Source organism: Streptomyces sp. ISL-10 (assembly GCF_018614575.1).
Taxonomy (GTDB): Bacteria; Actinomycetota; Actinomycetes; order Streptomycetales; family Streptomycetaceae; genus Streptomyces.
Window position 1 is genome coordinate 56,031 of the sequence record NZ_JAGGOJ010000015.1, and the last position, 57,671, is coordinate 113,701.

Below are 57,671 nucleotides of genomic sequence, written 5' to 3' on the forward strand. Positions count from 1 at the left end.
GGATCTCGTAGCCGCCGTCGAGGGCGGCGGTGCCGCCGGCGGCCAGGTCCACCCGCCAGACGCGGGTGCCCGGGGCATGCTGCTCGGGCTCCGCGCCGTCCTCGGGCGCCGTCCAGTCGGCCCGTTCCTCGATCCGGACGTCCGGTTCGGAGGTGACCGGCACCCGCTCGCGGACCTCGACGGTGACGGGTCTCGCGAGCCGGTTGGCCAGCTCCACGTGGACGCGGTGGTCGAGCACAGTGGTGTTGTTGCGCAGGCCCGAGGTCGACTCGTGCAGTTTCGTACGGCGGGTGACCCGGATGCCCTCGGCCGGCCCGAGCCCCACCCGGCGGACACCGCCCGGGGCGAGCGTGGGCAGTGCGGCGGTCAGCAGGAAGTCGTCGTCGACGGTGACCTCCACCGGGCCGGCCGGCAGAGCCTGGTCGGTGGCGTTGGAGAGCACCAACGTCGCGTACACGGTCTGCTCCACGGACGGTACGCAGAGGTACTCGGTGCGTAGAACCACCGGGATCTCGTCGACTGTGACGGTGTGCCAGTTGCCGTCCGACGGAATGTCGGCGCGCGCGGTGGCATCGAAGCGGTGGTCGAAGGAACCCGCCGACTCGCGGGGCCGCACGGCGTGCCCGGGCAACGGAAGCGCGGCCACTGCTTCGGCGCGGCGGCGGTACTCGGCCGCCACCGCGTCGAAGGGAGAGTCGGGAAACAGCCGGCCTCTGTGACCGTCCTGCTCGTCGGGGCCGCACAGGACGAGGGCGGCGTAGTCGAGCTCGGCGCCGCTGGGCTGCGGCGGACCGGCCGCCGGTGCCGGAGGCGGTGGCGGCGCGGCCCGGCCCGGAGCCGCAGGTGCCATGGCGGCGGGAGCGGCGAAGGACCTGCCGCCGGTACGCGGCATGCCGCCGGGCCGCGACCGTACCGGCCGCGTCAGGTCGGGAGTCCCGCTGCGGAAGACCTCCGGGGAGGCGCCGTCTGCGCCGCCGGGCATCGGGAGCGCAGCGGGCGGCGGGCCGTAGGCCTGCGGTGGCGGCGGTGGCGGCGGTGTCGGCGGTGGCGGAATGGGGCCGGGCGTGGAGCCGTCCGCGACGGCCACGGAGTGTGTCCCGGCAGCCGCGGGTGCGGCGGACGAGGCAGGGCGAGGGGCTGCCGCGTCGTACCCGGCGAACAGGTCGGCGAGACCCGCCGGGGGCTCGCGCCAGCCAGAAGGCGCGGGGGCGGGCTGACGGCGTCCGATCCGGATCGAGCGGAGCCTCGGCAGGTTGGTGCGGCGGCGCAAGTCGGCGGTGGCCAGGGCGATGCTCACGCCGGTCCAGTCCTCACCGGTGCGCTGGGCGACCGAGGCGCGCAGCATCAGACGGCCGGTGCCGTCGCCCTGACGGTGGGTGAGACGGTAGGTCGGCACCCAGACGGCGCCCGGCACCCCGTACTGCAGCTCCACCTCCGCGTCACCGGCGCCGTCGAGGGTCAGGACCGCGGACACCGTGGACTCCACGTGCGCTGACGGTGCGTCGGTGGAGGCACGGGCGACCCTGTCCGCGGCGACGGTGAGCTCGTGTTCCACGCGGCGCAGCGCCTCCTCCAGCTCGACGAGGCCGGTGTGCAGTCCCGTCAGCCGCTCGTCGACGAAGTCGGCGAGCGCCAGCCACGCGTCGACCGGGGTGCGGCGGTGCGGGTCCTCACGCCTGCGGGCCGGCGGGACCGGGTGCAGAGCCCTGACCTCCTCGATCAGGCCCAGCTGCCGGTCCCGGCGACCCTGCGCTGCCGCGTACTCGTCGCGCAGCCGCTCGACCTCGCGCTGCAACTCGTCGGGCGTGCCGGTGCCGAGCGGCTCGGCCTCGACCTCCACCCGGGCTTCGGTGACGCGCACCCTGGGGGCGCCCAGGACACTGGCCCGCAGTGAGCCCGGGTCCAGCGAGCGGGGCAGTCCCGCCACCCGCACCCGGCCGTCCGGAGGCACGCTGCCCCGGGCCAGGCGGCGGCAGACCGCGCCCTGTGCGTACACCACGACCGAATCGAGGATCGACCCCCACCTTTGTGCTGTCCCAGCCGTCATGTGCTCCGCCCCCGCCGCGTCCGTGCTGAGCGAAGCCTACGCCCGGGCGGTCCGCGCATCCGCGGAAGTCCCGATGTCCGTGGCCTGTCGTACGGTCGGGCCATGTGCACGTCCGACGAAGTCCGTGAACTCGCCCTCGCCCTGCCGGAGACGACCGAGAAGGAGGCCTGGTCCATGCCCACCTTCCGGGTCGCCGGGAAGATGTTCCTCACCCTGCCCGACGACGAGACGTCGATGGCCGTCCGCTGCCCGAAGGAGGAGCGCGGCGAGCTGGTCCTCGCCGAGCCCGAGAAGTTCTGGGTCGCGGACCACGAGGCGTCCTTCGCCTGGGTGCGGGTGCGTCTGGCGGCCCTGGACGACGCGGATGAGCTCCGTGCGATCGTCGTCGACTCGTGGAGCCAGGCGGCTCCGCCCAGGCTGCTCCAGGCCCACCCCGACCTCGCGTCCCCGGCATAGAGGGGCCTCTGCGTTCCGACTCATGCCTAGGAGTCGGGCGCGCCCCGTCCCGACCGTATGCCGGGGAGCGGCGTCGAGGTCCGCCTGGTCACGCGGTGGTGGCCGCTGGTCCGGCAAACGGCATCACCGCCCCCGAGCCGCCGCGCGGGATTGGGCCGACGCACTCCTCCCTCTCTTGATGACTGCCGGTAAGTGATCAGGCTCACTCCGCAATGTCTCCGCCTCGCGTTTTGTCCCCGCTTCCTCCCGCCATGATCCCCATTGGTGCGGCGTTCCGCTGACTGCGCAGCAACTCAGTTCACAGGAGAAACAGGGGCATTGGCGTGAACAGCAGGTGGTCTCGGCGGGTGGCACGACGGTGTAGGGGCAACGGCAGGGGTCCCGCTCTGCACAGAGGGAAGTTGTCCCACCTCATACACGCGGCCAGGCTCGTCCTTCCGGCGGCGGCCGCGGCTCTCCTGGGCCAGTTGCTCACCGGAGTCCCCGCCGCAGCCGGGACGGACGCCTCTGCCGCATCCGCGTACCCGATCATCCTCGATGTGGACCTCACCCCCAATCCGGTCTGCAGCGGACCGGTGCAAGGTCGTGTGCAGCTGTACGACCCTGCCGCGGCGAGGGCCCGGGCCACGGTCGAATGGCGGGTGCGCGCCGGCGGGGAGCAGCTGGGCGGCGGGCAGATCGTCATGGGTGCGGCACTGTCCGGAGCCGGGTTCAGTATTCCGTTCGATCGCGTGCCGCCGGCGGAGACGGGCTTGCGGTTCGACGCCCGCGTGCTCCCCTCGTCCGCCGGCGAGGAGCCCGGTCCGTACGGCAAGGTCTGGCGGGACACCATCAGGCGGGGCTGCGATCCGGTGCGCGTGGCTTCCGTCGGGGACTCGGTCGTCTGGGGGCAGGGCCTGGAGCATGACCAGAAGTTTCCCTACCTGACGGGCCAGCTGCTCGGGCGCGCGACAGGGCGGGGCCATCAGCACATGGACTACGCGATCTCCGGCGCGGTGCTCGACGCACCCGAGCTTCCCGCGGGCAACGACGACTCAGCATGCCTCCAGAAGCAGGAGAAGCAGGACCCCGACGGCGACGGTGAAATGGAGTTCGGCGAGGTCACGCAGCAAGTTCCGGATGTCTTCTGCCAGTTGGAGAAGGCTGGCGCGCAGGCGAGGGCGGGCGGATACGGTCTCGACCTGGTCGTGATCAATGGATGCATCAACGACCTCGACCCGTTCTTCGGTATCGCCGTGGGCATCACCCCCGGCTCGAAGAACCTGCCGGAGGCGGTCCGGCGCGAGTGCTCCGGCATAGGCGCGGCACCGGAGAACCCGGCGAAGGACGTGCCCTACTTCAGCGGTGCCAAGGTCGGATACGGCGGCCGCGGCATGCGGGCAGCGATCGAGAAGGCACATTCCCTGCCCGGTCGGCCGAAGGTCATCGTGGCGGACTTCTACTACGCCCTCAGCCGTGCCAGCTCCCCCATACCGGTAAAGCACTGCACCGCACCTGGACTTGAGGGAGCTCGGTTCATCGCCTGCAAGGGCGCGCTCGGTGAGGCGACCACGCGCTACGAGCAGTACACCCAACTGGCCAACGACGCCTACCGCAAGGCGGCCGATGCGGCGAACAATGCCTCACCGGACGGCCCGTACGCGGTAGCGGCCGACGGGCTGTTCACGCTGGACAGTGCCGTCTTCGCCCCGCACTCCACGGTCTGGGGCACTCCGTTCGCCGACCCGATGTACCCGCTGCGCAAGAAGGCCTGCCCGGAGCTCAGCTCCACCCCCGTCCAGTGTCTCTCCGCGGCCGTCGGCCATCCCGACATCGCCGGAGCCCGGCGGTATGCCGACGCCTTTCTCCTCAACCCGCGCCTGCGCCAGTGGTTCCACCTCGCACCCGGCGGGCCGCGGTTGGTGCTGGCCGCCCCCAAGGACGCGCATGTCGGCAGCGAGGTGCGCCTGACAGCGACGGTGGGCGGCGCATGGCCCCCCGCCGGATACCGCTACCACTGGTACTTCGGCGACGGCACACGGCAGGAGACCGGTGAAGCGACCACCACGCATGCCTATGACCGAGAAGGGCCCTACCTGCCCCGGCTGGTCTTGACCAGCGTGGACGGCCGACAGGTACTGACCGAGGCCACGGAGACCATAACCGTGAACTGATGGCTCAATGGTGGCCTTCGGCCGCCGGCTCGACCCACTGGCTTTCCGCACCGCCTTGTCGACGTTCTCGTCGCTCAGCTGGGCGGGGTTGAAGGAGCCGCCGCAGGTGAAGTCGGCCCCATGTAAGCGGCCGGGTCACCGGCGTCCAGGACGGCCGCCGGGACGGGATGAACCCGGTGCGGCAGCCGAGGGAAGGTCAGAAGGTGCGGGCTCTGCCGCGTACGCGCAGGCCGACCTCGTCACCGAGAGCGTAAGGGACCGCGGTCGGGTCGAAGATCCGGGCGGTCACCGACGTCCCGTCGACCAGACGCAGTGCCAAGAGGGCGTCGTGGCCCTGGAAGTCACGGCGTACGACGGCGGCCGCGACCGTGCTCGACGTCCCGGGTGGGGCGACTTCGATCTGCTCGGGCCGCAGGAGTACATGCGTGCTCCTGGTCGGGATCTCGCCGGCCGGAACGACAGGAATCATGCCGAGCGGGGTCCGGGCCAGGGCGCCGTCCATCACAGCGGGAAGCCAGACCGCCTCGCCGACGAATCCCGCCACCCACGGGTCGGCCGGTGAGCCGTAGACAAGGTCCGGTGGCCCGCTCTGGACGATCCGGCCGTCCCGCATGACGGCGACCTCGTCCGCGATCGACAGGGCCTCGGCCTGGTCATGCGTCACGAGGACGGCAGTGGCGCCGTCCGCGCGAAGGGCCTGGCGCACGTCGTGTCGTACTTCGGCACGCAGTGCGGCGTCGAGCGCGCTGAACGGCTCGTCGAGCAGGACGACCGGCGGGCGCGGCGCCAACGCCCGGGCGACGGCGACACGTTGCTGCTGGCCGCCGGAGAGGTGGTACGGCATCCGGTCCTCGAAGCCCGAAAGGCCCACCAGCTCCAGCACGGCGGCGACGCGACCGGCCCGCCGGGCCGCCCTGTCGAGCCCGTAGGCCACGTTTCCCCGGACCGGAAGGTGCGGGAAGAGCGCACCTTCCTGCGGAACGACCGCGATCCGCCGCCGATCGGGCGGTACCTCTGCGCCGGGTGCGGCGACCCGGCGGTCGTCGACCCGGATCTCCCCGGCCCCCACACGCTCGAATCCGGCGATGCAGCGCAGCAGCGTGGTCTTGCCGCAGCCGGAAGGACCGAGTACCGCCATCAGCGAACCCGAGCGGACGACGAGGTCCACCCCATTGAGGGCGCGCACATGTCCGTACGACTTGTGCAGTCCGGTGATGCGCAGCTCCGCCATGTCAGCCGCCTCCCCGGGCGAGGACGCCGGTGCGCGCCGAGAGCCACCACGTCGGCACGGCGGCCAGGAGCACCAGCAGCGCCGCGTAGGGCGCGGCGGCCGCGTACGCGGAGACGGATGTCTGCGTCCACAGCTCGGTGGCGAGCGTGTCCATCCCGGTCGGGCGCAGCAGCAGCGTGGCGGGCAGCTCCTTCATGCAGGTGAGGAAGACGAGCGCGGCCCCGGCGCCGACCCCGGGTGCGGCCAGCGGCAGGGTCACCGTGCGCAGTACGTATGTACGCCGGCGCCCGAGCGAGCGGGCCACTTCCTCCAGTTCCGGCGGGGCCTGGACCGCGGCGGAGCTGACGGCGGCGACCGCGAGGGGCAGGAAGAGCGCGGCGTACGCCAGGGCGAGGAGCCAGACGGTCTGATAGAGCGGGTATGCCACGTTGATCCCGAAGAAGACCAGCGACAGCCCGATGACCAGGCCCGGCAGCGCGTGGGACACATAGGCCAGGCGGTCGAGGGCGACGGCGACCGGGCCGGGCACCCGGGCCGCAAGCAGCCCGAGCGGCAACGCGAGGAGCATGGTGAGGGTCGCGCCGGTCAGGGACACCCACAGTGAGTTGCCCGCCGCAGCGGCGATCTGGGCCACCGACCCGGGCCGGGAGACGCCCTCGCCGAACCACCGCACCAGGCTTGCCGCCGGAACCCCGAGGGCCGGCGCCGCCACGCCGGTGAGCACGAGCGCGGCCGGCCACCGCGCGCCCCCGAGGCGCAGTTGAACCGGTGGTCGGCCCGCTCCGCCGCCGAGCCGGGCGTAGCGGGCCCCGCGGCGTCGGGTCAGCTGCTCGGCCAGGAGGATGAGCGCGGTGAGCGCCACGAGTACGGTCGCGAGCACCAGCGCGCCGGTCCGGTCGAAGCCGAGGTTGATCGAGGTGAAGACGGCCCGGGTGAAGACGTCCACGCGCAAGATGGAGACGGCTCCGAAGTCGGAGAGCACATAGAGCGCGACAAGCAGCGCGCCAGCCGCCACCGCCGGCCTGACCTGCCGCAGCGTGACACCGAGGAACGTGCGCCAAGGGCCGCGCCCGAGCGACCGTGCCACCTCTTCCTGCGCGGGGTCGACACCGCGCAGCGCGGCCGCGACCGGGAGGTAGACGTACGGATACGACACGAGCGTGAGCACCAGTGCGGCCGCCCAGAAGCCCTCGAAGCTCGCGACACCGGTGAAGGTGGAGACCCAGGCGAACCCGGCGACATAACTGGGCACGGCGAGCGGCAGCGCGGCCAGCACGCCGAACAGCCGCCGTGCAGGCAGGTCGGTGCGCGTCACGAGCAGCGCCGACCCCACGCCGAGTACCGTGCATGCCCCGGTGACCAGCACCGCGAGCGCCACGCTCCGGGAGGCGAGCGCCCTGGTTCGCGCCGTGAACAGCTCCTCCGCGATCCGGGCCCAGCCCGCGTCGGTGACCCGTACGCCCAGGTAGGCCAGCGGGATCAGGGAGACGCCGACCCCCAGCGTCGCGGCAACCGCCAGCGCCGGGCGCGGCACGAGGTGCCGGACCCGGCGGAGCGTGAGAGCGGGCGTTGTACTCAGGCCAGCCCCGAACTCTTGATCATTTCGACCGTGGTCTTCAGATCGTCCAGATCGTTGAGGTCGATGTCAGGTGCGTTCAGGGAAGACAGCTTGGGCAGGCCGGGCGCGCTGTCGACACCGGCCACCAGCGGATACTCGTACGTCTCCGCCGCGAAATAGGTCTGCGCCTCGGTGCCCAGCAGATAGTCGACGAACGCGCGTGCGTCCGGGTCGTCGCCGGCCTTCTTCACCACGCCGACTCCGGAGACATTGACCAGAGAGCCGATGTTCCCGCCCGGGAAGAAGTGGTTCTTCGCCTTGAGGGCGTCGACGGTGGTGCCTTCCTCCTTGGCCAGTTCGTACACGTAGTAGTGGTTGACCAACCCCGCGGCGATCCTGCCCGCGTTGACATCGGCGACGATGGGCGCGTTTCCCTCTCGGATCTGCGCGTCATTCGCCTTCAGCCCCGCGAGGAAGTCCTTGGTCTTCTGATCGCCCTGCTGCACCCGCATGGCGGTGATGAATGCCTGGAACGAGCCGTTGGTCGGTGCGATGCCGATCTTGCCCTTCCACTGGGGGTCGGTCACCTCGAACACCGAGTTCGGGAGATCGGCCGCGGGGACTTGATCCGTGTTGTAGACCATCGTGCGCACACGGCCGGTCACCCCGACCCACTCACCGTCCTTCGCGCGATAGGTGTCCGGCACCTTGTCCAGCACCTCGTCGGGCAGCGCGGTGAACAGATCCCGCTTGGCCACGGCCCCCAGAGCTCCGGCATCCTGGGCGAGGAAGACGTCGGCCGGGCTGCGGTCGCCCTCCTCCTGCAGTTGGGCAGCCATCGCGGCGGTGTCGCCGTAGCGCACCTCGACGGTGATGCCGCTCGCCTTGCGGAAGCTGTCCAGTACGGGTTTGACGAGGGACTCGCTCCGACCGCTGTACACGGTGATCTTCCTGTCGGAGGTCTGCTGACCGATGCCTGCCGCCGGCTGCCCTTCCGTACTCTCACCACCACCGCAGGCCGCGAGACTCAGCGCCAGGAGGCCGCTGGCGACCGTGGCCTTCGAGCGTCTCGCGACGCCCTTCCTGCGGCCTCTGCTCTGAGCTGTGTTCACGCTCTCACTTCCTGTTCACAGGCCCGGTCCGTTAGGTCAGCCTAACCTCAGTTAAGTCAGCCTAATTCGGGCATGTCCCCATGGCACCGCGACACGGCGGGAGTGAGGCGGAAGTCAGCTTTCCGGCTGCTCGATCAGCTGGGCGATGTACAGCGCCTCGCCGAGCTTGTCGAGCAGTGCCAGCTGTGTGTCGAGATAGTCGATGTGACTCTCCTCGTCCTTGAGGATCGACTCGAAGATATTGGCGGACGTGATGTCGCCCTTGGCCCGCATGACCTCGATGCCGCGCTTGAGGCGATCGATGGCCTCGACTTCGACCTCCCGGTCCGCCTCCAGCATCTCCTTGACCGCCTGCCCGATGCGGACATGGAAAAGGCGCTGGTAATTCGGCAGGCCGTCCAGGACCAGGATTCGGTCGGTCAGTACCTCGGCGTGGTTCATCTCGTCGAACGACTCGTGCCGTGTGTGGGCGGCGAGCTTCGTCCAGCCGAAGTTCTCCTGCATCTTCGCGTGCAGGAAGTACTGGTTGATCGCGGTCAATTCGGCGGTCAGCTGCTCGTTGAGAAACTCGAGAACCTCGGTGTCGCCTTTCATGGGGCGGCTCCTTCCCCGCGTGTACCAGCGGCGGATATATCCATCCTCGCTCCGCAGGCTTGATCGCATCCAGTAAGCCCGCCCTTACCGGAGGCTGGAATATTCCGGCACATGAATGGATATCCGGCGGCCTGGTGGGGAGCGCGGCGGCCCGGTCTGGCACGTGGCATGCGAGGTGACGTGGACGAGCGACCGCTCTATCGAGGCTCCCCTTTGCGCTCGTCTGCGTGAAGTCTGCCGGCGGGGTGTCATGTAACCCTGGCGAAGAGGAGGTCGTCGATGGGCGGGCCAGGCGGGTGGCTCACGGATTCTGTTCGGTCGGCCGGTCCGCGTAGTCCTCGACCAGGTCGGCGATGAGGGCGAGCAGGGCGTCGGCTCGGTGGCGGTCCTCGCGCTGGTTCCGCAGTTTGTGGTCGAGCGCCCGGAGATGGCCAGGGCGGCCGGGTCCCGGTCTCTCACCTCGTCGAGCAGCGGCGTGGTGACCAGGTCCAGGCATTTCGTGAGTAGGTGGCGGGTGGCCGGGGCGGGGGGAGCCGGGGCGGGGGCGGCGAAGCCGGTGGTCAGGTAGCGGGCGGGGTCGGTGAGACTCCAACCGACGACGGTGCCGTGCTGGACGAGGAGTGCCACGTCGGGGGCGATGCCGATGCGGGCGTCCAGTGGCTCGTCGAGGACGTCGAGGTCGCGTAGACAGGTCAGCACGGTGTCCCCGGCAGCGCGGCAGAGCTCCGTGGTCACCTCCAGGCGGAAGTCCCGGACCTCGTCCGCACGCAGACCGCCCGGGTGGACGAGGGGTGCAGCGGGAACGCGGGCAGAGTCCTCGGCATCGGCAACCGAGGAGGGCAACTGGAACTCGGCGCCGACCAGTTCAAGACTCCGCTTGTCGAACCGGAGCTCGTCAGGGGCGTCCCATAGCCACGGCTCACTGCCGAAGGTGTCCAGCAGGAACCGCCCGCGTTCCTCCACGTTCGCGTACTCCGCGATGCGAACATGGAAGTCCCGAAAATCGAAGCTCGGGAGGAGGCTCAGTGGATCGCCCGTCACCGTCGCGTTCCAGTCGCCGTCGATGGTGAGTCTCATGGTGAATGCCGCCTCATGGCCGTCCCAGGTCACCAGTTCCCGTAGTCCTCCACGTAGGTGGCGATCAGCTGAAGCAAGGCGTCGGCTCGGTGCCGGTCTTCACGCTGATCGCGCAGGGCCTCGTCGGCGGCCCGGAGGCGGGCCAGGGCGGCCGGTTCACCGTCGACCAGGTCGTCGACCACCGGTGTGGTGACCAGGTCCAGGCATTCGGTGAGCAGGCGGCGGGTTGCGGGGCAGGGCGGGGCGGGCTCGGGGTCGGTGTACGGGGTGGTCAGGTACTGCGCGGGATCCGTGAGGCTCCAGCCGACGACGGTGCCGTGCTGGACGAGGAGCGCCATGTCGGGGGCGATGCCGATGCGGGCGTCCAGTGGCTCGTCGAGGACGTCGAGGTCGCGCAGGCAGGTCAGCACGGCGTCCCCGGGGGCGCGGCACAGCACCGTGCACCTCTCATGCCGGAAGTCCCGGGCCTCATCGGCACGGAGCCCGCCCGGGCGTACCGGGGGCGTGAGGGGAACGCGGGCGACTTCCTTGGCGGAGGCGGACTCTTCCGGCCAGTGGAATTCTGCCCCGACCAGCTCTCGGCCGGCCCTGTCGAACCGGAGGATGTCAGGCGCGTCCCACAGCCACTCCTGGCTGCCGAAGGTGTCCACGAGCCACCGTTCACGCTCCATCACGTCCGCGTAGGGCACGACGTCCACAGAGGTGCCGAAGCGGGGGGTGATGTGCAGCGGATCGTCCGTCACCGTCGCGCGCCAGTCGCCATCTAGCGTCAGCTTCATGGTCATTCTTGCCTCATCTGATCTGCGTTGCTGGAGCCATGTATCCGTCCTTGGTAGGAATCCTGCCCTGCACAATGTCTTCGTGGGTGATAGGCGGGTGGGGGTCCGTGGGTTTCCCGCCGAGCGCTGTCGCCCCGGAGTCGCCCTTGATCCCCGACGGGCCGTAGGCCGTGAGGGCTTGGCCTTGGGTGTTGCCAAGCCCATCGACCACGACGATGTCCTCGCCTTGCCGGAACATGAGCCTTTTGCCCGTGCCCGTCGATTGGTAGACGGCATCCGGATTCTTCAGGATTTCCGTGACCCGTTCGTCGCTGAACCCGTGCCTCGTGTCCCCGTGATACTTGTCGTGCTTCTTGAACCCGCCATTCTGTGCCTTCTCGATGACGCCGTCCACGACCTTGTTGAGTCGCTTCTGGGCCTTCTCCTCCTTTGGGCACTTGGGCATGAGGCCCAGCGGGTCGCACCCGCTGTACGGGTTGTCCACGTACGCGACGGGGTTCGGGGCGGGAGCGAGGCCGAGAGGGTCCGGGGAGGTGTAACGGCCGGTCTCCGGGTCGTAGTGGCGGAAGCAGTTGTAGTGGAGGCCGGTCTCGGGGTCGTAGTACTGGCCGGGGAAACGGAGAGGGGTGTACGTGCTGCTGTCGCGGGCCCAGGCGGTGGTGCCCCACAGGGTGGACCGGGAGTGCCACGCGATGTCACCGGCCTCGTCGATCAGTTCGGTGGGAGTGCCGATGAGGTCCGTGGCGATGGCGAAGAACCGGCGGTCGATCTCCTTCTGGCGGTCGTCGGCCGTGAGGATGCGCTCGGTCTGGGCCAGGGGAACGTCGCCGCGGTGGTCCCAGGTGAGGGTGACCGTGTTCGGCTGGTCCGGCTGGTGGCTGGTCTGTTCGCACAGGGTCAGGCCGTCCCAGGTGAACCGGACCTCCTCGACCACGCGCTCGCCGTCCGGTGCCAGGCGCTGCTTCGCGACGCGGCGGCCGAGCGGGTCGTAGCGGTACCGCCAGCGGGTCCCGTCGGGGGTGGTCACGGAGGTGAGGCGGTTCTCCGTGTCCCACGCGTAGCGCCAGGTGTCCGGCTTGCGGGAGAGCCGGGTCTTCTGTCGCAGGGTGACCCGGCCGAGGGCGTCGTACTCGAAACGGACGCCTCCGGCGCGGGTGACGGTGGTGCCGGTGTAGGTGCGCGGTCCGGTGGCCTCGCCGCCGGGATGGCCGGAGGGCCAGGACGCCGAGGTCTGGTTGCCCGCGGCGTCGTAGGCGTACCGCTCCGTCCAGCTCTTGGCGTGGACGGCGGTGACCCGGCCCGCCCGGTCGAGGTCGAAGGTGCGGGTGCCCGACAGCCGGTCCGCGACGGATATGAGGTGGCCGTCGGCACGGTAGGCGTAGGCACGGCTGTTGACGGCGCGCCCTGCGGCGGTGATGTGCTGCTCGGAGAGCCGTCCGGCCTCGTCCCAGGCGGAGGTCAGCGTGATCGCGTCGCCGAAGACGCGGGCCAGCTCGCGTCCGGCGGCGTCGTGGGTGAACTCGACGCGGTGGCCGCCGGTGGTGAGGCGCTGGGCCTGCCCGTCGGCGCCGTAGGCGTAGGAGGTGACATGGCCGGTGGGTGTGGTGCGGCGCGTGCGGCGGCCCAGGACGTCGTACGCGTACACGATGGGGCGGCCGTCGACCAGTTCGGTCTTGGTGAGTCCGCGACGGTCGTACTGGTAGCGCAGGTCCCCGTCCGGTCCGGCCGCCTCCAGCAGGCGTCCGGCCCTGTCGTAGGCGTAGGTCGTCGCCCGGCCGTCGACCTCCTTGCGGACCGCCTGGCCGAGCCGGTCGCGCTCGAACGAGATGGTCCCGCCGAGCGCGTCGACGCGGGCGGCCAGCCGGCCCGCGGCGTCCAGACGGTAGGTGAGGGTGCGGCCGTCGAAGTCGGACTCGGAGACGATGTTGTCGGCGGCGTCGTACGTGTACGTCCAGGTCAGCCCGTGCGGATTGGTGACGCGGGTGAGGCGCAGCGCGGCGTCGTGCTCGAACTCGTAGCGTGCGCCGTCGGGTCCGGTGCGGGCGACCGGCAGGTCGAAGTGCGTGTACTCGAAGCGGGTGACCCCACCGGACGCGTCGGTGCGGGAGAGCAGGTTGCCCTCGCCGTCGTACGTCCACGACTCCGTGGCGCCGTCGGGGCCGGTGCGGCGGGCGAGCTGCCCGTCGGCGTGCCACTCCAGGCGGGTGACACCGCCCACCGGATCGGTGATGCGGACCGGCCTGCCGAGGGGGTCCCGCTCCGTGCGGGTCACGGCGCCGCCCGGGTCGGTCACCTCCACGGGCAGGCCCGCCGCGTCGCACACCACGCGGGTCGTGGCCCCGAGGGCGTCGGTGAGCGAGGTGAGCCGGCCGGCGTGGTCGTAGGTGTAGCGCGTGGTGGTGCCGGCCTGGTCGGTGACCGCCGTGCGGTTGCCGAGTTCGTCGTACTCGTGGAGCATGCGGGCGCCGTCCGGCCCGACGACCTCCACCGGCAGGCCGAACGGTCCGCGCACGGTGCGCAGTTCGCTGCCGTCGGGGCGGATGGCGGATGTCAGCCGGCCATCCTCGTCGTAGGAGAAGGCGGTGGTGAGGCCCAGCGGGTCGGTACGGGTCAGCAGCTTGCCGCTGGGGTCGTAGGTGAAGCGGGTGGTGTGGCCGAGCGGGTCGGTGACGGCCAGGGGACGGCAGCCGGGGCCGAACAGGTGGCGGGTCGTGTGCCCGTCGGCGGTGGTGAGCGTGGTGGTGCGATGGCCTGTCTCGGGGTCGGGTTCGGTGTAGCTCAGGGTGATCTGGATGTGTCCGGCCTCGCCGCCCTCCGCCACGACGCGGTCGCGGTCGTCGTAGACGTAGTCGTAGCGGCTTGCGTTGGAGTCGATCCAGGCGATGACGCGGCGGCGGTCGTCGTAGACGAAGGTGGTGGTCGCGCCGGAAGGCTTGGTGACGGCGGTGAGGTTGCCGTCCTCGTAGCCGTAGTTCATCAGGGGCAGGTCCGCGCCGTCCTCGCCCGCGCCGGCCAAGGACAAGGCGGTGACCAGGCCGTCGGCGACGGACAGCTTCACCTGGTGGCCCGCCGAGTGGACCAGCGCCAGCGGCAGGCCGTCCTCGGCGCGGTCGACGGCGATGGTGTGGCCGTTGCGTTCGGTGATGCGGGTCAGCCAGGCGTCGCCGTCGCCCCCCGGTTCGCTGCCGGACGGGGCGGTGAAGTGGAAGGTCAGGCCACTGTCGGGGTCGGTGACCGTGTAGTCGCCGTCACCGTCGCGAGCCAGCAGGGTGCGGGCCCTGCCCGACTCCGGCAGGGTGGGCGCGCCGGCGACCGGGTGCGGGTACGGGACGAGTAGCCCTTCGGCGGTGACGTGGACGACGCCGACGGCGTCGATCTCCAGACGCTCGTCGACGGTGGAGGTCCAGGCGGCACCCAGGAAGCGGCCGACCGCGCAGCCGGACTCGGTGCGGCGGGTGAAGACGAGCGGCAGGATGCCGGGCAGTTCGACGTCGGTCTGGGGCAGGAACATCCGGCCCGACGCGAGGTCCACGGGGTCGGTACCGTCTGTGCTGCGGTCGCCGTCCGGGGTGTTGTGGGTGCCGTCCGGGGCGTTGTCCATCAGCTTGCGCAATCGCGCGGCCTTCGCGGCGTCGGCGACGATGCGGACACCCTTCACCGCCGCGCCGCCTCCGCCCGTGGCCGCGGCCAGCGCGGCGTCGGGCAGCAGACGGCCGAAGCCCTCGTACGGATCCTTCATGAAGTCGTTGATCATCTGCTTGCCGGTGCCGACCGGGTCGTTGGCGGCGAGGACCAGCCCGGCGGCCAGGTTGTTGAGGGACGTGGCGTACTCAGCCGGGTGCGTGATGTTGTACGCGTCGAGGGGGTTGATGCCGCGGACGAAGTTCACCAGCCCCGCGGTGCCCTTGATGATGCCGCCGCCGACGTGGTCCCCCATGATCTGCATTTCCTGGAGCCCGTCGCGCAACTGCTCGGCGTAAGACGGCTTCTCCGGGGCCTTGTCGCGGGCGGCGCGCACCGCGGTGCGCGCGGTTTCCGCGGCCGTGTTCCGCTGCTCGCGGGCATGGGCGAGGATGTCCTGCGCCTCCTGCATCAGCTTCTTGCCGGGGTCGGCGAACGTCGGCGCGGGGCAGGGCGGGAGCGTGGACGGGTTGCGCTGGTCGGCGGGTTGGGCGTTGTAACGTTCGACCGCGCTGTTGTAGTCGTCGATCTTCTTGCGGTGGGCGTCGGCGGCGTCCGCGGAGGCTTTGGTGCCTTCCTTCCACTTGTCGATCGCCGCCTGTGCCCGTCCCTGTGCCCAGGTGACCGTGCCGGCGAACGCCTCAAGCGCGGCGGCCGCATTCTCACAGGCGTCGGCACCGGTGAACCACTTGGGCGGCTGGGTGCGCACCGCTGTCCGCAGCGCCTCGGCCGCCTCGCCCTTGAGCCGGGAGGAGTCGAGGCCCTTGAGGCCTTCGCCGGCGTTGTCGAAGGCAGTCTGGAAGCCGCGGAGTTGCTTTGCGGTGGAGCGGATCTTGTCCGGGCTGCCGTAGATCAGCTTGGTCTTGTCCTCGGTCTGCCCGAGGTCCATCTCGTCGACCTCGGCGCCCATCCGGTTGGCTACCGAACGGGACTGCTCGCGCACCCAGTCCGCGCCGGACTCCCAGCCGACGTCGTCCAGCCGGTCGGCGGTCCAGTTCCCGGCGTCCTCGACCCGGTTGCCGGCCCACTCGACGCCGTCCTCGACCACGTTCTCGACCGAGTCGGGCGTGATGTCACTGATGAAGTCGCCGATACCCATGGTCAGTTCCCCCCGGACTCACCCTGCTGCTGCGCCTGCTGGGCGCGTTCCTCCGGCGACGGGCCGAAGGTCTCGTCCAGCGCCTGGTTCCACTGGTCGTCGGATATGCCGAGCGCGTCGTTGAGCATCTCCGACTGCCGGCCGCCCCGGCCTTCGGTGAGGACGGTGCGGCCGGTGTCCTTCCACGTCTGTTCCATCTCCTGACCGGCCCGGTCCCACGACTCGTCGCTCCAGTCCGGGTTCAGGTAGTCAGGCGTGAACACGTCGCCCCAGTCCTGCTGGGTGATCTCCTCCTCGGTGGCGTGCGGGTTGCCGCCCATCACGGAGTTGACGCCCACCTTCAGCGCACCCTCGACGTACTGGTCGTGCTCCCACTGGGTGCCCGCCGCCAGGCCGAGGCGGTTCGCGATCGCGCTGGCGTCGCTCACCAGGGCGCGCACACCCCACTCCCAGCGCTCGCAGAAGTCCTCGAAGTCGACCGAGAGGCCGTGGTGCCCGGCTTCCATCCCGGTCATCGACAGCTCCGAGAAGCCCTTGCCCATCACCGAACCGGTGGCGCCGCCGAGATCACCGAGCTGGTCGATGGTCGCGCCCACGCCCTTGGTGAACTTCGCGACAGACGCCTTGTCGAATTGCAGGTCGCCCCCGTCACCGCCCATGGCCGCGCCCCTCCTCCGCCTCACCGGAGTCGACGGCGACGCCGTCCGGAACGATGCCGACGACCGGCGGGAAGAACATCGACCCGTCCTCCGCGGCGATGTCGACGGCGAGGCCGGCGGGCTCGCCCATCGACGGCACGACCTCGTCGACGATGCGCGCGCCCAGCAGCGCCGCGTACTCCATGGGCTGATCACCGGATGCGTGCAGCAGGGCGAATTGGGCCAGGGCGGCCTCGTCGGTGAACCCACAGATCCACCGAACCCCGCCCGACCGCGCCGACCAGAGACCTCCGCCGGTCATCGGCACAAGTAGGACCGAGCGCCGCATCTCACCGACCAGAGCGCGAGGGTCACCGATTCCCCTTCTCCGCTCGGCGATTCGCCCGGCGAGCGCTGTCCTTGCCTGCTCCACGGCCGCTCCCTCCTCGTAGGGTAGGTGACTGACGGCTCCGTAGATCACGACGCACGCCATCGGGGGTTCGGTTCTCGTGAAGGTCACGCCGAGGACCAGCGGGCTCACCGCCCGCGGGTGGCGGTTCGTGCGGTGGGTCAACCGGTTTTCACGACGAGGTACACACCGTGCCACGCATCACGCGCCGTGCGCTTCTCCAGGGCCAGGACGAGTCCGTCGTCGTAGTGGCCGAAGGCGGTGGTGCGCTGCAGCACCTCGCCGCGGAGCGGCGCGGCCCAGCGGCCGGTGACGGGACGTCGTCCCCCGAGCGCGCCGCGCATACGGCGTAGCCGCGGAGCCGGCTCGGTACGGCAGGAGCTGTCGCGCTGCCAGTGGCTCGGTACGACGGGCGGGTACGCGGTTGCGTGATTTCGTACGCCGAGGACGACTACCGCACGTTCTGCTTCTCGCGGTCGGCCCGGACCATCAAGCCCTCGGACTCGGCTCGGCCCTCGTCGACGAGGTGATCGAGCGGGCCAGGGTGGCCGGCGCCAGAAAAGTCCAGATCGCACTGCGCCGCAGCTCCGCCGAGAACATCGCAAGACTGCGTACAGGCCGACGCACAGGCTGATTGCGACGAGGTTGTCCCCGCCGCCAGGAAGACGCGCATCAGCGCGTAGCGACCACCTGGAGTTCGGTGACCAGCTGCGGCGTGAGCAGGCCGCCCACGCGGTCGGACAGCGCCCCCATCTCGTAGCCGATCATGCCGACGTCGCTGCCTTCCGCCGCGACCACGCCCAGACAGCTGCCGTCCCGGACCGTGGTGACCAGCAGGAAGCCGCCGTACATCTCGATCATCACCAGCCTCACACCCCCGCCGCCGTGCCGGCCGTTGGCCCGGGCCGCGCCGAGGGCGAGGCTCGTGATGCCGGAGACGACGGCGGCCAGGTGGTCGGCGCGGTCGCGGCCCAGGGAATCGGAGGCAGCCAGGAGCAGCCCGTCGGACGAGACGGCGACCGCGTCGGCTACACCGTGGACGGTCCGTACGAATTCGGCGATGAGCCAATTGAAGTTCTGTGCCTCGCCGGTGAGCGGGGTGCCGGTCGTCAGGGTCATGCGCTGTCCTTTCCGGCTGCCGCGCCGCGGGCGACGCCCTCGCGGAAGCCGCTGAGCATGGACCTGATCTGGTCCTTGCCCGGTGGTTGGTCGTTGGGGGCGGGGGCGGCGAGCAGCGCGGGCGGCAGGGCCACGTATGCGGTGATGCCGGAGCCGTCGGTCTCGCGGAGCTCGACCTGCGCGCCGAGGCGGGCGGAGAGCCGCCCGACGACGTAGTGGCCGAGGAAGCGGGTGGGTGCGACGAGAAAGCTCTGCTTGCCGGAGAGACGGGCGTTGGAGCGGGCCAGCGCCTCGGCGGTCATGCCGACGCCGCGGTCCACGACGGCGAGGCAGTACTCGGCTCCGTCGCGCCAGCCGTACACCTCGACGGGGATGTGCGGCGGTGAGAAGACGAGGGCGTTTTCGATCAACTCGGCGAGGAGGTGGGACAGTTCGGCGACCGCGTGGCCGCGGATCCGGCACGGCTCGACGTCCACGGCCGCCACCCGCTGGTACTGCTCGACCTCCGACACCGCTGACTGCACGACCTCCAGCGCACCGACCGTGCCCGTCCACGTACGCGGCGGCGCGTGCTCGCCGACGAGCACGAGCAGCGATTCGGCGTTGCGGCGCATCCGGGTGGCGAGGTGGTCGAGCTCGAAGAGCTCGGCGAGCGCGTCCGGGTCGACCTCCTGACTCTCCAGCGTGGTGATGAGGCCGAGCTGGCGGCGGAGCAGACTCTGGTTGCGGCGCCCGAGGTTGGCGAGCGACTCGGAGGTGTTGCGTCGGAGGACCGCCTGCTCGGCGGCGAGGCCGACAGCCGTCCGCTCGACATTGTGAAGGGCCGCGGCGAGCAGGGCGATCTCCTGCGCGCCGTCGTGGAATTCGGGCTCCGGCCGTGGTTCGGGCGGCTCGAGTGTGAGGCGGGCGGCGGTGTCGTGCGGGTCGGCCCGCTGAATGCGCAGGACCGCCTCGGACAGGCGGGCGCCTGCCACCTCGTCCGCCTCCTGGGCGAGTGCGCCGAGCGGGCGTGTGATGGAGCGGGCCGAGAGTACGGCGAGGGCGGTGGCTAGCGCGACGATCAGCACTCCGAGGCCGAGGAAGCCCCCGAGCTGGCCGGTCGCGTCATCGCTGAGCTGCCCTGCCCTGTCCCGCACGTCCGTGCCGACGCTCCGCTGGACGGCGTGCAGGTCGTCGACGAGCACGGTCATCGACCGCCACCACACATCCGGGTCGACGTTCAGCCGGGACCCGTCCCCGCCGGCCGCCGCGCGTTTCTCCAGGCCGGTGGCCCGCTTGGCGTCGCGGGTCGCGAACGCACGGTCGAGCGCCCCCCGCTGGGCCTCGGTGGCCGACTGCGCGTACTGCCCGAGGGCGGCGACCCGGGCGGCCCGTACCTCGGTGAACGCCAGATACTCACCGCCTCTGAAGCGCCCCGCCGCGAACACCCCGTTGAGCGAGCCGCGCTCCAGCGCCACGGATTCCTCGATGTCGGCGAGCGCCTGGAGCGCGTCCATCCCGTCCGCCAGCGCCCTGTCGCCGCGCGCCGCGTCGTCTCCGTCCGCCGACTGCGCCTTGATCAGCGCGGTGATGGCGGAGGTGTAGAAACGCAGGGTGGCGGCACGGTCCGCGGACCCGTCGTCGACCTCGGCCCGTACGGCGGCCAGCTCCGTCAGCCGCGCCCGGGCTCCCTCCACCGCGGACGCGGTCCCGGGATCGTTGTCACCCTCGGCGAGCAGCGCGGCGAGGGCGGCACCGGCCTTGTCGGAGCGCAGGCGCTGCCCGTCGACGTCGTCGCGGTACCGGCTGGCACCGCCCAACAGCCCGTTGGTGAGCCCACGTTCACGTTGCAGATCGTGTACGAGCGCCTGGACCTGGAGTACGAGGTCCACCCGTTTCCGGGTCTCCCGCGCCGCGGACCAGTCGGCGGCGCGATCCGCGACCGCGAGCCCGGTGAGTGCGAGCAGCAGACACGTCGGCACGGCCAGCACGACGGCCACCCGCCCGCGGATGGTCCTCCAACCGGGCAGTAAACGTGCGATGCGGCCGATCCCCGGCTTGGCGTTCCCCGTCACCCGACCGACGCTAGACAACGACCGTCAGCACGCCATTTCCCGTCCGTAAGGAGCCCGTTGCACCCCCCTCACCATCGTGCGGTCGCCCGGTGCGGGCCGTGCCATCTGTTCGTAACACGGTGCCGAACCGCGCTCGGGCCGGAAAATCGAGGCCGTCCTGATGCCCCTGCCCGCGAAGGTCCCGTCCGTTCCAGGCCTGGCCGAGATCCGCTCCGTGCTCGCCCTGCGCGATGCCCGTTCGTCCCCCGGGACGCACGTCACCGCGCTCATCAACTCCGTTGTGCAAGACGCCGGGTGGCCGGTGCGAGTGCCGACGGCGGTGGGAGAGCAACTGATGCGGCATCAGTTGCTCTCCCACCCCCGGTCCGCCGACCGGGACACCGGGCCGGTCAGTCCGGCGAGATCAGACCGCCGGGGCCGGGTAGGTCGGGTACTCCACCCCGGAGACATGCTGGACGACGCGGATGACCTGGCAGGAGTAGCCGAACTCGTTGTCGTACCACAGGTAGAGGATCGCGTTGTCGCCGTCGACCTTGGTCGCGCCGGCGTCGACGATCGAGGCGTGGCGCGAGCCGATGAAGTCGTTCGACACCGCGTCAGGGGCGGTGATGAAGTCGATCTGACGCTTGAGCGGCGAGGTCAGCGACACGTTGCGGAGGTAGTCGAGGACCTCGTCGCGCGTGGTCTCGCGGCCGAGGCGCAGGCTGAGGATCGCGATCGAGACGTCCGGCACCGGGACGCGGATCGAGCTGCCGGTGATCGGCGCCTTCAGGTCGGGCAGCGCCTTGGCGACGGCGGACGCGGCACCGGTCTCGGTGATGACCATGTTGAGCGGCGCGGAGCGGCCGCGGCGGTCGGCCTTGTGGTAATTGTCCAGCAGGTTCTGGTCGTTGGTGAACGAGTGGACGGTCTCCACGTGGCCCCGCAGGACGCCGTACTCGTCCGCCATCGCCCTCAGCGGCGGCACGATGGCGTTGGTGGTGCAGGACGCGCAGGACAGGATCTGCTCGTCCGGCTTGATCATGTCGTGGTTGACGCCGTGCACGATGTTGGGGACGTCGCCCTTGCCCGGCGCGGTCAGGACGACCTTGTCGATGCCCGGGCGCAGGTGCTTCGACAGGCCCTCGCGGTCGCGCCACTTGCCGGTGTTGTCGATGAGGATGGCGTTCTTGATGCCGTACGCCGTGTAGTCGACCTCCGACGGGTCGCCCGCGTAGATCACCTTGATCTCGTTGCCGTTGGCGATGATCGTGCTGTTCGCCTCGTCGACGGTGATCGTGCCCTGGAACTGGCCGTGGATGGAGTCGCGGCGCAGCAGCGAGGCACGCTTGACGATGTCCTGTTCGCCGCCCTGACGGACGACGATGGCGCGCAGTCGCAGGCCGTTGCCGGAGCCGGTCTTCTCGATGAGCAGGCGGGCGACGAGGCGGCCGATGCGGCCGAACCCGTAGAGGACGACATCGCGCGGCTCGCTGCGCTCGATCTTGCCGGCACCCGTGGCGCCGGCGACGGCCCCGGCGGTGAACTCCGCCACCGTCAGACCGCGGTCGTCGGTCCTGTACGTCGCGGCGAGCATGCCGATGTCGATCTGGGAAGGGCCGAGATCGAGCGTGGTGAGCGCCTGCAGGAAGGGCAGCGTTTCGGTGACCGAGAGTTCCTCACCCGCGATCTGACGGGCGAATCGGTGGGTCTTGAGGATGCTGACGACCGACTTGTTCACCAGGGAGCGGCTGTGAAGCAGGACGGTGACGTCCCGCTCCCTGTGCAGCTTCCCGATGATCGGGATCATCGACTCCGCGATCTCCTCGCGGGTCTTCCAGTTGGTGAACGAGTCCTCGTTGACAGTCACAGGATTATCTTTCGAGCTAGGCGGTGCTCATATGCTAACCCCCCGCCTTTTCGATCATTCACGCGGTGCCGCCCGAGCGGGATGCTGTGACCGTGCCCGTGGTCACACCGGGACGCGGAGCAGGTCGCTGTCGGAAGTCAAGGTGGGGAAGAATGCAGCGATTCACCCAGTTTCGTTCCGGCGTCGTGCCGTTCAGTGCCGTGACGAATTCCCCGCTCACGTCTCCCGCCCACGTCTCCCGCCCACGCGCACCGGGTGCTTCAGCGTGGCAGCGACCGGCGGACGCCCTTCGCCGCCGCCACCAGTTCGCCCACCGTCGCCAGCTTCACCCGCGGCCGGCCGTCACGGCGGCCACGCGTCACCTCGGCGCGGTCGATGGCGGCCAGGCCGCGTGCGTCGACGACCTGACGGTTGCGGTGCCGGGCCAGCCGGTGGAACGCCTTCGGTCGGGCCGTCGGCGCGGGAAGCGAGCCGTCGACGGCGTCGGCGAGCAGCGTGCCGACCGTCTCGGCGGCGCAGGCGCGGTTGGCGCCGATGCCGCCCGAGGGGCCGCGCTTGATCCAGCCCACGACGTACGTCCCCGGCCGGCCGGCCACCCGTCCCCGCTCGTGCGGGACGGTGCCCGTGGCCTCGTCGAACGGCAGCCCGGCGACCGGCACACCGCGGTAACCGACCGCCCGCAGCAGCATGCCGACGGGCACCTCCTGCTCTCCGGAAACCCCTGTGACGCGCACGGCACGGACGGTGCCGTCGCCGAGCACCTCCACCGGCGCGGAATGGAACCGGAACACGATGCGCCGCCCCGACGCGGGCGGGAGCGACCAGTCGACGGTGTCGCGGGTCACCCCCCGCAGCACCGCGGCCTTGTCCTTGGGCCCGGCCGCGTCGATCGTGGCACCGGTCCGCGGATCGTGGTCGTCGACGACCAGCTCCACACCGTCCAGGTGCTTGAGGGCGAGCAGTTCGGACCTCGTGTACGCCGCGTCCTCGGGGCCTCGGCGCCCGAGCAGCACCACCTCGCGCACCTTCGCCGCGCGCAGCACCGTCAGCGCGTGGTCGGCGATGTCTGTTCCGGCCAGTGCGTCCGGGTCCGAGACGAGGATCCGGGCCACGTCGAGGGCGACGTTGCCGTTGCCGACCACGACCACGCGCTCGGCGGACAGCTCGATCGCCTCGGGGGAGACCTCCGGGTGGGCGTTGTACCAGGAGACGAACGCGGTCGCGGAGATGCTGCCGGGCAGATCCTCGCCCGGGATTTTGAGCCGGCGGTCGGTGGAGGCGCCCACGGCGTAGACAACCGCGTCGTGGTGCGCGGCCAGCTCCTCCGCGGTGATGTCCCGGCCCACCTCAAGGCCCAGGTGCATCCGTACGCGGGGATGGGAGTGGAACCGTCCGAGGATGTCGCCGACCTTCTTGGTCGCCGGGTGGTCGGGCGCGACGCCGTACCGCACGAGGCCGCCGGCCACCGGCAGCCGGTCGAGAAGCGTCACCTCGGCGTTGGTGTGCAGCAGCAGGTCCTCGGCGGCGTACATGCCGGCCGGGCCGGTGCCGACGACCGCGACCCGGATCGGCGCGAAGTCGGACGGCAGGCTGCGCTCGAACGTCGGCTCGCCCCAGGAGTGGAAGGTGGGGCCGTCGCCGGCGGGCTCGGGCTCCCTGTTCTCGAAGTACGCCGCGTTGATCGCGGCGTACTCCTGCTGCGTGCCGGACAGGCTGTCCACCGGGAAGACGGCATCCACCGGGCAGGCGTCGGCACAGGCGCCGCAGTCGATGCACGTCGTCGGATCGATGTACAGCATCTCCGTGCTGCCGAAGTCCCGCTCCTGCGGGGTGGGATGGATGCAGTTGACCGGGCACACGGCGACGCACGTGGCGTCGCTGCAGCACGTCTGGGTGATGGCGAAGGTCATGTCGTCAGCTCGGTTTGGCTCGGCTCGGTCGGCTCGGTAGGACATGGCGCGGCTCGGTGGGGCATGGCGCGCGGCTCCGTCAGATGAGGTGGGCGCGCTTGTAGAACATCAGGGCCGGCTTGGTGAGCAGACGGGCAGAGGCCAGGAACTCCATGAGCCCGGCACAGCTCGAACGCATCAGGGACTTGTGGTGCTCGTTGGCCTTCGCCTCACCGACGGCGCGCTTCCTGTCGAGCCCGGCGTTGGCGTAGACGTCCTTGTTCACCATGCTGGTGACGATGACGTAGGACGCGACGGCGATGACGAAGGCGTGGATCTGGCGACGCAGCCGGCCGGCCTTCGCGAGGCGCTTGCGCGTCTCGTCGCGGGCGAACTTCATGTGCCGCGACTCCTCGACGACATGGATGTTGTTGATCGTGCGGACGAAGGGCACGACCCGCTCGTCACGCATCCAGTCCCGCTGCATGACATCGAGGACCTCCTCGGCGACCAGGATCGCGGCGTACGCCGCCTCACCGAAGGCAACTGTCTTGAAGGCCCTGCCCAGTTCGACCGCGAGCCGGTGCGGGCGGTACGCCGGTGCGCCCAGCTTCTTCGCACCCCGGGCGAACATGATCGAGTGCCGGCACTCGTCGGCGATCTCGGTGAGCGCCCACTGGAAGTGGGCCTGCGTCGGATCCTTGGCGTAGATGTCGCGAAGCACCATCTGCTGCAGGATCATCTCGAACCAGATGCCGGTGCTCGCGACCGACGCGGCCTCCTGCCGCGTCAGCTCCTTGCGCTGCGCATCGCTCATCTCGCGCCAGTACGCCGTGCCGTAGAGCGTGCTCCACTCCGGGCTCGCGCCGTGGAAGTCCTTGTCCAGCGGCGTCTCCCAGTCGACCTCCGTGACCGGGTCGTACGACAGCGTCGCGGCCGAGTCGAGCAGGCGCCGGGCGACGTCGTCCTCGGGGACCCCGCGCTCCTGGATCTCCGGCCCTACGGTGCTGCTTGCCATGCTGGGGCTCCTCGGTTCGAGTGGTGGTGGTCCTTGCTCGCTGGTGCGTGGAGGCGCGCAGGGGCGCTGCGAGGGGTCACCGATTCGACCCGCCGCTTGTTAGACGGACCGTATAGTAAGAGCCCCGCTCGGGCCTATCCCCGAGTAAGAAATCCGAGCAACTCGCTGCCGGCACGGGGGCGACGGGCCACTGCGTCCGCGCGGGCCGGACCGGTTCCTGCGGGGCGCCAACCGCTCGCGCGGGCCGCGACACCGTGAGCTGCTCTGCGCGCGAGCTGTCGGCAGTGGCGATGCCCCTTGCCGCACAGGGGTGTTGACGCACGGTCGGCGCGCCCCGGCGTCCCGTCGGCGCACCTCGGCGTCCCGTCGGCGACCCCGGCGTCCCGCTCCGGTCAGAGCGTCTCGCTCAGCGAATCCGCCAGCCTGCGGCGGGCCGTGCGGGTCGCCGGCACCGAGGCCGCAGCCGTCGCACCGAGCACCGCCGCGGCGACCAGCGCCACCAGCACGGGCAGCGGCGGCATCTGCGCGATGCCCGCACCCATCCCGCCGGCCGCGCCCTGGGCGTCCACCAGACGCGTGCCCGCCACGGCACCGACCGCCGTCCCGAGCACGGCGGAGAGCAGGGCCGTCAGGCACGCCGTCGTCACGATCACCGCGCCGATCTGCCGGGGTGTCAGACCGATGGCCTTGAGGGCGAGCAGATCACGGCCCCGCTCGCGTACGCCCGTGCCGATCAGGGTCAGCAACTCGATCAGGCCGATCAGTGCGAGCACCACGATCAGCGCAGCGATCACCGCGCGCGCCGGTTCCAGGCGGTCCGCGGGGTTCGGGGTCTCGCGGATCTCCAGCGCGCCGCCGCCCGCCTCGGCGAGCTCCGCGCTCACCGCGCGCGGGTCGGCGCCGTCGCGCAGCACCAGGGCGTGGAACCCGGGCCGCAGGCCGAGGTCGCGTTCGCGCAGGGTGTCGACGGTCGTGGAGATGATCCGGCCGCTGGACTCCGGTTCGATGCTGCGGCCGACGACATGGAGGATCTGTGGCCGTCCCTCGACGGTCATCCGCACCCAGTCGCCCACCCGTACGCCGAGCAGATCCAGCAGCCCCTGGCCGGCGACCGCTTCGTCCGGACCTCCGGGTGGCCGGCCCTCCACCACCGCGAGGGGGTACGGCTCATGAGCGGTGCCGAGCCCACGCAGGGTGATGGTGCCCGTCTGCCCCGGCACCAGGGCCGCCGTCTCCACACCGGGATGAACGGCGGCGACGTCGTCGACGCCCGCGAGGATGCGCTCCAGTTCCGCGTCCGCCGGACCGCCGGGCTGCTCGGCCCGCACGGTCAGCGCCGCCGGCAGGCCCACCCGGTCGGGATGGCTGCGGAACTGGTCCAGGGTGGACCAGGCGACGAGCGCCACGGTGATCAGGACCAGTGGGAGCGCCAGCCGGAGCACGGCCACCAACGCACCGCCCCGGCGCGAGAACGCGGCGCGCGTCCCCAGCACCAGCGCGGGCGGCATCCGCATACCGAGTGCCCGTCTGCCGAGCGCGGTCATCGGCGCGGCGGTCGGCAGCGCCGCACGGGCCACCGGGACCGGTGGCACACGCCCGGCCCGCCAGGCCGCGAGGCCGGTGGCGACCGCGATGAGCAGGACCGCACCGCACGGCACGCCGATCATCAGGGCCGTGTGACCGGGCAGGTCCTGCCACAGAGCCACCGCGTCACCGATACGCCCCGGAATGCGGGACCCCAGCAGGGCGATCGCCACGGTGCCGAGTGCTACACCCAGCAGCGCGAAGGCCAGGTGCTGGACAAGGAAGCCGCGCACCACCTGCCCCGGGGTGAACCCGACGGCCTTGAGCACCGCGATGTCCCTGAGCTGCGCGCGTACTCGGGCGGCGATCGCCCCGGACGCGGCCAGAGCGGCGGCCAGCAGCGCGCCGAGACCGAACACGGCGAACAACTGCCCCAGCAGCCGGTCGTCACCGGCGGCCTCGGCCCGCGCCTGCTGCCACTTGGCGACCTGCGAGACCCGGTCCGCGCCCAGGAGCGTCACCGCGCGCTGCACGAGGAAGTCGGTGTCGTCCGGGTCGTCCAGCCGCAGCCCCACGGTCTGTCCGCTCGCGCCGGGGGCGACGGCGTCGAGGGCGCGGGGCAGCACCCAGCCGATGCCGGGTTCGCCGCCCGGCCGGTAACGCGGCTCCGCCGCCTCCGCGACCCCGACGACCCGCAGGGTGCTCGCCGGTCCGTCCGGTGCCGTGACGCGCAGCGTGTCGCCCGGCTCCGCCCACAGCGCCCTGGCCACCGACGTCTCCAGCACGACCGCGCCCGGGCCGCCGTCGTCCGACGGGGCGAGCCAGCGGCCCGACGTGACCAGTGGCCGGCCCGTGTCGGGGGGCCTGACCCCCGCCGCGCGCAGTTCGACACCCGCCCGCGCGCCCCGCGACTCGACGGTGGTGGTCGCGGTGCGGTACGGACCGGAGAGCGCGGCGACGCCGTCGAGCCGGGACAGAGCGGCGGTGTCGGCGCCGCCGCGCGTGTGCAGCCAGATGTGCGCGCCCTGGGACTGGTTGAAAACCCGCTGCCAGGGGTTGGCGGCGTAACCGAACAGGGCACCGGCCAGCAGCAGCGAGGCGATGATCCCGGCACTGGCGAGGACGACGAACAGGGCTTCACCGCGGTGTGCCCGGAAGTCGGCGTGCGCCCAGCGCAGAGTGGCGCGCACTCTCAGTCCCTCAGTTCGAGTACGCCGGACACTCCGCCGCCCGGAGCGCGGTGCCCGGTGCCCAGCACCGCGTCGTCGGCGATACGCCCGTCGAAGAAGCTGATGACGCGGTCGGCGGCGCTCGCCATCCGGGCGTCATGGGTGACCATCAGGATCGTCTGGCCGCGTTGGTGGAACCGGGACAGCAGCCGCAGCACCTCCCGGGTGCCCTTGCTGTCCAGGCTGCCGGCCGGCTCGTCGGCGAGCAGCAGGGCGGGGTGGTTGACCAGCGCCCTGGCGAGCGCGACGCGCTGCTGCTCGCCGCCGGACAGCTCGCCGGGCATCGACCTCTCCCGGCCTTCGAGCCCGAGCTCGGCCAGCAGCTCGGCGCGGGAGGCGCGCGCGGCCTTGGGCGACGCCCCGGCCAGCAGCGCGGGCAGTTCCACGTTGTCGGCGACGGTGAGATTGGAGACCAGGTTGAAGAACTGGAACACGATGCCGATGCTGCGTCGGCGCAGCACCGCCCAACGGGCCTCCCGGTACTCGTCGACCCGCTCCCCGCCGAGCCACAGCTTCCCGCTGTCGGGGCGCTGCAGCCCGCCGATCAGATGCAGCAGTGTCGACTTCCCGGCGCCGGAGGGACCGGTCACCGCCACGAATTCCCCAGGCTGAACGGTCAGGTCCACACCGCGCACGGCATGCACCGCGGCGCCCTCGCCGTAGTGGGTCTTGGTCAGTCCTTCGGCGCGCACGATGGGGCCGCTCACCGGCCCGGACGAGGGCGGGGCGGAACGGACGCTCTCGGCGACGCGTTCCCGCCCGCCTCCAGCGGCACCCGGCTCCGGCACGTCCGCACTCGCCTGCTGCTGCCCGGTCACGGCCCCGTCCCCGGTCGCCTCGGCGCCGTGGCCCACCGGCCCGCCGGGTCGGCCGCGTCCACCGGAGCCGGCCGCGCCCGATCCCCGGCGCTCGCCGGAAACCGCGGCGTCGTCGCTCATTCCAGCTCCTCCTGACAACGTTCCAGCCAGTCCAGGTCGGCCTGCAGATGCAGCATGGCGCCCTCGATCAGCAGCTGGGCGACCTTGTTGTCCCGGTCCTCGGACACGGCCAGCTTCGACAGCTCCCGCATGGTGTTGAGGTACTGCCGACGCTGCTTGTTGATCAGGGCGATCGGGTCGGCAAGCCCCGACTGCGGCGCGAGCGCGAGCTTCATGAAGAACTCGTCCCGCACCCGTGGCTCGTCGGCGGTCTCATCGAACCAGGCCAGCACGGCCTCACGCCCGGCATCGGTGAGCCGGTACGTGCGCTTGTTGGGCCGACCCGACTGCTCGACGTCCTCGCCGGCGATCAGACCGCTCTTCTCCAGTCGGCCGAGAGTGACATATATCTGGCCGATATTCGGCTGAGGGTACGCGGCGCCCAGGAGCTTCTCAAGGTCCTGTTTGAGCTCGTAACCGTGTGCGGGGCCACGGGTGAGGAGCGCCAGGAGCGGCAGCCGCACGCGCTCCCCCTCTCTCCCGCTGCATAGTCTGCTGTTGGCCGGGCAGCGGGCCGATGGACCGGCCGCCGGCCTTGGTGTGCCTGGACGTCTAGTATCGCCCATGCCTAACGGGTATATATAGGCCACGATGGTCGGCGGCGCAGCCGGATCGTGCACCGGGAGGAACCTATGCGGTGGATGCGTGCCGCGGGTAGGGCTCTCCTGGCCGCGGCGGTGGTGCTGGCCGGCCATGTCGGCGCCGACGTGCACGCCGGGGGAGCGGACGCCGGCGGCCGGGGCCCGATGACGCTGGTGACCGCCGGTGACCTGACCGGTTACCTTCCGCCGCTGCTCGAGGACTGGAACGAGGACCATCCCGGTGAGCGGGTCACCCTGGTCGAGCTGCCGGACTCGGCCGACGAGACCCGGGCACAGATGATCAGCGAACTGCGCTCGGGCAGCGACAGGTTCGACGTGCTGAACATCGATGTGGCATGGACGTCGGAGTTCGCGGCGGCGGGCTGGATCGCTCCGCTGGAGCGCGACCGCTTCCCGCTGGACACCTTCCTGCGCCCCGTCGTGGACACCGCGACCTTCGACGGGCGGCTGTACGCGGTCCCGTACGTGACCAACGCCGGGCTGCTCTACTACCGCAAGGACGTCCTGGACCGCGCCGGCGAGAAACCACCGCGCACCTGGGCGGAACTGGCACGTCAGGCCCGCACCGTCGCACCCCGTCACGGCCTCGACGGTTACGCGGGCCAGTTCCTGCCGTACGAGGGGCTGACCGTCAATGTGACGGAGGCGGTGCACTCGGCGGGCGGCTCGATCCTGCGGGACGACGGCGACCGGGTCACCGTGGACTCGGACGCGGCGCGCGCCGCCTTCGCCTTCCTCGCGGACGGTGTGCGCGAGGGCTGGATCGCCCGCGACGCGCTCGGCTACAAGGAGGAGGAGTCGCGCCGGGCCTTCCAGGACGGCCGGCTGCTCTTCCTGCGCAACTGGCCCTATGTGTACGCCGACGCGAGCGCCGAGGGCTCGAAGGTGGCCGGCCGGTTCGGGGTGGTGCCCCTGCCCGGCCCCGACGGCCCGGGCACCAGCGTGCTCGGCGGTTCGAATCTGGCGGTGAGCAGCCGTGCGCGGCACCCGGAGTCGGCCGCTGACCTGATCGCGTACCTCACCAGCGAGCGGGTCCAGCGTCAGGTGCTGACCGAGGGGTCGCTCCCGCCGGTGCGCGCCGCGCTGTACGAGGATCCGGCGCTGATCGCCGCCCATCCGTATCTGCCGACGCTGCGTCGCAGTGTGCTGTCGGCCGAGCCGCGTCCCAAGTCGCCGCGCTACGACCAGGTGAGCCTGGCCGTGCAGGCGGTCGCGCAGGACGTCATGGCACTGCGCCGGACACCCGAGCAGGCGGTCGAGCGCCTGGCACGCGAGCTCGGAGCGATCTCCCGCAAGGGCTGAGCTCATCTCCCACCTCCCCCGGCCAGGGCTCCTACTTACATGTTAGGTAGACCCTGGCTCTTGTAAAGGGGTTCATAGGTGGTCAAATCACCCCAGTTTTGGGATTCTTTCTGGACGCATCGTTGACACTCGGCCGTCATAGCTACTTAACATGCATGCATAACAGCGCACCCGATCCGGGGCGCCCTCGCATCCAGCAGAAACAGGTCGACGCGAGATGCTCAGCACGCTTCCGGCCGGCATCGGCCGCCCCTCCCGCAGCGCCACGACTCCCGAACCGTGGTGGCGCGACGCGGTGATCTATCAGGTCTACGTCCGCAGCTTCCTCGACAGCACCGGGGACGGCATCGGCGACCTGGCCGGCGTCCGGGCCGGGCTCCCCTATCTGCGCAAGCTCGGCGTCGACGGCATCTGGCTCAGCCCGTTCTATCCTTCGCCGCAGCACGACCACGGCTACGACGTCGCCGACTACTGCGACGTCGATCCCGTCTACGGCGACCTCGACGAGTTCGACCGGCTGGTGGCCGACGCCCGCAGGCTCGGGCTCAAGCTGCTCCTCGACATCGTCCCCAACCACTGCTCCAGCGAGCACCCGTGGTTCCGCGAGGCCCTCGCCGCGACCCCCGGCAGCCCCGCCCGCTCCCGCTTCCACTTCGCCCCCGGCCGCGGCGCCGACGGCAGCGAACCGCCCAACAACTGGCGCGCCATGTTCGGTGGGCCCGCATGGAGCCGGACCACCGACGCAGACGGTACCCCCGGCGAGTGGTACCTGCACCTGTTCACCCCCGAGCAGCCGGACCTCAACTGGCGCCACCCGGCCGTGGGCGACGAATTCGAGCGCGTGCTGCGCTTCTGGCTCGACCGGGGCGTCGACGGATTCCGTATCGACGTGGCGGCCGGCCTCTACAAGGACGCCGCTCTGCCCGACTCCGACGACCCCGCCGCCGACGAGCGGGCCCGCGACTCGGTCAACCCGCTCGCCTGGAACCAGCCCGAGGTGCACGACGTGTGGCGCCGCTGGCGCGCGGTGTGCGAGGAGTACGCCGCCCAGGACGGGCGCGACCGCCTGCTCGTCGGCGAGGTCTCCGTACCGACCGCGCGCGAGCACGCCCTGTACGTCCGGCCCGACGAACTGCACCAGGCCTTCTTCTTCGACCTGCTCAGCGCCCCCTGGGACGCCGACGCCTTCCGCTCGACGATCGACGAGGCCATACGCGACATCGCCGGCACCGGCTCCACCGTCACCTGGGTGCTCAACAACCACGACCAGGTCCGCACCGTGACCCGGTACGCGGGCGAACCCGGCGTCGAGGGCAGCGGACTCGGCGCGGCCCGCGCCCGGGCCGCCGCCCTGCTGATGCTCGCGCTGCCCGGCGCGGCGTACGTCTACCAGGGGGAGGAGCTCGGACTGCCCGAGGTGCTCGACCTGCCGGACGAGGTACTCACCGACCCGATCTTCCACCGCACCGGCAGCCGCAAGCACATCCGCGACGGCTGCCGCGTCCCGCTGCCCTGGTCCGGCCACGCCTCCCCGTTCGGCTTCAGCCAGGGCGAGGCCGGGGCGCGGCCGTGGCTGCCGCAGCCCGAGTGGTTCGCCGAGCACGCCACGGACCGGGCCCTGGCCGACACCCGCTCCTTCTGGCACCTGTACCGCGAGGGCCTGCAACTGCGCCGCAGTCTCCCGCAGTTGGGCGAGGGCACACTCCGCTGGCTGGACGCACCCCCGCACGTGCTGGCCATGGTCCGCGGCGACGGCCTGATCTGCGCGGTCAACTTCGGCACCGAGCCCGTACCCGCCCCCGCGGGAGGAACCCCTCTCCTCTCCAGCGGCCCCTGCCCCGACGGTGTGCTCCCCGGAGCGACCGCCGCGTGGTGGACGGCCGACTCCACCTCCTGACCTGCCCCATCCCTCGGAAGGACCCTCATCATGCGACGACCCGTGAAGACGACCCGGCGGACAGCGGCGACAGTGTCGGCGGCCCTCGCCGTTGCACTGACCGCGACGGCCTGCGGCGGCACGACCGAACCCGCGAGCGGCGGCGAACTCAGCGGCCAGACCGTGACCGTGGCCGGTGTCTGGACCGGCAGCGAGCAGAAGAACTTCAAGAAGGTGCTCGACGCCTTCACCGAGAAGACCGGCGCCAAGACCGTCTTCGTGCCCTCCGGCGACAACGTCTCCACCTTCGTCGGGAGCAAGATCGAAGGCGGCAACGCACCCGACGTGGTGATGGTGCCGCAGGTCGGCGTACTGAAGCAGTTCGCCGAGGAGGGCTGGCTCCGCCCGCTGTCGGACAAGACCGCGAAGTCGGCGTCGGCGGGCCTCGCCCCGGTGTGGAAGGACTACGGCACCGTCGGCGGCGACTACTACGGCCTCTACTTCAAGGCGGCGCACAAGTCGACCGTCTGGTACAGCCCCGAGGCGTTCACCCAGGCAGGCGTCACGGAGCCCAGCTCGTGGACGGGCCTGCTGGAGGCCGGTCGCACCCTCTCGGACTCCGGCCGCCCCGCCTTCGCTATAGCCGGCGAGGACGGCTGGACGCTCACCGACTGGTTCGAGAACGTGTACCTCTCCCAGGCCGGACCCGAGAAGTACGACCAGCTCGCCCAGCACAAGATCAAGTGGACGGACGAGAGCGTCGTCAAGGCGCTCACCACCCTGGGCGAGGTGTTCAAGGACAAGCAGCTCGTCGCCGGCGGCGCGCAGGGCGCGCTGCGCACCGACTTCCCGGCGTCCGTCGAGCAGGTCTTCGGCCCCGAGCCGAAGGCGGGCATGGTCTACGAAGGCGACTTCGTCGCGGGCGTGGCCAAGGACGAGTTCGGCAGGAAGCCGGGCGAGGACGCCAAGTTCTTCCCCTTCCCCGGGGTCGGCGCCGGGCAGCCGCCGGTCGTCAGCGGCGGCGACGCGGCGGTGGTCCTCAAGGAGGGCAAGAACGCCGACGCCGGCATGCGGCTGCTGGAGTTCCTGGCGACCCCCGAGGCCGCCGAGGTGTGGGCCGCCGCGGGCGGGTTCCTGTCCCCGAACAAGGACGTCAGCCTCGACGCGTACGGCGACGAGATCGCCCGTGAGACCGCCGAGTCGCTGATCGGCGCGGGCAACTCGGTCCGCTTCGACATGTCCGACCAGGCGCCCGCCGCCTTCGGCGGCACCAAGGGCGCGGGGGAGTGGAAGCTCCTGCAGGACTTCCTCCGCGACCCCTCCGACCCGAAGGCCACCGCGGCGAAGCTCGAGGCCGCGGCCGCCAAGGCCTACCGGAACTGAGGCCGCCCCATGGCTGACACCCTCAAGACCCGCGCCGCGGCGGACCCGCGGCGCCGGGCGCAACGCAGAAAACGCCGGCTCGCCGTCGTCTTCGTCCTGCCCGCCCTGCTGCTCCTCGGCGCGCTCGTGGTCTACCCGGTCCTGTTCTCCGTCGGACGCAGTCTGTTCGACGCGAGCGGGGACCGGTTCGTCGGAGCCGCGAACTACAGCGAGATGTTCAGCGATCCGGCCACGCTCAAGGCCATTCGCAACAGCACGATCTGGGTCGTCGTCGCCCCCGCCCTGCTGACCGGCATCGGGCTGGTCCTGGCCGTGCTCACCGAGAAGGTGCGCTGGGCCACCGCGTTCAAGCTGGTGCTCTTCCTGCCCATGGCCGTCTCCTTCCTCGCCGCGGGCATCATCTTCCGGCTCGCCTACGAGCAGGACCCGGACCGGGGCGTGCTCAACGCCGCCGTCGTCGGCGTCCACGACACGTTCAAGGACCCGGCCGCCTATCCGACGGCCCGGGCGCGCGAGAACCAGGGCCTGACGGGAGGCGCGGGCGGCCCGTACACCACCGAGCAGGCCGTGGCTCCCGGACGGACCGTGACCATCGGCTTCGTGGGCGTGTCACCGGACGCCATGCCCGCCGGGGCGAAGGCCGCGGCCGTACGGGAGCCCGGCCCGGCCGGCCTCGGGGGAGTCGTCTATCTCGACTTCGCCCCGGGCGGCGGCGGTGTGCAGGGCAAGGTCGACCCGGCCGAGAAGGGCCTGCCGGGCATGACCGTCGAGGCCGTACGCGACGGCAGGACCGCGGCCACCACGACCACGGCCGCGGACGGATCGTTCCGCTTCGCCGGCCTGGACGACGGGGCCTACACCGTCCGGCTGCCCGCCTCGAACTTCGCCGCACCCTACGAAGGCGTGAACTGGCTCGGGCCCGCCCTGGTGACCCCCGCGGTGATCGGCGCCTATCTGTGGGTGTGGACCGGCTTCGCGATGGTGCTGATCGGCGCGGGCCTCGCCGCCATCCCGCGGGACGCCCTGGAGGCGGCCCGGATGGACGGCGCCACCGAGGGCCAGATCTTCCGCAAGATCACCGTGCCGCTGCTCGCCCCCGTGCTCACCGTCGTCTTCGTGACGCTGGTGATCAATGTGATGAAGGTCTTCGACCTCGTCTGGATCATCGCACCGGGACCGGTCCAGGAGGAGGCCAATGTGCTCGCCACCCGCATGTGGCTGGTCTCGTTCGGCGGCGGCAACGACCAGGGGCTCGGCAGTGCGCTCAGCGTCCTGCTCCTCCTGCTGGTCGTCCCCGCGATGATCTTCAACGTCCGCCGGTTCAAGAGGAGCGGAGCATGAGCGGCCACAGCACCATCGAGCGCCCGCCGCTCGCCGAGGCCCCCGCCGCCGCGGCGGTCACGGCCCCGCCGAGCCGCCCCCCGCGCCGGCGGGCCCTCGCCACGTGGCTGAACAGCGGGGTCGTCCAGGCCCTGCTGATCGTCGTGGCCCTCGTGTGGATCACGCCCCTCGCCGGGCTGCTCCTGTCCTCCCTCCGCTCGGAACGGGACAACGCCTCCGACGGCTGGTGGACGGCGCTCACCGACCCCTCCCAGATGTCCCTGGACAACTACACGGCGCTGCTGAAGGACTCCGGCATCACCGAGGCCTTCTGGAACACCGTCCTGATCTCGGTGCCCGCCACGCTCCTGGTCGTCGGCATCGCCGCACTCGCCGGATACGCCTTCGCCTGGCTGGAATTCCCCGGCCGTGACGCGATCTTCCTGGTCGTCGTCGGGCTGCTGGTGGTGCCCGTCCAGATCGGCCTGCTGCCCGTGGCCAAACTGTTCGGCGCCATCGGCCTGTTCGGCACCGTCGCGGGCGTCGTCCTGTTCCACGTCGCCTACGGACTCCCGTTCGCGATCTTCCTGTTGCGGAACTACTTCGCCGAGATCCCGCGCGAGATGCTGGAGGCCGCGCGGATGGACGGCGGCAGCGAGTGGCGCATCTTCTCGCGCCTCGTGCTGCCGCTCGGCCGCCCGGCCATCGCGAGTCTCGCCATCTTCCAGTTCCTGTGGGTCTGGAACGACATGCTCGTGGCGCTGCTCTTCGCGGACAGCGGGTCGCAGCCGCTGACCGTCGCCCTGCAGTCCCAGATGCGGCAGTTCGGAAGCAACATCGGCGTCCTGGCGCCGGGCGCGTTCCTCTCCCTGGTGGTTCCCCTGGTGGTCTTCTTCGCCTTCCAGCGGCACTTCGTGCAGGGCGTGATGGCCGGGTCGGTCAAGTAGGACGGAGGGCGCCCGGCGGGTCAGGGCCGAACCTCCCCCTTCGCGACGTCGTCCGCCCGCCCGGGCGGACGACGTCGGTCCGCTGTGCGGACGCACCCGTCGCGAAACGGACCGAGCCCCCGCGCCACGGCCGTCAGGGCGCGCACGTCCCGCTCGGCCCGGGGGTGACGAGCAGGTCCTGCGTACAGGCACGGCGGGCGAAGAGGGGCGTCTCGCCTTCCTGCACGTGACTCCCCTATGCGGGGCGGGGCAGTTGGGCCTGTGGACGAGGGCGGCGGAAGCAGTGGCTCAGCTCGTGCTCGTACGCGGCGAGCAGGGCCTCCGGGCGGCCGACGGGGCGTGCGGTCACGAGAGCCCCTTCCGCTTGTTCGTTGGAGACCGGACGAGACACGGTCACTGTCAGTCGCTCGGCGTTCTCGTTCGTCCACTCACGCATGTTCGTCCACTCACCCATGCCATAGAGCGGCCTGAGCACGTACGTCCCGCCTCCTACGTCCGTGACGATGCCCTCGGACAATGCCCTCGCCGGTGGTCGACTTCGTCGTGGACCCTGACGATCGAGCGCCGGGCCTGCTTCAGGAGGCCGCCGCCTCGGGCACGGCGGAGCGGACATGGTGGCGGTGCTGCACGCCCTGGAGGCCCGGACCGACGCCCACGGGCAGCACCGGTGACCGACCGCACGCCGAGACCAGGCCCCGCGTCGATCAGGGGCCGATCACGAGATATCTTGATGTCGAGCAATGTTGCAGACGTGGAGAGCGGAGCACCCGGTGACTGACTCGACCATCATCTATACGCACACTGACGAGGCGCCCGCCCTGGCGACGTACTCGTTCCTGCCCGTGGTCCAGGCGTACGCCTCGACGGCCGGTGTCACCGTGGAAACCCGTGACATCTCCCTCTCGGGACGGATCATCTCGCAGTTCCCCGAGTACCTCGAAGAGGGCCGGCGCATCGACGACGCGCTCGCCGAGCTCGGCGAGCTGGCCAAGACGCCCGCAGCGAACATCATCAAGCTGCCCAACATCTCGGCCTCGATCCCGCAGCTGAAGGCTGCCGTCGCCGAGCTCCAGGAGCAGGGCTACGCGCTGCCGGACTACCCGGACGACCCGCAGACCGACGAGGAGCGCGACATCCGCGCCCGCTACGACAAGGTCAAGGGCAGCGCCGTCAACCCGGTCCTGCGCGAGGGCAACTCCGACCGCCGCGCCCCCGCCTCGGTGAAGAACTACGCCAAGACGCACCCGCACCGCATGGGCGCGTGGACCGCCGAGTCGAAGACCAACGTCGCCACCATGGGCGTCGACGACTTCCGCTCCACCGAGAAGTCCGCGGTCGCTGCCGAGGACGGCAGCCTGCGCATCGAGCTCAAGGGTGACGACGGCTCCACCACCGTGCTGCGCGAGTCGGTGCCCGTCCTCGCGGGCGAGGTCGTCGACGCGTCCGTCATGCGCGTCGCAGCCCTGCGCGAGTTCCTCACCGCTCAGGTCGCCCGCGCCAAGGCGGAGGGCGTGCTGTTCTCCGTGCACCTGAAGGCCACGATGATGAAGGTCTCCGACCCGATCATCTTCGGCCACGTCGTACGCGCCTTCTTCCCGCAGACCTTCGCCCGCTACGGCGCGGTGCTCGCCAAGGCCGGCCTCACCCCGAACGACGGCCTCGGCGGCATCTTCAAGGGCCTTGAGGCCCTGCCCGAGGGCGCCGAGATCAAGGCGTCCTTCGACGCCGAGCTCGCCGAGGGCCCGGCGCTCGCGATGGTCGACTCCGACCGCGGCATCACCAACCTCCACGTCCCGAGCGACGTCATCGTCGACGCCTCCATGCCCGCGATGATCCGTACCTCGGGCCACATGTGGGGCCCGGACGGCCAGGAGGCCGACACCCTCGCCGTCCTCCCGGACAGCAGCTACGCCGGTGTCTACCAGGCCGTCATCGAGGACTGCCGCGCCAACGGCGCCTACGACCCGTCGACCATGGGCTCGGTGCCCAACGTCGGTCTCATGGCGCAGAAGGCCGAGGAGTACGGCAGCCACGACAAGACCTTCGAGATCCCCGCCACCGGCACCGTCCGCGTCGTCGACGCCGCCGGGAACCTGGTGCTGGAGCAGGTCGTCGGCGCCGGTGACATCTTCCGCATGTGCCAGACCAAGGACGCCCCGATCAAGGACTGGGTGAAGCTCGCCGTCACACGCGCCCGCGCGACCGGCGTCCCGGCCGTGTTCTGGCTCGACGAGGGCCGTGGCCACGACGCCGTGCTCATCGAGAAGGTCAAGCAGTACCTGACGGAGCACGACACCGAGGGCCTGGACATCCGCATCCTCTCCCCGGTCGAGGCGACCAAGCTGTCCGTGGAGCGCATCCGCCGCGGCGAGGACACCATCTCGGTCACCGGCAACGTCCTGCGTGACTACCTGACCGACCTGTTCCCGATCCTGGAGCTGGGCACCAGCGCCAAGATGCTCTCGGTCGTGCCGCTGATGAACGGCGGCGGTCTGTTCGAGACGGGTGCGGGCGGTTCTGCCCCCAAGCACGTCCAGCAGCTCGTCAAGGAGAACTACCTGCGCTGGGACAGCCTGGGCGAGTTCCTCGCGCTGGCGGTCAGCTTCGAGCACCTCGCGACGACCACGGGCAACGCCCGCGCCAAGGTTCTCGCCGAGACGCTCGACCGCGCCACCGGCACCTTCCTGAACGAGGACAAGTCGCCCAGCCGCAAGCTCGGCGGCATCGACAACCGCGGCAGCCACTTCTACCTGGCCCTGTACTGGGCCCAGGAGCTGGCCAAGCAGACCGACGACGCGCAGCTCGCGGAGGCGTTCGCCGGCCTGGCGAAGACGCTGGGCGAGCAGGAGCGGACCATCGTGGACGAACTGATCGCCGTCCAGGGCTCGCCGGTCGACATCGGCGGCTACTACCGTCCGGACGCGGTCAAGGCCTCCGCGGTGATGCGTCCCTCGGCGACCTTCAACCAGGCGATCGCCACCCTCGGCTGACGCCGCCGCATCCGATCCGCCCCGGCCGGCGCCGCGCTCGGCCGGGGCGGACGCGTACTCCCGTGACGTCGGCCGGGGTACGACGAAGGGGCGGCCACCCGATGACCGGGTGGCCGCCCCTTTGTGACGGTATGTCAGTAACGCTCGACGAGCGGCGCGCCGCCGTACTTGGAGCCGGACAGACCGAGCGTCGCGTCGTACGCCTTCTCGTGGTCGCCGTTGGCGTCGTGCTCCTCGATCGCGTCCGTCACCGCCTCGCGCAGCGCCGTGTCGTCCTTGTCCATACCGATGCCGTACGGCTCCTCGGTGAACGGGTTGCCGATGACCTTCAGTTTGTCCGGCGCCTGGGCCGCGTATCCCATCAGGATGGCGTCGTCCGTGGTCACGGCGTCGACGTCGCCGGCGAGCAGCCGCTGGACGCACTCGCCGTACTTGTTGGTCTCGACCGTCTGTGTGTTGTACTCGGGCTTCTGGATCTCGCGCAGAGCCGTCGAGCCCTTCACCGAGCAGACCGTCTTGCCCTGCAGGGAGTACGGGCCGCCCATGGTGCCGTCGTCCTTGCGGACCAGCAGGTCGGCGCCGGCCATGAAGTACGGCCCCGCGAAGCCGACCTTCTTCTTGCGCTCGTCGTTGATCGTGTACGTGCCGACGTACAGGTCGACCTCGCCATTGGCGAGCGCTGCTTCACGACTGCGGGTGTCGATCGTCTTGAACTGGATCAGACGGGGCGCGAAGCCGAGGTCCGCGGCGACCATCTTGGCGATCTCGATGTCGAAACCGGAACGCTGGCCGTTCTTGTCCTGGTAGCCCAGGAAGGGCTGGTCGTCCTTGACCCCGATCACGAGCTTGCCCGCCTTCTGCGCCCTGGCCAGGGTCGGGGAGTCGAACGAGACATCCGTCGCGACTTTGTACGTGGGGAGCTTGGGCCGGTCCATGGAACTCGGGGCGCCCGACGGGTCGTCAGCCGTGGAACCGGATTCGCCGCTGCAGGAGGTGGCGGTGAGAGCGACCGCGATCACGGTGATCGCCGCGAACGTGGCCGACTTGCGGGGCTTCATGGTGCGACATCCTCTGTTTCAACGATCCGGGGAAGGCTTCGACGCCCGCGGGGCCGCGGCGTGTTCCTCCCGCACCGAGACCGTGGCCCCCTGCTCCACCGTTCTCGATTTGTGAGGACCATAAGGACGCATGCACCTGTTCGTCACCCCATCTGAGCTGAACTTGAGGATCACAGTCCGGATACAGCGCTGTGAAATCGGGGCGAACGGTGACCAGTGGTGCGGTGTCGCTTCGCCTGCGCGGGCCGCTCTCGCCGGAGAGGCCCCTCCGCCCGCTCGGCGCAGCGCGGAAAGCGCAGGTCGGGACGCGGGGGGCGGGAGCGGTTCCCCCGGTTGTGGTGTGGCGTGTTGCGGCGACGTCCGCCGAGCCCCTAAATGGGGCAAATCCTAAAAATCCCCGTGATCGGATGGCTCATGGTGCTCACCCACATGCTCGACCGTGGCGTACTGGTCCTCACTCTCCACGGCGACGTCACGATCAGCGACCGGGCCACGGTGTCGCAGAAGCTCGCGGAGGCCGTCCGGTCCTACCTGCCCCAGGCCGTGGTGATCGAGCTCCGGACGCCCGTCGTGAGCGCGGCGGCGCTCAGCGCTGTGCTGAGGGCGCACCGGCTCTGCGGCCAGGCCGGCGTGGCGCTGTCGGCGGTGGCCACCGTGTCGTCGGCGAGACGCCTGCTGAAGGCCGGCACTGACGGCTCCGGCCTTCCCGTGTTCGCCAGCCGCCAGGACGCGATCGCCGCAGCCGCCTCGACGTCGGTCGCGACACCGGCGTGACCGCCCGCACCCCCTCTCGCCCGAGGGCGCCGAAGCCCGGGCGCGGTCCGTCCTTGCGGGCGGCGGGTAGCACCCGCTCTCGCCCGTGGGCGCCGGGCTCCGCGTGCGGCCTCGGCCTGACCGGCCGCACGGGGCGGTCCCGCTCCGCATCGGCGGCGGGCCGCGTGGGTGCCCGGGTGGCGTATGCCCCGACCCGTACCTCGTGTCGCCCGTGGGCGCCTGGCCTCGCGTGTGGTGTTGGCTTGACGGGCCGTGTGGGGGTGGTCCGCCGGTCGTGGGTGGCGGTGGTGTCCGGTGTGGGCGGTGGGAGTCGGGGCGCGGTCGGTTCCGGCCGGTTTGGGCGCCGGGCCCAGGCGTACGGATCCGGCCTGACCGGCCGCACGCGGCGGGCCGCACCAGGTGCGGGCCGTGGGCACGGGCGCTGGTCGGCGGTGGCCGCATGGGCGTTGGACGTGGGCGTCCGGCGGCCGTCCTCCTCCGGGCGTGTACGGGCCGTCCTGCCGCCCCAGGGGCGCAAGGCGCGGTCGGCCGCAGCCGAGCGGTGCCACCGTGTGCCCGTCGCGCGGCGCGCCGGTCACGGCGTCCTCCGCCGCGTCCCCGCCTCCGCCAGCCGCATGCCGAGCCGGTGCTGCCCGCCCGTGTCGCCGTCGCGCCCGGGCCGGCGGGTCGATCGCGACCATGAGCAGGTCGCCGATGGCACGGCCGGCCGGCCGGTCCGCGCCCGCGGCGCTCCGTCACACCACCGGCCCCCCGCCCAGCTGCGGAAGCAGCTGTTCCGTCCATACCGTCTTGCCCTCCCGGGCGTGGCGCGTGCCCCAGTGCTCCGTCAGCTGGGCCACGAGCAGCAGGCCCCGGCCGCCCTCGTCGGTGGAGCGGGCTCGGCGCAGATGCGGGGAGGTGCTGCTCGGGTCGGTGACCTCGCAGATCAGGCGGTGATGGTGGATCAGTCGCAGGGTCAACGGCCCCCCGGCGTAGCGGTACGCGTTGGTCACCAGCTCGCTGACGATCAGCTCGGTGGTGAACGCCAGCTCCTCCAGCCCCCACGCCGCGAGCTGGTCGGCCGTCAGCCTGCGGGCCTTCGCGGGGGCCGTGGGCTCCGCGGGCAGCTCCCAGGTGGCGACGAGCTCCGGCGCCAGCCTGCTCGTACGGGCCAGCAGGAGCGCCACGTCGTCGCTCGGCCGCGCGGGCAGCAGCGCGTCGACGATGTGCTGGGCCATGTCGTCGAGCGGCCGGCCGGGACGGCCGCCGAGCACGGTGCACAACCGGGCGATCCCGTCCTCCATGTCGTGCTCTTCGCCCTCCACCAGGCCGTTGGTGTAGAGAGCGATCACCGTGCCCTCCGGCAGCGTCAGTTCGGCTGTCTCGAACGGCAGCCCGCCGAGGCCCAGCGGCGGTCCGGCGGGCAGCTCGGGGACGCTCACGACACCGTCCGGCGCCACCACGGCGGGCGGCGGATGCCCGGCGCGCGCGATGCAGCACTGCCGGGCCACCGGGTCGTACACCGCGTACAGACAGGTCGCTCCCACCACCTGTTCCCCGGGCGTTCCCTCGTCGTCGGGCTCCTGCTCGCCGGCGAGACGGGTGACGAGGTCGTCGAGGTGGGAGAGGACCTCATCCGGTTCGAGGTCCAGGTCGGCGAGGGTGTTCACGGCGGTACGCAGACGGCCCATGGTGGCGGCCGCGTTGATGCCATGGCCCACCACATCCCCGATGACCAGGGCGACCCGCGCACCGGAGAGCGGGATCACGTCGAACCAGTCGCCGCCGACCCCCGCGGCACCGCCCGCCGGCAGATAGCGATGGGCCACGGCGACCGCGGGATGCACCGGCAACTCGCGCGGCAGCAGCCTTCGTTGCAGCGCCAGCGCCGTCCTGCGCTGCTGGGTGAACCGGCGTGCGTTGTCGATGGACACGGCGGCACGCGCGGCCAGTTCGCCCGCGAGCGTGAGGTCGTCGTCCTCGAACGGCTCGGGCAGCCGGGAGCGCCACAGGCTCATGAACCCGAGGACGAGACCGCGCGCGGTGAGCGGCACCACCATCAGCGAATGCACGTCGCGCAGCTTCGCGGCGTCCGCGGGGTCCAGCCCCTCCAGCCCCTCCAGCGCCCTCCACACATCGACGACGGGTTCGAGGACGGGCCGCCGTCCGGACAGACAGCGCCCCTGCGGTGTGCGCGGGGGGAACGTGTTCAGCGAGCCCACGGGGAACATCACCCGTTCGGAGCCCCGCACGACGCTGTGTACGGCCGTCCTGCGCACCGCGCTGCCACCGCTGTTCGCCACTGGCTCCTCGCCGCGGCTGACCTGTTCCAGCAGGTCGACCGAGACACAGTCGGCAAGTCCCGGCACGGCCGCCTCCGCGAGCTCCGACGCGGTCGTCCCCACGTCCAGCGTCGTGCCGATCCGCGCGCCCGCCGAGCTGAGCAGCGCCAGCCTGCGCCGTGCACGGTGACGTTCGGTGACGTCCTCGACGAGCTGGGTCACTCCGAGCACCCGGCCGGTGGAGTCCTCCAGCCGGAACGCGGAGACATCGACGAACCGCTCCTTGGCGGGCGCGGCGAGCAGCCGGCAGGACTGTTCGGTGAAGATCAGTGGTTCCCCGGTCTCCAGCACCTCCCGCAACCGCTGGTCCACGGTGTCCGCGTCGAGCCGTACGAGGAAGTCCCCGGTCCGGGACCCGCGCGCCTGCTCCGCCTCGATGTCACCGACATGGGCGAGCGCGCGGTTGATGCGCAGGATTTTCAGATCGGTGTCGTGGACCGAGAGGCCGATCGGGGACCTGCGGAACAGGCCGTCCATCACCGAACGGTCGATCTCCCACTGGACCACTTCCGCCGCAGGGGCGCCGATCAAGAACCACTCCTTCTCGCCGCTGTCCCGCGTCACGAGCCGGGCGCGGACCCCGAAACCGACGGTGCGCCCTTCCTTGATGCGTACGGGCACCACACCGAACCAGCCGCGGTCCCGCACACATGCGGCCGCGGCCTCCATGACGACACGCTTGTTCTGCGGGTCCACCATCAGGTCGGTGGCTTCCCGGCCGAGTGCCTCACGGGCCGCGAATCCGAGCAGCGCCTCGGCGCGGTCGCTCCAGCCGGTGACCCGGCCGTGCGGATCCAGCACCACGGAGACGGCGCGACCCAGCGAGAACGGGTCCTCCGGGCTCTCACGGATCAACGTCACGGAGCCGGTCATCGCTTCCATCCTCCGCCGGGTTCCCGGGCCGCGCACTCGGTGGCATCCGCGGCGAGCGGGCGGCGCCCCGGCGATGAGTTCCGGAGAGCCGGGCGGTCAGAACCCGCAGAGGCTTGTACCAGCACCAGCACCAGCACCGGCACCGACACGGTCAGGAGAACGACATGCCCCGGATCACGCCCAACCTCTGGTTCGACACCCAGGGCAAAGAAGCCGCCGAGTTCTACGTCTCGGTCTTCCCCAACTCGAAGATCACGAATGTCTCGTACTACGGCGAGGCCGGCCCCCGCGCGGCCGGCACGGTGCTGACCGTGGACTTCGTGCTCGACGGCCAGCCGTACACCGCGATCAACGGCGGACCCGAGTTCACCTTCGACGAGGCGGTGTCCTTCAACATCGACTGCGCCGACCAGGAGGAGGTCGACTACTACTGGAGCAAGCTGTCCGACGGCGGCCAGGAGGGCCCGTGCGGATGGCTCAAGGACAAGTACGGCCTGTCGTGGCAGGTCGTCCCGGCGGTGCTGGGAGAGCTGCTGGCGGACCCCGACGAGCAACGCGCCCAGCGGGCGATGAAGGCCATGCTCGGGATGGGCAAGCTGGACGTGGCGGCACTGCGCGCGGCGGCCGACGGCGCGTGAGGGACGACGGGGCGGCGGCGCACGGGGGTGCGGTGCCGCCTCCGCGTCGGCGGCCCTCGGCACGGCAGCGGGTCGCCGCCTCTCGTCGCCCAGGTCAAGGGCCTCCGGCACAATGGCAGTTGAGAGCGACGCATGACTTTCGATGCCGCCGACCCGGGGGAGCCATGACCACCACCACTGCCGCACAGGTACCCGGCCCGGCAGGACTGCCGCTGCTCGGGTCGATGCTCGACCTCAAGCGGGACTCGCTCGGCACCTTCCTCGACGCCCGGCGCGAGCACGGCGACGTCGTGCGCCTCACCGCCGGACCGCCCGGACTGCGGGCGGAGCTGTACGCCGTGTTCTCCGCCGAGGGCGCACAGCAGGTGCTCGCCACCGATGCGGCCAACTTCCGCAAGGACAACGCCTTCTACCAGGAGGTCCGCGAGTCGTTCGGCAACGGTCTGCTGACCAGCCAGGACGCCGACTATCTGCGCCAGCGCCGACTGGTGCAACCGCTGTTCACCCGGCGACGCGTCGACGGCTATGCCGAGGCCGTCACCGCCGAGACGGCGACGATGCTCGCCACCTGGCGCAGCGCCCCCGACCTGACCGTGGACGTCGTCTCGGAGATGACGGGGCTGACCCTGCGGGCGGTCGCGCGCATCCTCTTCGGCACGGACGTCGAATCAGCCGTCGCCGTCGTCGAACGCTGCTTCCCGGTCATCGGCGACTACGTCCTGCGCCGGGGCTACTCGCCCGCCAACCTCCCGCGCGACTGGCCCACTCCGGGCAACCGCCGGGCCGCGTCCGCGACCGAGGAACTGTACGCGGTGTGCGACCGCATCATCACCCAGCGGCGGGCGGACGCCGACGCCGCGTCCGGCGACGACCTGCTCACGCTGCTCGCCACGGCGCAGAGCGAGCAGGACGGCAGCTTCGACGCCGCCGAGATACGCGACCAGGTGCTGATCTTCCTGCTCGCCGGCCACGAGACGACAGCGACCTCGCTCGGCTTCGCGCTGCACCTGCTGGCCCGCCACCCGGAGCACCAGGCGCGGGCCAGGGAGGAGGCGGCGGGCGTTCTCGCGGGGCGCGTGCCGCAGGCGGCGGACCTCGACTCGCTGCCGTACCTCATCAAGGTGCTCAAGGAGACCATGCGGCTCTACCCGGCGGGCCCGGTCATCGGCCGCCGGGCCGTCGAGGCCGCCGTGATCGGCGGTCACACCGTCCCGGCTGGCGCGGACGTGATCGTGGCTCCCTGGGTGACGCACCGCCACCCCCGGTACTGGGAGGAGCCGGAGCGCTTCGACCCCGAGCGCTTCACCCCGGAACGGGAGAAGGAGCGCCCCCGCTACGCCTGGTTCCCCTTCGGAGGCGGACCCCGCGCCTGCATCGGCCAGCACTTCTCGATGCTGGAATCCGTGCTCGCGCTCGCGATGATCCTCGGGGAGTACGAGCTGACGGCGCGGGACGCGACGGTGCCGGTCGACACGGGTATCACCCTGCGCGCCGCCGGACCGGCCCGCTGCGTACTGCGCCCGCTCTCCTGACGGTGGCGCCTGACGACAACGGCGAAGCCCTCCCGGACAGCCGATAATCGGTGGCGCGGGGCCCGCCCGTGCGGAGTACGGTCCCGGCATGTCGCCCACCGCCGAAAGCCCGGCCCCCGTCCCCGCCCCCGCCCCAGTCCCCGTGACCGTGGACGACCTCGACCACGCCGTACGGCTCTGCCTGGATGTTCTGGGCTCCGCACCGCCCGCCGCCGCGTGGGACGCGAAAGCCGGGACGCTGGAGTGGGACTGCTGGGAGACGGTCGAGCACCTCGCCGACGACCTGTTCGCCTACGCCGTCCAACTCGGCCTGCGCACACCCCCCTTGGACCACGATCTGTCCTTCGTCCACGACAGCCGCAGGCCCGGCGGGCCGGGCAACACCGTGTATGCCGACCGTGCGGCCGGGCCGGCCGGGCTGCTGGAGGTCCTGGAGTCGTGCGGCGCGCTGCTCATCGCGATGGTGCGCACGGCTCCGCCCGGCGTCCGGGCACATCACGTCTTCGGGATCGCCGACGCCGAGGGCTTCGCCGCCATGGGCATCGTCGAGACCCTGGTCCACACCCACGACGTGGCGCAGGGACTCGGCCTCCGCTGGAGCCCGCCCGGGGGGTTGTGCGCAGGGGTGCTCACCCGGCTGTTCCCCGATGTGCGGGGCGGTGGCGACCCCTGGCGGACGCTGCTGTGGGCCACCGGCCGGGGCGAGCTGCCCGGACGTCCGCGCCGCACCGCATGGCGCTGGTACGGCGAACCGAGGTCGTGAGCGATCCTGGTCCTGGGCCCTCCCGGACGAGGGCGGGGGCGACGGGCCGCAAGGAGGACCGTGGACCTGGAGAACATCCTCGACGAGCTGTACGAGCTGCGGCCGCAGGACTTCACCGCCGCACGCAACGCCCGCGCGGCGGAGGCCCGCAAGGCCGGGGAGCGCGACCTCGCCGAGAGGATCAAGGGGCTGCGGCGGCCCACCGTCTCCGCATGGGCGGGCAACCTCCTCGTCCGCCGGGAGCCGGAGCGGATCCAGCCGTTGCTCGGCCTCGGCGAGGGACTGCGCAGCGCGCACCGCAGCCTCGACGGCGACCGGCTGCGCGAACTGAGCCGTCAACAGCACCTCCTGGTCGCCGCGCTCGCCCGGGAAGCCCGGGACCTGGCGGCGGCCGAAGGGCAGGCGGTGGGGGAGGCCGCCCTGCGGGAGATCGAAGGGACCCTGCTCGCCGTGCTGGCCGACCCGGCGGCGGCCGAGGAGTGGGCGACCGGTCACCTCGACCGACCGCTGACCCCGCCCGTCGGCTTCACGGCGGCCTCAGCGGATACCGGTGCCGTGACCAGTCGTGTCACCCCGTCCGGACCGGCCGGGACGGCGCAGGACGCGGGCCCGGAACGACGTGGTGAGGCGAAGACCGCACACCGTGATCGGGAGCGGCGCGCCGAACGGGACGAAGCTCGTCGGGCCGAGGAGGAGCAAGCCCGCCGCACGGAACGGGATCAGGCTCGCCGGGAAGCCGAAGCGGCCGATGAGGAGGCGCGCGAGAGCGAGGCGGAACACGCCCGGGCCGCCGAGGAGAGCGAGCGCGCCGACGCACGGGCCGAGGAGGCCGCCGAACGGGTCGACGCGCTGACCGAGGAGCTGAAAGAGGCGAGGGCGCAGCTGCGTGCCGCCGAGAAGGAGGCCCGCGAGGCACGCGCTCGGGCCCGAACGGCCGACGACGCGGCCGGCTCGGCGCGCCGCCGGGCCCGCCAGGCGTCCCAGCGCGCCGAGCGCCTGACGTCCGGCAGGGTGTGAGCCCCGACCAACGGGGCCCACACCCCGCCTGTTCCCGCCTCAGCGTTCGCGCACCCGCCGGACGCCGGGTCCGCCGCCTTCGGACCCGCCGGTCGGGGCGTCTTCGGCACCCGGCTCCGGATCGTTCGCCGACTCGATGCGTGTGTGCTGCTGCCGGGACCGCAGGTAGCCCCGCAACTCGTGCTTCATCTCGTCGTCCTTGCGCGGGCTGACGCGGTTGCTGCCACGCTCCATGGGGAGCGCACCTCCTTCGTACGTTGGTGCGTTCGTGCCCGCCCCCGGTACCCAGAAGCGGCAGAACCACACGGATTCCCGTGCTCTCTCCCGGCTTCAGCTGGTGGCGAGCCCCGGCGCTGCCCATCGGCCTCACACGAGCGGCCAGCCGTGACGCGGCGGCGGACACAGGACCGCCCGGGCAGTGAGGCTGCCCGGGCGGAGCGGATCGCAGGGCGGGACGGTCGTCAGGTGCTTTTCGTCGCTCCGGCCGCTCTGGTGCGGCGCACCAGCGTCGAGCCGGACAGGATCGCCGCCGCCGCCGCGCAGAGCACCGCCGCGGCCCTCGCCCGGGTGAACGACTGTCCGAGACTGCTGTTCAGCAGATCGACCGTGCCGACGCTCGCGAGACCATGGAGGGCGATGATCCCCACGGCGAGCCCCGCCGCGGCGGCCCAGACGACCAGCGTGTCCCGCATCGCCAGCCACAGGGCACACACCAGGCAGAGCACCAGGAGGGCGAGGGACAGGGTCTCCGTGTAGCTTCCCGACCGCAGTCCCGCGAGGTCCGTCGGCAGATGGATGACACCGCAGGCGAAGAGCAGGACCGACGCCGGCAGGCGCACCGGCGAGCGCAGTGCGGGGGAGATGGTGTGACTGCTGGGCCCGGACGCGAGCGCGGCGTCCAGGGCCGACATCGGCCACTTCGAGAACGCCGGGGACGCGTGCCGGTCCTTTGTCCGCTTCGGCCGCTTGGGCCTCGGCCGCTCGGACCGCTCGGACGGCTTGGACGGTGCTGCGGGCGCGGCCGGGGGGTCGTTTCCGACCTCGGTGCGGTGGTCTGTGCCGTGCCCGGGCTTCTGCTCCGGTGCGCCCCCGCCCGCCGGCCGCCCGTCGCTGCTGTCGGAGCTGATGGTGCTCACGGGTTGCTGTGCTTCGCTGGGCTCCGGTCCGCGACGTTCCGGTTCGCGGTGCTGCGGTGCGTGCAGCTGCGGTGCGTACGGCTCCGGTTCGGGACGCTCCGGCGCGTCGTACGCGTACGGGGCCGCCGGCGCAGTGGCCTCCTGCGGGACAGGTGGCACCACGGGGGGAACGATCGGCGGAGGCGGTGCGTAAGGCGTGCTGGGAGCCGGGTGCGGGGGGACGAGGAACTCGGGGTCCGGCGCCGGCACGGGCCTGGCGGGCCGGTCTATGCCGTGGTCGGCCGGATCTGGGGCGAAGGGGGCGGGGGTCATGGCGCGGGCTCCGTTCGTGGAACATCCGGAAGGCGTCCACCGTGTCGGTCTCGTGATGCGTAGGCGCACACTTGGTTACATCTAGTGCGCGGATCGACACATTGCGCCATCCGGGATCGGCCCCCGCTGGGCCGTCGGGGCGAACGGCACCGCGCGGACGGTCGCCGTGGGGCAGCGAAAAGGGGCGGGGACACGGTCCCCGCCCCTTTTCGGAGCATGGTCGGCGACGGGCCGGCCCGCCGGCTCAGCTCCCGCCGCTCCCGTACGGCCGGGTGATGACCTCCATGCCGTGCCCCGCAGGGTCGAGGAAGTACATGCCGCGCCCGCCGTCGTTGTGGTTGATCTCGCCCGGCTGCTTTCCGTGCGGATCGGCGAAGTAGGTGACGCCCGCTTCCTCGATGCGCCGGAAGATCCCGTCGAACTCGTCCTCCGAGACGAGGAACGCGTAGTGCTGCAAGGGGACTTCGTGATCGACCGTCACGAAGTCGAGGGTGACGCCGTTGCTGAGCGGGAGGGGGATGAACGGGCCCCACTCCTGCCCGAGTTCGAGCCCGAGTACATGGGCGAGGAATTCGGCCGACTCGCGGTTGTCCCTCGCGAGCACGATGGTGTGGTTGAACTCTACTGACACTGTGGATTGCCTCCGTCGGGCAAACTCACGGGCACCTCCATGCCTCACCCGGTCGGTGACCGACACGCGATGCCGTACTGGTGATCGTAAATCGGCCGCCGGTCCCCTGTCAGGTCGTTTTTCCGCTCCGCCCCGCCCATGGACTGCCGTGCCGACGGCACTTGGCGGCCGTGGGCCGCGACGGGAGCGCCCTGGGGGCGGCCACAGCCGGGCGCCTGTGGGGGTTCGCCGCGCGGCGGCGGGCCCGGTGGAGTTCAATGAGAGGCGCGAGGACCGAGCACGGACCGACGGATCACGGGAGCGCCCCCCTGGGAGTGATCGACGAGTGAGCAGCAGCGGCCTTGTCCCCGGCAGCGGGCCGGACCGCCCGGAGGACTGCGCACTTCTCGTGCTCGACGACGCCGGTACGGTGCTCGCCTGCACGGGAGTCGCCGCCGAGCTGCTCGGGATCCCGGCGGCCCGGATCAACGGCCGCGGCGTCGGCGAGCTCCTCACCGAACCCGGCGACTGGGCACGGCTGCGCGGCCTCGCGCCCGACGACCTCCCCCGCTCGATGCGCGCCTCGTTGCGCGGCGCCGGCGGCCCGGCACCCGTCCAGCTCGATCTGCTGCCGCTCGACGGCACGCTGCCCGCGCGATTCCTGCTGCGGATGACGGCAGCGGGCGTTGCCGACCGGCGGGAGGAGAACGAGGCACTCGTCGGCGCCCTCTTCTCCCAGTCCGGTATCGGGCTCGCCATCCACGACACGGAACTGCGCCTGATGCGGGTCAATCCGCTGCCGGGCGACCTGCGTCCGGGGCGCGCGGGGCGCGCGGGCGGTCTCGGGCGCCGGATCGGGGAACTGCTGGTGCCGGAGGACGCGGCGGTCGTCGAGGCCCAGCTCCGTCGCGTCGCCACAACCGGCGAGCCGCTCATCGACTTCGTCACCTCCGCGCGGCTGGCCCGGGCCCCCGAGCGGGACCGGACCATCTCGCTGTCCGCGCTCCGGCTGTCGGGAGCCAAGGGCGCCGTCCGCGGTGTCGCCGTGACTTTCACCGATGTCACCGAGCACGAACGCGCCCGCAAGCACGCGGCACTCGTCGGCACCGCGGCCTCCGCGCTCGGCCGGTCGCTGGAGGTCTCCCGCAACGCACAGGTGCTGGCCGACCTCCTGGTCCCGGCGTTCGCCGACCTGGCCGCGGTGGACATCACGGAGGCCGTCCTGGTCGGCGAGGAGCCCGGCGCCTTCGCGACAGGGGCGCCGCTGTGCCGCGCCGCGGCCGTCGCCGCCGACGGGGAGTGGCCCGATGAGCTGTATCCGTCCGGCTCCGTCATCCGCGTACGCGGCTACGAGAGCGACAGGCTGCGGCTGGGGTCGGCCGTCATCGTCGCCGACCTGGACGAGCTGCGGCCCAGGATCGCCGACGACCCCGACCGGATACGACTGGTGCTCACCGACCGCGCCGCCTCGTACATGGTGGTGCCCCTGCAGGCGCGCGGGCACGTGCTCGGCGCGGTCTCGGTGTGGCGCGGCCGTGACCGGGCCCCGTTCGACGCGCAGGACGCCGCCGTGGCGGAGGACATCGGCTCCCGGGCCGCGCTCGCCATCGACAACGCCCGCCGCTACACACGCGAACGCCGCACCGCCGAGACCCTGCAGCGCAGCCTGCTGCCGCGCCCGCAGCTGAAGGTGACCGCCGCGGAGACCGCTGGGATCTACGTGCCCGGCAGGACGCTCGCGGGCACGGGCGGCAGCTGGTTCGACGTGATCACGCTGTCCTCGTCCCGGGTGGCCTTCGTCGTCGGACACGTGCGCGGGTACGGGCTCAACGCGGCAGCCACCATGGGCAGTCTGCGTACCGCGGTGCGTACGCTCTGCGATCTCGACCCGCCGCCGGACGAACTGCTGACCCACCTCGACGACCTGGTGGTGCGCTTCGCGGAGGACGAGCAGCCGGGTGGCGGCGAGGGCACGGTCCGGGGGGCCAGTTGCCTGTACGCGGTCTACGACCCGGTCAGCGCGCGGTGCAAGATGGCCAGCGCCGGGCATGCGGCACCCGTGCTGGCCCGGGCCGCGGGCGGTGCCGCGCGGGTCGAACTGCCTGCCGGTCCCGCCCTCGGCCGGGAGGGCGCGCCGTTCGAACCGGTGGAGGTGGAGCTCGCCCCCGGTGACCTGTTGGCGTTCGCCGCCGGATCGCTCTCCACGGAGTCGGGTGGCTCGGGCCACATGGCGGAGTTCCTCGGCAAGGAGGCCGCCCGCGGGGCGGGGCGGCCGGTACCGGAGATCGGGCGGGAGATGCTCGTACCGTTCCTCGCCGAACCCCCGGACGACGACGCCGCCCTGCTGCTGGCCCGGGTGGCCGTCACCCGCGAGGACGCCGTGGCCGCCTGGGAGTTCCCGGCGGACGTGAAGCTCGTGGCCCAGGCGCGGGCCGAGATCGCCCGGCAGCTGACCAGGTGGGGGCTCGACGATCTGGTGTTCACCACCGAACTGATCGTCAGCGAGCTGCTCACCAACGCCATCCGGTACGCCGGCGGCCCGGTTGGCGTGCGGCTCATCAGGGACCACCGGCTCGTGTGCGAGGTGTCCGACCCCAGCCAGACCCAGCCGCATCTGCGCCGGGCGCGCGTAACGGACGAGGGCGGCCGCGGACTGTTCCTGATCGCCCAGCTCACGCACCGGTGGGGGAGCAGGTACACCGCGTCGGGCAAGACGCTCTGGACGGAGCAGCTGCTGCCCGAGGGCCTCGGCCAGTGATCGCCCCGGCCCGGTGACCGCCGCACGGGGCGCCCGTCACACCGAGCGCACGGATGCGTGCGTCCGAGACAGGACCGCCGTGCCCGATGCACTCCTCTCGACGTACTCCTCGACATTCCCGGCCCTCCGTGGCACCCGGTCACCCCCGGGCGGCCGGACCCGCGGTGATCATCCGATGCATCCGGTCCGCCGCGGCACGGCCGAACGAGACGCTGTTGATGTCCGCGTCGACGTCGACCACCGTGACCCCGCTGCCCCTCAGCCCCTCGCGCAGCGTTCCGAACAGCGCAGCGTCCGCCACCGGGTCGTGGTACGGGCCGCCCGGCTCTCCCAGCGTCGACAGGCCCCTCAGCGGCAGGCACACCTCGACCGGGCCCGTGGCTGCCCGCAGCTTCGCCGCGACCCGCCGCCCGAGCTCCGCGCACTCCTCCACCGTCGTACGCACCACCGTGATCGACGGGTTGTGCACCAGGACGTGACGGTCGCGCATCACGGGCGGCAGCGTGTCGGGCGGGCCGAACTTCACCATGTCCAGCGCCCCCGGACTGACCACCTGCGGCACACCGTGCCGCCCGGCCGCGGTGAGCCGGTCCGGTCCGGCCCTCAGGATGCCGCCGACCAGATCGTCCGCCAGCTCGCTCAGCGTCAGGTCGAGCACCCCGGCGAACAGCCCCTGACCGGCCATTGACTCCAACGTCCGTCCGCCCGCCCCGCTGACATGGAACACCAGGACCTCATAGCCCAGCTCGGTCAGCCGCGCCCGGGCCGCGTCGACCCCTGCCGTCGTCACGCCGGCCATGCTCGTCGCCACCAGCGGCCGTTCACCGGCGGCCAGATCGGCGGGGCGCAGCGCCCGGCACCCGGCGGCCGCGAAGCCCTTCGCCATGCCCACCGCCGCGTCGGCCGCGTTGGCGAGCACGGGAGCCGAGATCGTGTTGATACCGGCGATGTCGACGACGCTGTACATCATCGTGATGTCCACGTGGCCCACGTACGGCGACACGTCGCCCGCCGCCATCGAGGAGACCATCAATTTGGGCACGCCCAGGGGGAGTCCGCGCATGGCGCGGGTCGCGATGGAGGTGCCTCCGCTGCCTCCGATCGCCATGACGCAGTGCAGCCGGCCCGCCTCGTACAGCCGCGCGACGACCTCGGCCGCACCGCGCGCCATCGCCGTCACGGCCGCGCCCCGGTCCCCCGCGGCGCGCAGCGCGGCCAGGTCCGCCCCCGCGGCCCGTGCGACCTCCTCGCGCGGGACGCCGGCGTCGAAGTGCGGTGCACCGATCACCCCCGTGTCGACCACCAGCACATCGACGCCGCCGCCGCGCAGCCGCTCGCGCAGCCAGCCGTACTCCGCACCCTTGGTGTCCAGCGTTCCCACCAGCACAACTGTCGCCATGGCAGGTACTGTTCGGCACAACGGGCCGGCGGACAAGAGTGCCGTGTGCCGGCCCCGGGACGGTGGGCGGTGTGCAGCCGTTGGGGCCGCACGGGAATGGATCGACGCGGCGGGGCGCTGATGTACCCGTACGGGACCGGCGTGAGATGCGATCCTCGGAAGCGGACGCACTCGAAGCCGTTCGCTAGGAGGCCTGACCCCATGTCGGAGAACAGCGGCTGGGCGAATCCGCTGCGGGACCCGCTCGACCGGCGGCTCCCGCGTATCGCCGGGCCCTCAGGGCTCGTCATCTTCGGAGTCACCGGGGACCTGTCCCGCAAGAAGCTGATGCCCGCCCTCTACGACCTCGCCAACCGCGGGCTGCTGCCGCCGGGCTTCTCGCTCATCGGGTTCGCCCGGCGGGACTGGGCGGACCAGGACTTCGCGCAGGAGGTCCACGACGCCGTCCGGGAGCATGCGCGTACACCGTTCCGCGAGGAGGTGTGGCAGCAGCTGGCGGAAGGCATGCGGTTCGTCCAGGGGGACTTCGACGACGACGCCGCCTTCGAGCGGCTGAGGGCGACGGTCGATGACCTGGACAAGGCGCAGGGCACCGGGGGCAACTTCGCCTTCTATCTGTCCGTGCCGCCGAAGTTCTTCCCCAAGGTCGTCCAGCAGCTCAAGGACCACGGTCTGTCCGACGCGCCCCGCGGCTCCTGGCGGCGTGCCGTCATCGAGAAGCCCTTCGGCCACGACCTCGTCAGCGCGCGGGAGCTCAACACCATCGTGCACGAGGTGTTCGCCCCGGACGAGGTGTTCCGGATCGACCACTACCTGGGCAAGGAGACGGTCCAGAACATCCTGGCGCTGCGCTTCGCCAACACTCTCTTCGAGCCCATCTGGAACCGGTCCTTCGTGGATCATGTTCAGATCACGATGGCCGAGGACATCGGCATCGGCGGCCGGGCCGGCTACTACGACGGCATCGGCGCCGCCCGTGACGTCATCCAGAACCACCTCCTCCAGTTGCTGGCGCTGACCGCGATGGAGGAGCCCGCCTCCTTCGACGCCGCCTCACTCGTCACGGAGAAGCTGAAGGTCTTCAAGGCCGTCAAGGTGCCCGATGACCTGGGCCGGCACACCGTGCGGGCCCAGTACACGGCCGGCTGGCAGGGTGGCGAGAGGGCTGTCGGCTACCTCCAGGAGGAGGGCATCGCGCCCCGGTCGACGACCGACACCTATGCGGCGATCAGACTGGAGATCGACAACCGCCGCTGGGCCGGTATCCCGTTCTACCTGCGCACCGGCAAGCGTCTCGGCCGCCGGGTCACCGAGATCGCGGTCGTCTTCCAGCGGGCTCCGCACTCCCCGTTCGACTCCACGGCCACAGAGGAGCTCGGCGAGAACGCCCTGGTGATCCGGGTCCAGCCGGACGAGGGGGTGACCATGCGCTTCGGCTCCAAGGTGCCCGGGACCTCCATGGAACTACGCGATGTGACCATGGATTTCGCCTACGGCGAGTCGTTCACCGAGTCCAGCCCGGAGGCGTACGAGCGGCTGATCCTCGACGTCCTGCTCGGCGACGCCAACCTCTTCCCCCGTACCGAGGAGGTGGAGGAGTCCTGGAAGATCCTCGATCCGATCGAGGAGTTCTGGGACAACAACGGCACCCCTGCCCAGTACGCCGCGGGCACCTGGGGCCCCAGGGAAGCGGACGACATGCTCGCACGAGACGGACGGAGCTGGCGCAGGCCATGAAGATCGACCTCACGGACACCACCTCCAGCAAGATCAACAAGGCGCTGGTCCAGGCCCGCCGCGCCATCGGCACCCCGGCCGTCGGCATGGTGCTCACCCTCGTCATCGTCACCGACGAGGAGAACGCCTACGACTCCATCAGGGCAGCCGGGGACGCCTCGCGCGAGCACCCCTCCCGTACCCTGGTCGTCATCAAGCGCCACGCCCGCTCACCGCGCGACCGCCATGACACCCGCCTCGATGCCGAGGTCCGCGTCGGCACCGACGCGGGCGCGGGGGAGACGGTCCTGCTGCGACTCCACGGCGAACTGGCCGACCGCGCCGACTCCGTCGTCCTTCCCCTGCTGCTGCCCGACGCGCCGGTCGTCGTCTGGTGGCCGGTCGACGCGCCGCCCGTCCCGGCCAGGGACCCGCTCGGCGCCCTCGCCCAGCGCCGTATCACCGACGCGTACGCCGTCGCCGAGCCGCTGAGTGAACTTGCTGCCAGGGCTTCCGGTTACGAGCCGGGGGACACCGACCTGGCCTGGACCCGGCTCACGCCCTGGCGCTCGATGCTCGCGGCGGCGCTCGACCAGGCACGGGCCGAGGTCGTCTCCGCCGTGGTGGAGAGCGAGGCGGACAACCCCAGTGCCGAACTGCTCGCCCGCTGGTTCGCCGCCCGCCTCGGCGTCCCGGTCGAACAGGTCGTCACCGCCGGACCGGTCGTCACGGCCGTACGGCTGCGCACCGCCGACGGCGAGATCCACATCGACCGGCCCGAAGGCCCCGTGGCCCGGCTCTCCATCCCTGGGCAGCCCAACCGCGTCCTCGCCCTGAAAGTGCGTACGACGGCCGAGCTGATCGCGGAGGAACTGCGCAGGCTGGACCCCGACGAGGCCTACGCGGCAGCACTGCACGCCCGAATCACCCCACCTGCGCCCGAGGTGAGTACGGGCGGCTGATTCGGCACCTTTTCCGCACCCTTTCCGCAAGGCGCGGGGCGGCTCGGGCGGTCATGTCCCGAATTTCTCACGGCTAGACGCTCTGCAATTGAGTGGTGACCCATTTCGTTCCTTGGCGGGGGTGCGGCCCCCGGGCCGCACCCCTGGGTGGGTGAAGGTCTCGTGACGCCCCGTCATGGTGCCGTCTCCTGTCGTGAATCTGCACACTGAATACGCAGACCGCACATCGCCTCCCCCTCGGCTCCCCCAGGTTGACCAGGGAATATCTGACTCTGCGGCGGAATGTCCCGTTCGTCGGCGCCGTGTGGCGGGCGCGCGTCGGGCCGGTGCTTGGCGATCACGTGAAGAAGGTGGCACCGATTCATGAAGGGGTACGCACGCGTCGGTAATACGAGGGCCGCTCGCGGCGTGATCCTGCCGTCCCGCCCTCTGCCGCGATTGGCCGCTCAACGCGCTTACGTGCTTTGATCCTTCGCACCGCGGGTTTTCACTGGGTTCTCGGATACGAGAATCTCCCCACCCCGCTGGTCGGCCGGCAATGCGGCTTTTCCGTGCGGCCGGACGCTGTCATTTCGAAATACCCATCCGAAGGGAAGCTTCTCATGAACTTCGTCCCCACCCAGGAGATCTCCGACAGCGAGCTGGACAACGTGGCCGGCGGTCTGCACAGCGCCACGGTGAGCAACGCCGCCGCCGCTCTTGACACCATCGCCCCGGTCTCCGCCACCGTCGCCACCGTGACCGGCGTCGCCGAGGGTGCCACCGGCATCAACGCCGCCGCGATCACCGGCCCGGTCAACGGCCTCGTCGCCGGTCTGTAAGATCTCCGCGGCTCGCCGGCCCGCTCTGCCGGCAGCGCCCGAGCCGTGTGCCCCGGACCGAGCCAGGA

Annotated in this window: 44 protein-coding genes (1 of these 44 only partly in view); 18 read left to right on the plus strand and 26 right to left on the minus strand. The window is 71.4% G+C overall.

Features of this window, described 5'->3' with window-relative positions; translation table 11 throughout:
• A protein-coding gene (locus J7E88_RS19165) for a DUF4139 domain-containing protein (protein ID WP_215182665.1) crosses the window boundary here: on the minus strand, positions 1-2,047 show its 5' portion. It extends 47 nt beyond the left edge of the window; the window shows 2,047 of its 2,094 coding nt (coding positions 1-2,047); the start codon lies at positions 2,045-2,047; the stop codon falls past the left edge of the window.
• 102 nt (positions 2,048-2,149) lie between these two features.
• On the opposite strand from J7E88_RS19165, the gene J7E88_RS19170 reads away from it, so the two are divergent.
• Together J7E88_RS19170 and J7E88_RS19175 are read left to right on the plus strand one after the other, a co-directional pair.
• Entirely contained in the window at positions 2,150-2,503 is a 354-nt protein-coding gene (locus J7E88_RS19170) for an MmcQ/YjbR family DNA-binding protein (protein WP_215182667.1), read from the plus strand.
• A 401-nt stretch (positions 2,504-2,904) separates the two neighbouring features.
• Positions 2,905-4,656 (plus strand): PKD domain-containing protein, encoded by a 1,752-nt coding sequence (locus J7E88_RS19175; RefSeq protein ID WP_215182669.1) that lies wholly within the window; start codon positions 2,905-2,907, stop codon positions 4,654-4,656.
• Between the two features lie 196 nt (positions 4,657-4,852).
• On the opposite strand, the gene J7E88_RS19180 is transcribed toward J7E88_RS19175, so the two are convergent.
• The 10 genes from J7E88_RS19180 to J7E88_RS19225 form a co-directional block, all read right to left on the minus strand.
• The gene (locus tag J7E88_RS19180) at positions 4,853-5,887 is read right to left on the minus strand and encodes an ABC transporter ATP-binding protein (protein WP_215182671.1); all 1,035 of its coding nucleotides are present in this window, start codon (positions 5,885-5,887) and stop codon (positions 4,853-4,855) included.
• Position 5,888: 1 nt separating this feature from the next.
• Positions 5,889-7,421, minus strand: a complete 1,533-nt coding sequence (locus J7E88_RS19185) for an iron ABC transporter permease (RefSeq protein ID WP_308307545.1) — start codon at positions 7,419-7,421, stop codon at positions 5,889-5,891.
• A gap of 41 nt (positions 7,422-7,462) precedes the next feature.
• A complete protein-coding gene (locus tag J7E88_RS19190) occupies positions 7,463-8,557 on the minus strand; it encodes an iron ABC transporter substrate-binding protein (protein WP_215182673.1) in 1,095 nt (364 codons plus the stop codon).
• A gap of 114 nt (positions 8,558-8,671) precedes the next feature.
• Positions 8,672-9,151, minus strand: a complete 480-nt coding sequence (gene bfr / locus J7E88_RS19195) for a bacterioferritin (protein ID WP_215182675.1) — start codon at positions 9,149-9,151, stop codon at positions 8,672-8,674.
• An 84-nt stretch (positions 9,152-9,235) separates the two neighbouring features.
• On the minus strand, positions 9,236-10,228 hold the full coding sequence (locus J7E88_RS19200) for a hypothetical protein (RefSeq protein ID WP_251022873.1): 993 nt from the start codon (positions 10,226-10,228) through the stop codon (positions 9,236-9,238).
• 29 nt (positions 10,229-10,257) lie between these two features.
• Positions 10,258-11,013 carry a hypothetical protein gene (locus J7E88_RS19205; protein WP_251022874.1) on the minus strand — a complete coding sequence of 252 codons (756 nt, stop codon included), beginning with the start codon at positions 11,011-11,013 and terminating at the stop codon, positions 10,258-10,260.
• 7 nt (positions 11,014-11,020) lie between these two features.
• Positions 11,021-15,787 (minus strand): putative T7SS-secreted protein, encoded by a 4,767-nt coding sequence (locus J7E88_RS19210; RefSeq protein ID WP_215182677.1) that lies wholly within the window; start codon positions 15,785-15,787, stop codon positions 11,021-11,023.
• 2 nt (positions 15,788-15,789) lie between these two features.
• Positions 15,790-16,446 (minus strand): hypothetical protein, encoded by a 657-nt coding sequence (locus tag J7E88_RS19215; RefSeq protein ID WP_215182679.1) that lies wholly within the window; start codon positions 16,444-16,446, stop codon positions 15,790-15,792.
• Positions 16,436-16,858, minus strand: a complete 423-nt coding sequence (locus J7E88_RS19220; RefSeq protein WP_215182681.1) for a hypothetical protein — start codon at positions 16,856-16,858, stop codon at positions 16,436-16,438. Before J7E88_RS19220 ends, J7E88_RS19215 begins: the two co-directional genes overlap by 11 nt.
• A gap of 137 nt (positions 16,859-16,995) precedes the next feature.
• The gene (locus J7E88_RS19225; RefSeq protein WP_215182683.1) at positions 16,996-17,178 is read right to left on the minus strand and encodes a hypothetical protein; all 183 of its coding nucleotides are present in this window, start codon (positions 17,176-17,178) and stop codon (positions 16,996-16,998) included.
• An 80-nt stretch (positions 17,179-17,258) separates the two neighbouring features.
• Between J7E88_RS19225 and J7E88_RS37460 the strand changes: the two genes are divergently transcribed.
• On the plus strand, positions 17,259-17,468 hold the full coding sequence (locus J7E88_RS37460; RefSeq protein ID WP_215182685.1) for a GNAT family N-acetyltransferase: 210 nt from the start codon (positions 17,259-17,261) through the stop codon (positions 17,466-17,468).
• 38 nt (positions 17,469-17,506) lie between these two features.
• Here the strand turns inward: J7E88_RS37460 and J7E88_RS19235 are convergent, their stop codons facing one another.
• From J7E88_RS19235 to J7E88_RS19270, 8 genes are all read right to left on the minus strand, one after another.
• Entirely contained in the window at positions 17,507-17,953 is a 447-nt protein-coding gene (locus J7E88_RS19235; RefSeq protein ID WP_215182687.1) for a roadblock/LC7 domain-containing protein, read from the minus strand.
• Positions 17,950-20,007 (minus strand): ATP-binding protein, encoded by a 2,058-nt coding sequence (locus J7E88_RS19240; RefSeq protein ID WP_308307546.1) that lies wholly within the window; start codon positions 20,005-20,007, stop codon positions 17,950-17,952. Before J7E88_RS19240 ends, J7E88_RS19235 begins: the two co-directional genes overlap by 4 nt.
• Before the next feature lie 403 nt (positions 20,008-20,410).
• The gene (locus tag J7E88_RS19245) at positions 20,411-21,856 is read right to left on the minus strand and encodes a glyceraldehyde-3-phosphate dehydrogenase (RefSeq protein WP_215182691.1); all 1,446 of its coding nucleotides are present in this window, start codon (positions 21,854-21,856) and stop codon (positions 20,411-20,413) included.
• Positions 21,857-22,116: 260 nt separating this feature from the next.
• Complete coding sequence (locus J7E88_RS19250; RefSeq protein WP_215182693.1) at positions 22,117-23,766, minus strand: FAD-dependent oxidoreductase; 1,650 nt, start codon at positions 23,764-23,766, stop codon at positions 22,117-22,119.
• Positions 23,767-23,845: 79 nt separating this feature from the next.
• Complete coding sequence (locus tag J7E88_RS19255; protein ID WP_215182695.1) at positions 23,846-24,763, minus strand: diiron oxygenase; 918 nt, start codon at positions 24,761-24,763, stop codon at positions 23,846-23,848.
• A 392-nt stretch (positions 24,764-25,155) separates the two neighbouring features.
• Positions 25,156-27,477, minus strand: a complete 2,322-nt coding sequence (locus tag J7E88_RS19260; protein ID WP_215182697.1) for an FtsX-like permease family protein — start codon at positions 27,475-27,477, stop codon at positions 25,156-25,158.
• Between the two features lie 2 nt (positions 27,478-27,479).
• Positions 27,480-28,223, minus strand: a complete 744-nt coding sequence (locus J7E88_RS19265; RefSeq protein ID WP_215182838.1) for an ABC transporter ATP-binding protein — start codon at positions 28,221-28,223, stop codon at positions 27,480-27,482.
• A gap of 227 nt (positions 28,224-28,450) precedes the next feature.
• Positions 28,451-28,957: a PadR family transcriptional regulator gene (locus J7E88_RS19270; protein ID WP_215182698.1), complete on the minus strand. Its 507-nt coding sequence runs from the start codon at positions 28,955-28,957 to the stop codon at positions 28,451-28,453.
• Between the two features lie 168 nt (positions 28,958-29,125).
• Between J7E88_RS19270 and J7E88_RS19275 the strand changes: the two genes are divergently transcribed.
• The 5 genes from J7E88_RS19275 to J7E88_RS19295 all read left to right on the plus strand — a co-directional run bounded on the left by J7E88_RS19275 (position 29,126) and on the right by J7E88_RS19295 (position 35,923).
• A complete protein-coding gene (locus J7E88_RS19275; protein WP_215182700.1) occupies positions 29,126-30,397 on the plus strand; it encodes an ABC transporter substrate-binding protein in 1,272 nt (423 codons plus the stop codon).
• A 217-nt stretch (positions 30,398-30,614) separates the two neighbouring features.
• Entirely contained in the window at positions 30,615-32,294 is a 1,680-nt protein-coding gene (locus J7E88_RS19280) for a glycoside hydrolase family 13 protein (RefSeq protein ID WP_215182702.1), read from the plus strand.
• 30 nt (positions 32,295-32,324) lie between these two features.
• Positions 32,325-33,656, plus strand: a complete 1,332-nt coding sequence (locus J7E88_RS19285; protein ID WP_215182704.1) for an ABC transporter substrate-binding protein — start codon at positions 32,325-32,327, stop codon at positions 33,654-33,656.
• Positions 33,657-33,665: 9 nt separating this feature from the next.
• Complete coding sequence (locus J7E88_RS36805) at positions 33,666-34,997, plus strand: carbohydrate ABC transporter permease (protein WP_215182706.1); 1,332 nt, start codon at positions 33,666-33,668, stop codon at positions 34,995-34,997.
• Positions 34,994-35,923, plus strand: a complete 930-nt coding sequence (locus tag J7E88_RS19295) for a carbohydrate ABC transporter permease (protein WP_251022875.1) — start codon at positions 34,994-34,996, stop codon at positions 35,921-35,923. The genes J7E88_RS36805 and J7E88_RS19295 overlap by 4 nt, the downstream gene beginning before the upstream one ends.
• A 235-nt stretch (positions 35,924-36,158) precedes the next feature.
• On the opposite strand, the gene J7E88_RS19300 is transcribed toward J7E88_RS19295, so the two are convergent.
• Entirely contained in the window at positions 36,159-36,398 is a 240-nt protein-coding gene (locus J7E88_RS19300) for a hypothetical protein (protein WP_215182708.1), read from the minus strand.
• Positions 36,399-36,693: 295 nt separating this feature from the next.
• On the opposite strand from J7E88_RS19300, the gene J7E88_RS19305 reads away from it, so the two are divergent.
• Positions 36,694-38,913 (plus strand): NADP-dependent isocitrate dehydrogenase, encoded by a 2,220-nt coding sequence (locus J7E88_RS19305; protein ID WP_215182710.1) that lies wholly within the window; start codon positions 36,694-36,696, stop codon positions 38,911-38,913.
• Between the two features lie 134 nt (positions 38,914-39,047).
• On the opposite strand, the gene J7E88_RS19310 is transcribed toward J7E88_RS19305, so the two are convergent.
• The gene (locus J7E88_RS19310; protein ID WP_215182713.1) at positions 39,048-39,971 is read right to left on the minus strand and encodes a glutamate ABC transporter substrate-binding protein; all 924 of its coding nucleotides are present in this window, start codon (positions 39,969-39,971) and stop codon (positions 39,048-39,050) included.
• A 399-nt stretch (positions 39,972-40,370) separates the two neighbouring features.
• On the opposite strand from J7E88_RS19310, the gene J7E88_RS19315 reads away from it, so the two are divergent.
• Positions 40,371-40,745: a hypothetical protein gene (locus tag J7E88_RS19315; RefSeq protein WP_215182715.1), complete on the plus strand. Its 375-nt coding sequence runs from the start codon at positions 40,371-40,373 to the stop codon at positions 40,743-40,745.
• A 734-nt stretch (positions 40,746-41,479) separates the two neighbouring features.
• Here J7E88_RS19315 and J7E88_RS19320 read toward each other — a convergent pair.
• Positions 41,480-43,939 carry a SpoIIE family protein phosphatase gene (locus J7E88_RS19320; RefSeq protein ID WP_215182717.1) on the minus strand — a complete coding sequence of 820 codons (2,460 nt, stop codon included), beginning with the start codon at positions 43,937-43,939 and terminating at the stop codon, positions 41,480-41,482.
• A gap of 164 nt (positions 43,940-44,103) precedes the next feature.
• Between J7E88_RS19320 and J7E88_RS19325 the strand changes: the two genes are divergently transcribed.
• From J7E88_RS19325 to J7E88_RS19340, 4 genes are all read left to right on the plus strand, one after another.
• On the plus strand, positions 44,104-44,577 hold the full coding sequence (locus tag J7E88_RS19325) for a VOC family protein (RefSeq protein WP_215182719.1): 474 nt from the start codon (positions 44,104-44,106) through the stop codon (positions 44,575-44,577).
• A 164-nt stretch (positions 44,578-44,741) separates the two neighbouring features.
• Positions 44,742-46,109 (plus strand): cytochrome P450, encoded by a 1,368-nt coding sequence (locus tag J7E88_RS19330; RefSeq protein ID WP_215182721.1) that lies wholly within the window; start codon positions 44,742-44,744, stop codon positions 46,107-46,109.
• A gap of 88 nt (positions 46,110-46,197) precedes the next feature.
• The gene (locus J7E88_RS19335) at positions 46,198-46,872 is read left to right on the plus strand and encodes a hypothetical protein (RefSeq protein ID WP_215182723.1); all 675 of its coding nucleotides are present in this window, start codon (positions 46,198-46,200) and stop codon (positions 46,870-46,872) included.
• Positions 46,873-46,932: 60 nt separating this feature from the next.
• Positions 46,933-47,889: a hypothetical protein gene (locus tag J7E88_RS19340; RefSeq protein ID WP_215182725.1), complete on the plus strand. Its 957-nt coding sequence runs from the start codon at positions 46,933-46,935 to the stop codon at positions 47,887-47,889.
• Between the two features lie 39 nt (positions 47,890-47,928).
• Here the strand turns inward: J7E88_RS19340 and J7E88_RS19345 are convergent, their stop codons facing one another.
• The 3 genes from J7E88_RS19345 to J7E88_RS19355 form a co-directional block, all read right to left on the minus strand.
• Positions 47,929-48,123 carry a hypothetical protein gene (locus J7E88_RS19345; RefSeq protein WP_215182727.1) on the minus strand — a complete coding sequence of 65 codons (195 nt, stop codon included), beginning with the start codon at positions 48,121-48,123 and terminating at the stop codon, positions 47,929-47,931.
• A 227-nt stretch (positions 48,124-48,350) separates the two neighbouring features.
• Complete coding sequence (locus J7E88_RS19350) at positions 48,351-49,187, minus strand: hypothetical protein (protein WP_215182729.1); 837 nt, start codon at positions 49,185-49,187, stop codon at positions 48,351-48,353.
• 394 nt (positions 49,188-49,581) lie between these two features.
• On the minus strand, positions 49,582-49,968 hold the full coding sequence (locus J7E88_RS19355; RefSeq protein ID WP_215182731.1) for a VOC family protein: 387 nt from the start codon (positions 49,966-49,968) through the stop codon (positions 49,582-49,584).
• Positions 49,969-50,293: 325 nt separating this feature from the next.
• Here J7E88_RS19355 and J7E88_RS19360 point away from each other — a divergent pair, with 325 nt between their 5' ends.
• On the plus strand, positions 50,294-52,705 hold the full coding sequence (locus tag J7E88_RS19360; protein ID WP_215182733.1) for a SpoIIE family protein phosphatase: 2,412 nt from the start codon (positions 50,294-50,296) through the stop codon (positions 52,703-52,705).
• Positions 52,706-52,844: 139 nt separating this feature from the next.
• Here the strand turns inward: J7E88_RS19360 and J7E88_RS19365 are convergent, their stop codons facing one another.
• Positions 52,845-54,104 carry a Tm-1-like ATP-binding domain-containing protein gene (locus J7E88_RS19365; protein ID WP_215182735.1) on the minus strand — a complete coding sequence of 420 codons (1,260 nt, stop codon included), beginning with the start codon at positions 54,102-54,104 and terminating at the stop codon, positions 52,845-52,847.
• Positions 54,105-54,305: 201 nt separating this feature from the next.
• On the opposite strand from J7E88_RS19365, the gene zwf reads away from it, so the two are divergent.
• The 3 genes from zwf to J7E88_RS19380 all read left to right on the plus strand — a co-directional run bounded on the left by zwf (position 54,306) and on the right by J7E88_RS19380 (position 57,603).
• The gene (zwf, locus tag J7E88_RS19370; RefSeq protein WP_215182737.1) at positions 54,306-55,841 is read left to right on the plus strand and encodes a glucose-6-phosphate dehydrogenase; all 1,536 of its coding nucleotides are present in this window, start codon (positions 54,306-54,308) and stop codon (positions 55,839-55,841) included.
• Positions 55,838-56,782, plus strand: coding sequence for a glucose-6-phosphate dehydrogenase assembly protein OpcA (gene opcA / locus J7E88_RS19375; RefSeq protein WP_215182739.1), 945 nt, complete (start codon positions 55,838-55,840; stop codon positions 56,780-56,782). Before zwf ends, opcA begins: the two co-directional genes overlap by 4 nt.
• A 602-nt stretch (positions 56,783-57,384) precedes the next feature.
• Positions 57,385-57,603 (plus strand): type A2 lantipeptide, encoded by a 219-nt coding sequence (locus tag J7E88_RS19380; protein WP_215182741.1) that lies wholly within the window; start codon positions 57,385-57,387, stop codon positions 57,601-57,603.
• Positions 57,604-57,671 lie beyond the last annotated feature (68 nt).

Excerpts from the sequence above, each read along its gene's own strand:
- J7E88_RS19365 (WP_215182735.1), bottom strand. The coding sequence starts at position 54,104 with ATGGCGACAGTTGTGCTGGTGGGAACGCTGGACACCAAGGGTGCGGAG.
- J7E88_RS19215 (WP_215182679.1), bottom strand. The coding sequence starts at position 16,446 with ATGGGCGGTGACGGGGGCGACCTGCAATTCGACAAGGCGTCTGTCGCG.
- J7E88_RS19320 (WP_215182717.1), bottom strand. The coding sequence starts at position 43,939 with ATGACCGGCTCCGTGACGTTGATCCGTGAGAGCCCGGAGGACCCGTTC.
- J7E88_RS19200 (WP_251022873.1), bottom strand. The coding sequence starts at position 10,228 with ATGAGACTCACCATCGACGGCGACTGGAACGCGACGGTGACGGGCGAT.
- J7E88_RS19225 (WP_215182683.1), bottom strand. The coding sequence starts at position 17,178 with ATGCGCGGCGCGCTCGGGGGACGACGTCCCGTCACCGGCCGCTGGGCC.
- J7E88_RS19285 (WP_215182704.1), top strand. The coding sequence starts at position 32,325 with ATGCGACGACCCGTGAAGACGACCCGGCGGACAGCGGCGACAGTGTCG.
- J7E88_RS19170 (WP_215182667.1), top strand. The coding sequence starts at position 2,150 with ATGTGCACGTCCGACGAAGTCCGTGAACTCGCCCTCGCCCTGCCGGAG.
- J7E88_RS19295 (WP_251022875.1), top strand. The coding sequence starts at position 34,994 with ATGAGCGGCCACAGCACCATCGAGCGCCCGCCGCTCGCCGAGGCCCCC.
- J7E88_RS19275 (WP_215182700.1), top strand. The coding sequence starts at position 29,126 with ATGCGGTGGATGCGTGCCGCGGGTAGGGCTCTCCTGGCCGCGGCGGTG.
- J7E88_RS19380 (WP_215182741.1), top strand. The coding sequence starts at position 57,385 with ATGAACTTCGTCCCCACCCAGGAGATCTCCGACAGCGAGCTGGACAAC.
- J7E88_RS19205 (WP_251022874.1), bottom strand. The coding sequence starts at position 11,013 with ATGACCATGAAGCTGACGCTAGATGGCGACTGGCGCGCGACGGTGACG.
- J7E88_RS19210 (WP_215182677.1), bottom strand. The coding sequence starts at position 15,787 with ATGGGTATCGGCGACTTCATCAGTGACATCACGCCCGACTCGGTCGAG.
- J7E88_RS19250 (WP_215182693.1), bottom strand. The coding sequence starts at position 23,766 with ATGACCTTCGCCATCACCCAGACGTGCTGCAGCGACGCCACGTGCGTC.
- zwf (WP_215182737.1), top strand. The coding sequence starts at position 54,306 with ATGTCGGAGAACAGCGGCTGGGCGAATCCGCTGCGGGACCCGCTCGAC.
- J7E88_RS19280 (WP_215182702.1), top strand. The coding sequence starts at position 30,615 with ATGCTCAGCACGCTTCCGGCCGGCATCGGCCGCCCCTCCCGCAGCGCC.
- J7E88_RS19310 (WP_215182713.1), bottom strand. The coding sequence starts at position 39,971 with ATGAAGCCCCGCAAGTCGGCCACGTTCGCGGCGATCACCGTGATCGCG.
- J7E88_RS19330 (WP_215182721.1), top strand. The coding sequence starts at position 44,742 with ATGACCACCACCACTGCCGCACAGGTACCCGGCCCGGCAGGACTGCCG.
- J7E88_RS19335 (WP_215182723.1), top strand. The coding sequence starts at position 46,198 with ATGTCGCCCACCGCCGAAAGCCCGGCCCCCGTCCCCGCCCCCGCCCCA.
- J7E88_RS19345 (WP_215182727.1), bottom strand. The coding sequence starts at position 48,123 with ATGGAGCGTGGCAGCAACCGCGTCAGCCCGCGCAAGGACGACGAGATG.
- J7E88_RS19235 (WP_215182687.1), bottom strand. The coding sequence starts at position 17,953 with ATGACCCTGACGACCGGCACCCCGCTCACCGGCGAGGCACAGAACTTC.
- J7E88_RS19325 (WP_215182719.1), top strand. The coding sequence starts at position 44,104 with ATGCCCCGGATCACGCCCAACCTCTGGTTCGACACCCAGGGCAAAGAA.
- bfr (WP_215182675.1), bottom strand. The coding sequence starts at position 9,151 with ATGAAAGGCGACACCGAGGTTCTCGAGTTTCTCAACGAGCAGCTGACC.
- J7E88_RS19180 (WP_215182671.1), bottom strand. The coding sequence starts at position 5,887 with ATGGCGGAGCTGCGCATCACCGGACTGCACAAGTCGTACGGACATGTG.
- J7E88_RS36805 (WP_215182706.1), top strand. The coding sequence starts at position 33,666 with ATGGCTGACACCCTCAAGACCCGCGCCGCGGCGGACCCGCGGCGCCGG.
- opcA (WP_215182739.1), top strand. The coding sequence starts at position 55,838 with ATGAAGATCGACCTCACGGACACCACCTCCAGCAAGATCAACAAGGCG.
- J7E88_RS19255 (WP_215182695.1), bottom strand. The coding sequence starts at position 24,763 with ATGGCAAGCAGCACCGTAGGGCCGGAGATCCAGGAGCGCGGGGTCCCC.